The 57671-nt window shown below is 45.7% G+C and carries 51 protein-coding genes and 1 pseudogene (2 of these 52 running past the window's edge); 29 read left to right on the top strand and 23 right to left on the bottom strand.

Going from position 1 to position 57671, the window contains the following annotated elements:
* A protein-coding gene (locus tag KHN79_RS11180) for a transporter (protein WP_182008867.1) crosses the window boundary here: on the top strand, positions 1–266 show its 3' end. It extends 727 nt beyond the left edge of the window; the window shows 266 of its 993 coding nt (coding positions 728–993); its start codon lies off the left edge, out of view; it ends in the stop codon at positions 264–266.
* Here KHN79_RS11180 and KHN79_RS11175 read toward each other — a convergent pair.
* From KHN79_RS11175 to KHN79_RS11160, 4 genes are read right to left on the bottom strand one after another with little or no spacing between them, the layout of a single operon-like run.
* Positions 263–850, bottom strand: coding sequence for a hypothetical protein (locus KHN79_RS11175; protein WP_244812561.1), 588 nt, complete (start codon positions 848–850; stop codon positions 263–265). The genes KHN79_RS11180 and KHN79_RS11175 overlap by 4 nt on opposite strands.
* A gap of 21 nt (positions 851–871) precedes the next feature.
* Positions 872–1549, bottom strand: coding sequence for a C39 family peptidase (locus KHN79_RS11170; RefSeq protein ID WP_182008866.1), 678 nt, complete (start codon positions 1547–1549; stop codon positions 872–874).
* Positions 1550–1554: 5 nt separating this feature from the next.
* Positions 1555–1884, bottom strand: coding sequence for a carbon storage regulator (locus KHN79_RS11165; protein WP_182008865.1), 330 nt, complete (start codon positions 1882–1884; stop codon positions 1555–1557).
* 19 nt (positions 1885–1903) lie between these two features.
* The gene (locus tag KHN79_RS11160; protein ID WP_211907241.1) at positions 1904–3121 is read right to left on the bottom strand and encodes a dentin sialophosphoprotein; all 1218 of its coding nucleotides are present in this window, start codon (positions 3119–3121) and stop codon (positions 1904–1906) included.
* Between the two features lie 587 nt (positions 3122–3708).
* Between KHN79_RS11160 and KHN79_RS11155 the strand changes: the two genes are divergently transcribed.
* The 10 genes from KHN79_RS11155 (at position 3709) to luxS (ending at position 15334) form a co-directional block, all read left to right on the top strand.
* Positions 3709–4350 (top strand): response regulator transcription factor, encoded by a 642-nt coding sequence (locus KHN79_RS11155; RefSeq protein ID WP_182008863.1) that lies wholly within the window; start codon positions 3709–3711, stop codon positions 4348–4350.
* Between the two features lie 424 nt (positions 4351–4774).
* The gene (locus KHN79_RS11150) at positions 4775–5032 is read left to right on the top strand and encodes an oxaloacetate decarboxylase subunit gamma (RefSeq protein WP_182008862.1); all 258 of its coding nucleotides are present in this window, start codon (positions 4775–4777) and stop codon (positions 5030–5032) included.
* A gap of 31 nt (positions 5033–5063) precedes the next feature.
* Positions 5064–6851, top strand: coding sequence for a sodium-extruding oxaloacetate decarboxylase subunit alpha (gene oadA, locus KHN79_RS11145; RefSeq protein WP_182008861.1), 1788 nt, complete (start codon positions 5064–5066; stop codon positions 6849–6851).
* A 9-nt stretch (positions 6852–6860) separates the two neighbouring features.
* Positions 6861–7991: a sodium ion-translocating decarboxylase subunit beta gene (locus tag KHN79_RS11140; RefSeq protein WP_182008860.1), complete on the top strand. Its 1131-nt coding sequence runs from the start codon at positions 6861–6863 to the stop codon at positions 7989–7991.
* A 147-nt stretch (positions 7992–8138) separates the two neighbouring features.
* Positions 8139–9089 carry an NADP-dependent oxidoreductase gene (locus KHN79_RS11135; RefSeq protein ID WP_182008859.1) on the top strand — a complete coding sequence of 317 codons (951 nt, stop codon included), beginning with the start codon at positions 8139–8141 and terminating at the stop codon, positions 9087–9089.
* Complete coding sequence (locus tag KHN79_RS11130; RefSeq protein ID WP_182008858.1) at positions 9083–9544, top strand: YqaA family protein; 462 nt, start codon at positions 9083–9085, stop codon at positions 9542–9544. Before KHN79_RS11135 ends, KHN79_RS11130 begins: the two co-directional genes overlap by 7 nt.
* Before the next feature lie 10 nt (positions 9545–9554).
* Positions 9555–12398 carry a pitrilysin family protein gene (locus KHN79_RS11125; protein ID WP_182008857.1) on the top strand — a complete coding sequence of 948 codons (2844 nt, stop codon included), beginning with the start codon at positions 9555–9557 and terminating at the stop codon, positions 12396–12398.
* 156 nt (positions 12399–12554) lie between these two features.
* Positions 12555–14120, top strand: a complete 1566-nt coding sequence (gene gshA / locus KHN79_RS11120; protein ID WP_182008856.1) for a glutamate--cysteine ligase — start codon at positions 12555–12557, stop codon at positions 14118–14120.
* A gap of 13 nt (positions 14121–14133) precedes the next feature.
* A complete protein-coding gene (locus KHN79_RS11115) occupies positions 14134–14739 on the top strand; it encodes a hypothetical protein (protein ID WP_182008900.1) in 606 nt (201 codons plus the stop codon).
* A 76-nt stretch (positions 14740–14815) separates the two neighbouring features.
* Positions 14816–15334: an S-ribosylhomocysteine lyase gene (luxS, locus tag KHN79_RS11110; RefSeq protein ID WP_182008855.1), complete on the top strand. Its 519-nt coding sequence runs from the start codon at positions 14816–14818 to the stop codon at positions 15332–15334.
* A 72-nt stretch (positions 15335–15406) separates the two neighbouring features.
* On the opposite strand, the gene KHN79_RS11105 is transcribed toward luxS, so the two are convergent.
* Both KHN79_RS11105 and KHN79_RS11100 read right to left on the bottom strand, forming a co-directional pair.
* Entirely contained in the window at positions 15407–16684 is a 1278-nt protein-coding gene (locus KHN79_RS11105; protein WP_182008854.1) for a CNNM domain-containing protein, read from the bottom strand.
* A gap of 116 nt (positions 16685–16800) precedes the next feature.
* Entirely contained in the window at positions 16801–17595 is a 795-nt protein-coding gene (locus KHN79_RS11100; RefSeq protein WP_182008853.1) for an inner membrane protein YpjD, read from the bottom strand.
* Positions 17596–17807: 212 nt separating this feature from the next.
* Here KHN79_RS11100 and ffh point away from each other — a divergent pair, with 212 nt between their 5' ends.
* From ffh to rplS, 5 genes are all read left to right on the top strand, one after another.
* The gene (ffh, locus tag KHN79_RS11095; protein WP_182008852.1) at positions 17808–19190 is read left to right on the top strand and encodes a signal recognition particle protein; all 1383 of its coding nucleotides are present in this window, start codon (positions 17808–17810) and stop codon (positions 19188–19190) included.
* A 210-nt stretch (positions 19191–19400) separates the two neighbouring features.
* Positions 19401–19649 carry a 30S ribosomal protein S16 gene (rpsP, locus tag KHN79_RS11090; protein ID WP_004410028.1) on the top strand — a complete coding sequence of 83 codons (249 nt, stop codon included), beginning with the start codon at positions 19401–19403 and terminating at the stop codon, positions 19647–19649.
* A gap of 29 nt (positions 19650–19678) precedes the next feature.
* Positions 19679–20227, top strand: coding sequence for a ribosome maturation factor RimM (gene rimM, locus KHN79_RS11085; RefSeq protein WP_182008851.1), 549 nt, complete (start codon positions 19679–19681; stop codon positions 20225–20227).
* Between the two features lie 27 nt (positions 20228–20254).
* Complete coding sequence (trmD, locus tag KHN79_RS11080; RefSeq protein WP_182008850.1) at positions 20255–21016, top strand: tRNA (guanosine(37)-N1)-methyltransferase TrmD; 762 nt, start codon at positions 20255–20257, stop codon at positions 21014–21016.
* A 41-nt stretch (positions 21017–21057) separates the two neighbouring features.
* Positions 21058–21411: a 50S ribosomal protein L19 gene (gene rplS, locus KHN79_RS11075; protein ID WP_145532528.1), complete on the top strand. Its 354-nt coding sequence runs from the start codon at positions 21058–21060 to the stop codon at positions 21409–21411.
* Between the two features lie 370 nt (positions 21412–21781).
* On the opposite strand, the gene yacG is transcribed toward rplS, so the two are convergent.
* The 8 genes from yacG to nadC form a co-directional block, all read right to left on the bottom strand.
* Complete coding sequence (gene yacG / locus KHN79_RS11070) at positions 21782–21976, bottom strand: DNA gyrase inhibitor YacG (RefSeq protein ID WP_014232956.1); 195 nt, start codon at positions 21974–21976, stop codon at positions 21782–21784.
* A 104-nt stretch (positions 21977–22080) separates the two neighbouring features.
* Positions 22081–22821, bottom strand: coding sequence for a cell division protein ZapD (gene zapD, locus KHN79_RS11065; protein WP_182008849.1), 741 nt, complete (start codon positions 22819–22821; stop codon positions 22081–22083).
* A 27-nt stretch (positions 22822–22848) separates the two neighbouring features.
* A complete protein-coding gene (gene coaE / locus KHN79_RS11060; RefSeq protein WP_182008848.1) occupies positions 22849–23463 on the bottom strand; it encodes a dephospho-CoA kinase in 615 nt (204 codons plus the stop codon).
* Positions 23464–24333 carry an A24 family peptidase gene (locus KHN79_RS11055; RefSeq protein ID WP_182008847.1) on the bottom strand — a complete coding sequence of 290 codons (870 nt, stop codon included), beginning with the start codon at positions 24331–24333 and terminating at the stop codon, positions 23464–23466.
* A 70-nt stretch (positions 24334–24403) separates the two neighbouring features.
* Positions 24404–25627: a type II secretion system F family protein gene (locus KHN79_RS11050; protein WP_182008846.1), complete on the bottom strand. Its 1224-nt coding sequence runs from the start codon at positions 25625–25627 to the stop codon at positions 24404–24406.
* 30 nt (positions 25628–25657) lie between these two features.
* Positions 25658–27343 (bottom strand): type IV-A pilus assembly ATPase PilB, encoded by a 1686-nt coding sequence (gene pilB / locus KHN79_RS11045; RefSeq protein WP_182008845.1) that lies wholly within the window; start codon positions 27341–27343, stop codon positions 25658–25660.
* Positions 27343–27801, bottom strand: a complete 459-nt coding sequence (locus KHN79_RS11040) for a pilin (RefSeq protein ID WP_182008844.1) — start codon at positions 27799–27801, stop codon at positions 27343–27345. Before KHN79_RS11040 ends, pilB begins: the two co-directional genes overlap by 1 nt.
* A 271-nt stretch (positions 27802–28072) precedes the next feature.
* Positions 28073–28960, bottom strand: coding sequence for a carboxylating nicotinate-nucleotide diphosphorylase (nadC, locus tag KHN79_RS11035; RefSeq protein WP_182008843.1), 888 nt, complete (start codon positions 28958–28960; stop codon positions 28073–28075).
* A 385-nt stretch (positions 28961–29345) separates the two neighbouring features.
* On the opposite strand from nadC, the pseudogene ampD reads away from it, so the two are divergent.
* From ampD to lpdA, 5 genes and pseudogenes are all read left to right on the top strand, one after another.
* Positions 29346–29890: pseudogene (gene ampD / locus KHN79_RS11030) on the top strand (1,6-anhydro-N-acetylmuramyl-L-alanine amidase AmpD).
* A gap of 410 nt (positions 29891–30300) precedes the next feature.
* Positions 30301–31068, top strand: coding sequence for a pyruvate dehydrogenase complex transcriptional repressor PdhR (gene pdhR, locus KHN79_RS11025; protein ID WP_182008842.1), 768 nt, complete (start codon positions 30301–30303; stop codon positions 31066–31068).
* Positions 31069–31117: 49 nt separating this feature from the next.
* Entirely contained in the window at positions 31118–33781 is a 2664-nt protein-coding gene (gene aceE, locus KHN79_RS11020; RefSeq protein WP_182008841.1) for a pyruvate dehydrogenase (acetyl-transferring), homodimeric type, read from the top strand.
* 19 nt (positions 33782–33800) lie between these two features.
* On the top strand, positions 33801–35726 hold the full coding sequence (gene aceF, locus KHN79_RS11015; protein WP_182008840.1) for a pyruvate dehydrogenase complex dihydrolipoyllysine-residue acetyltransferase: 1926 nt from the start codon (positions 33801–33803) through the stop codon (positions 35724–35726).
* Positions 35727–35991: 265 nt separating this feature from the next.
* Entirely contained in the window at positions 35992–37419 is a 1428-nt protein-coding gene (gene lpdA, locus KHN79_RS11010) for a dihydrolipoyl dehydrogenase (RefSeq protein ID WP_025506972.1), read from the top strand.
* A 123-nt stretch (positions 37420–37542) separates the two neighbouring features.
* Here the strand turns inward: lpdA and KHN79_RS11005 are convergent, their stop codons facing one another.
* Complete coding sequence (locus KHN79_RS11005; RefSeq protein WP_182008839.1) at positions 37543–38157, bottom strand: LuxR/HapR/OpaR family quorum-sensing transcriptional regulator; 615 nt, start codon at positions 38155–38157, stop codon at positions 37543–37545.
* Positions 38158–38477: 320 nt separating this feature from the next.
* On the opposite strand from KHN79_RS11005, the gene hpt reads away from it, so the two are divergent.
* Positions 38478–39008, top strand: a complete 531-nt coding sequence (gene hpt / locus KHN79_RS11000) for a hypoxanthine phosphoribosyltransferase (RefSeq protein ID WP_182008838.1) — start codon at positions 38478–38480, stop codon at positions 39006–39008.
* Positions 39009–39081: 73 nt separating this feature from the next.
* Here the strand turns inward: hpt and can are convergent, their stop codons facing one another.
* Positions 39082–39750, bottom strand: coding sequence for a carbonate dehydratase (can, locus tag KHN79_RS10995; RefSeq protein WP_182008837.1), 669 nt, complete (start codon positions 39748–39750; stop codon positions 39082–39084).
* A gap of 281 nt (positions 39751–40031) precedes the next feature.
* On the opposite strand from can, the gene KHN79_RS10990 reads away from it, so the two are divergent.
* The 3 genes from KHN79_RS10990 to KHN79_RS10980 all read left to right on the top strand — a co-directional run bounded on the left by KHN79_RS10990 (position 40032) and on the right by KHN79_RS10980 (position 43678).
* Positions 40032–41702 carry a SulP family inorganic anion transporter gene (locus KHN79_RS10990; RefSeq protein WP_182008836.1) on the top strand — a complete coding sequence of 557 codons (1671 nt, stop codon included), beginning with the start codon at positions 40032–40034 and terminating at the stop codon, positions 41700–41702.
* Positions 41703–41989: 287 nt separating this feature from the next.
* Complete coding sequence (locus tag KHN79_RS10985; RefSeq protein ID WP_182008835.1) at positions 41990–42907, top strand: ABC transporter ATP-binding protein; 918 nt, start codon at positions 41990–41992, stop codon at positions 42905–42907.
* A complete protein-coding gene (locus KHN79_RS10980) occupies positions 42908–43678 on the top strand; it encodes an ABC transporter permease (RefSeq protein ID WP_182008834.1) in 771 nt (256 codons plus the stop codon).
* Between the two features lie 110 nt (positions 43679–43788).
* On the opposite strand, the gene panC is transcribed toward KHN79_RS10980, so the two are convergent.
* The 7 genes from panC to sfsA form a co-directional block, all read right to left on the bottom strand.
* Positions 43789–44694: a pantoate--beta-alanine ligase gene (gene panC / locus KHN79_RS10975; protein ID WP_182008833.1), complete on the bottom strand. Its 906-nt coding sequence runs from the start codon at positions 44692–44694 to the stop codon at positions 43789–43791.
* Between the two features lie 11 nt (positions 44695–44705).
* Complete coding sequence (gene panB / locus KHN79_RS10970; protein WP_182008832.1) at positions 44706–45500, bottom strand: 3-methyl-2-oxobutanoate hydroxymethyltransferase; 795 nt, start codon at positions 45498–45500, stop codon at positions 44706–44708.
* Positions 45501–45524: 24 nt separating this feature from the next.
* Complete coding sequence (folK, locus tag KHN79_RS10965; protein WP_182008831.1) at positions 45525–46010, bottom strand: 2-amino-4-hydroxy-6-hydroxymethyldihydropteridine diphosphokinase; 486 nt, start codon at positions 46008–46010, stop codon at positions 45525–45527.
* Complete coding sequence (gene pcnB, locus KHN79_RS10960) at positions 46007–47371, bottom strand: polynucleotide adenylyltransferase PcnB (protein ID WP_182008830.1); 1365 nt, start codon at positions 47369–47371, stop codon at positions 46007–46009. Before pcnB ends, folK begins: the two co-directional genes overlap by 4 nt.
* Before the next feature lie 100 nt (positions 47372–47471).
* Positions 47472–48335: a tRNA glutamyl-Q(34) synthetase GluQRS gene (gene gluQRS, locus KHN79_RS10955; protein WP_182008829.1), complete on the bottom strand. Its 864-nt coding sequence runs from the start codon at positions 48333–48335 to the stop codon at positions 47472–47474.
* Between the two features lie 70 nt (positions 48336–48405).
* Positions 48406–48852 (bottom strand): RNA polymerase-binding protein DksA, encoded by a 447-nt coding sequence (dksA, locus tag KHN79_RS10950; RefSeq protein WP_182008828.1) that lies wholly within the window; start codon positions 48850–48852, stop codon positions 48406–48408.
* A 136-nt stretch (positions 48853–48988) separates the two neighbouring features.
* Positions 48989–49705: a DNA/RNA nuclease SfsA gene (gene sfsA, locus KHN79_RS10945; protein WP_182008827.1), complete on the bottom strand. Its 717-nt coding sequence runs from the start codon at positions 49703–49705 to the stop codon at positions 48989–48991.
* A 66-nt stretch (positions 49706–49771) separates the two neighbouring features.
* Here sfsA and hrpB point away from each other — a divergent pair, with 66 nt between their 5' ends.
* The 4 genes from hrpB to acnB all read left to right on the top strand — a co-directional run.
* On the top strand, positions 49772–52255 hold the full coding sequence (gene hrpB / locus KHN79_RS10940) for an ATP-dependent helicase HrpB (protein WP_182008899.1): 2484 nt from the start codon (positions 49772–49774) through the stop codon (positions 52253–52255).
* Complete coding sequence (gene mrcB, locus KHN79_RS10935; RefSeq protein ID WP_182008826.1) at positions 52248–54623, top strand: penicillin-binding protein 1B; 2376 nt, start codon at positions 52248–52250, stop codon at positions 54621–54623. The genes hrpB and mrcB overlap by 8 nt, the downstream gene beginning before the upstream one ends.
* Positions 54624–54751: 128 nt before the next feature.
* Positions 54752–57070, top strand: a complete 2319-nt coding sequence (locus KHN79_RS10930) for a patatin-like phospholipase family protein (RefSeq protein WP_182008825.1) — start codon at positions 54752–54754, stop codon at positions 57068–57070.
* Between the two features lie 267 nt (positions 57071–57337).
* Positions 57338–57671, top strand: the 5' portion of a protein-coding gene (acnB, locus tag KHN79_RS10925; RefSeq protein WP_182008824.1) for a bifunctional aconitate hydratase 2/2-methylisocitrate dehydratase. 2264 nt of this gene lie beyond the right edge of the window; 334 of the gene's 2598 nt are visible here — the first part of the coding sequence; the start codon lies at positions 57338–57340; its stop codon lies beyond the right edge, outside the window.

Below are 57671 nucleotides of genomic sequence, written 5' to 3'. Positions count from 1 at the left end.
ACACCATCTCTTTATCGGGGGGGATGGGGTTTGCGGTTAACCCAGATTTATCTTTTTCACTCGGATTAAGCCACAAGACCATCCTCAAAAGCAAAGTGAATGGCAGCACTTCTGATGAAGCCAAGCTACTCCAGCTGGATACATTCAGTTTCGGTGTCAATTACGCTTACAGTAAACGCTCTTCGGTTAATGTCAGCGCCCAGGCGGGACTAACGGATGATTCACCTGATTTCCAGTTGACTGTCCGGGTTCCTTTTAACCTTTAGTTGAAGTGGTTTAACAGTGCGTCTTCCAGTTGTTGATTCGCACGAATTTGTTGAATGACGCCGTCGACCTGGGCATCGATATCGACAAGTGTATTCAGGCCAATATTGCTGTTATCTGTTGTATTCTGAATGATATTAATAATGCTTGAATTAAGTAGTTCTGAGCTGACGATTTCTGGTTGCTGAGAGCCAGAAGTTTGAGGTGAGTTCGTTATATTGTCTCCGATGATGTTACCTTCACCTATTTGAATAATGTTCACTAAACTCTGATTCAACTGAGGGGTACCTGAATCCGAGGAGTCATTACTGGCAAAAACATTGGTTAAGTTGCCATTTTCTATGACTAAGTTAGCGATATTGGTACGGAATATATTTTCTCCATTGAGAAGTGCAGTGATGCTCAGTCCGATATTGATAGTGTAATCGTCAGCCACCTTAAATCCACCCCTGTAGATAGCCAGTTCGTTATCAGGCATAGGTTCCAGTTCGTTTAAGTTGAGCTCATCAGCGTTTGCACTTAACACAGGCAGTATCAGCGCAGGAATTAGCAACGAAAGTATGAGTACTGGCTTTTTTAAAAACATGTTATCCGCCTTAATGCTAATCTAATTTTCGCCTGCAGCAGGTAAAGTAATACTGAACACACCTAGAGAGTCTCTTGATACTCCCGTTTCAACCGGTGATTTATTGTATAGCGCAAATTTGTTGTCGTTTATAAAGCTGGAACGCCCCTTTTTTGCCTCATTGCGAATCAGTAAGACAATTCCCTGATAATGCTTCTGGAACTCTTCATACTTCATGATCATCGTCCCTCTTGATGGATCACCAAGAATGACAGAGTGATCGTTCATGCCACGAATAACGACAAAGTGCATATATCCGTCAAAGTTAACCAGAGTAATGCCCGGAACACCAAATTTACGAATTTTTTGTAAATCGATTTGGAAACCATCAGAGTTAAGCCCGACACTAGCTAAGTGTTTTTTCATATCCAGGAGAGAGAAACCTTTTTCTTTGATTTTCTCTTGGTCACCTTTGTCGTACATACTTTTGAATATGTCTTGTTCAGTGGACGGGGTTTGATAGTGATACGTGAGCAATGATGCCAGAGCCGCAGAACCGCAGCTGAAATCATATTGTTGACGAAAAACATCCCCAAACACAATCTCCTTGTAGCTTTTAACTGGTACGGAGTAATGTGCCCGGTGAGGAAGCAGTTCTAAAGAATTGGCTGATGCAGACACTGCTAGCATCAGCCAAATAAGTTTATGATTAAACTTCATATTATCTACTTGAGTGTCAGGTTAACGACGGTAGAGCTCTGGATGAGAACGTTATTACCGGTGTTTTGGATAACATTCGATAGTCCGGAACTGTCTGCGAACGCACCTGGTGACAGTACATTGTTTCCGCTTACGGTGTTATTAGCAACGTTGCCTGACGAATAACCATGAATATCAGATTCCGCATAGATGACATCAAGATCAATGTGAACATTTTGCCTTCCCCTTGCTTCGTCCATTTCTTCAATGCTTACCGCTTCGTCAGGTAACGTTAGCTCTTCAGCGTTTGCGAAGACAGCAACTATGATACCCAAGGTACACAGAACTAAACGCATCGCTTTCTCCTAAGCTAATCTACTCGGTAAATAGATTGGCATTGGTAGAGACTGCTTGTTGAATCAATGCATTACTACCAGAGCTTTGTGCCACTGTTGTAATACCAGAAGCCCCTTCCATACCGGACAGTTCATTATAAGTGCTAACAGTAAGCTCAGCAGATTCAGTTGGAGCATAAGTCACTGTAGTTGAGCTGACCTCACCCATGAGTTCTGCACTGGCAATAACGGTATCATTATCGACTGAGATCGTATTGTAGCTATCTGCGGTATATGTGCTGTTATCCGAGTTATCAGAGTTGTCGGAGTTATCTGCGGTGTAAGTGCTGTTATCCGAGTTATCCGAGTTATCCGAATTGTCGGAGTTGTCAGAGTTATCAGCGGTGTAAGTGCTGTTATCTGAGTTATCCGAGTTATTAGAGTTGTCGGAGTTGTCAGAGTTGTCCGAATTATCCGAGTTATCTGCGGTATAAGTGCTGCTATCGGAATTATCACTGTTATCCGAGTTATCCGAGTTATCACTGTTATCAGAGTTGTCGGAGTTATCTGCGGTATAAGTACTGCTGTCCGAGTTGTCGCTATTATTACTGTTGTCAGTAGTAGTAGAGGCAGTGCTGTTGTCCGAGTTGTCGCTACTATTGCTGTTGTCGGTAGTAGTAGAGGCAGTGCTGTTGTCCGAATTGTCGCTACTATTGCTGTTGTCAGTAGTAGTAGAGGCAGTGCTGTTGTCCGAGTTGTCGCTGCTATTGCTGTTGTCAGTCGTAGCAGTGGCAGTGCTGTTGTCGGAGTTGTCGCTACTGTTGCTGTTGTCAGTAGTGGTAGTGGCAGTGCTGTTGTCCGAGTTGTCGCTACTGTTGCTGTTGTCAGTGGTGGTAGTGGCGGTACTGTTGTCGGAGTTGTCACTACTGTTGCTGTTGTCAGTGGTAGCAGTGGCAGTGCTGTTGTCGGAGTTGTCGCTGCTGTTGCTGTTGTCAGTAGTGGCAGTGGCAGTGCTGTTATCCGAGTTGTCGCTACTATTGCTGTTGTCAGTAGTGGCAGTGGTAGTGCTGTTGTCCGAGTTGTCGCTGCTATTGGTGTTATCAGTAGTGGTAGTGGTGGTACTGCTGTCAGAGCTGTTAGCGCTATCTTGCCATTGATTGTTGCCTTCGCCATCTCCAACATTGTTATCTGCAAATGCGTAGCCACTTAACAGAAGGGTGGTTACTGCAATTGCTAGCCCTGTTTTTCTGAAACTCATGGTTTGTACTCCGTTTCCGGTTAGTCCTTAAAAAGTGTACTGCTCTCATGTGTTACTTCTTGGCGTCTCCTTAATTGTTCGAAAGGAGTACGAGAAGCGCTGAAATTATAAGAAAGGATCACTGCTTGAAATTCTTACTAGTGAGAATATTGACGGTAGACAGAGGGGAGAATTTAAGACATTTCGGTAACATCTTAAAAAATAATTTGTAATCATTAAGTTAATCGGCTTGAGAGCAGAAGTACCCAACGAGTATGAAATAAAAGCTATCTAAAGGATTAATTAGTATGAAGCGAAAGTATAAATTAACTACTCGGAGTGAGGCTGACTGATATGAGTTTTAATTTGTTTTTACAAGGGTAGCTTTAAAAACAGCGTGTTAAAGGTTTGTTTATAGATTGTTTCTAGTTGGGTTGCTGAGTTTATTAGTACCTTGTAAGGTAAATTCTTTTCAATAAGAAACCTTGTTCTCATACTCAGCTGCTATATTTTTCCTATTACAAATACGCTCAAGTTTACAAATCACTCGAGGTACCGCCCTGATATGCAGTAATCAATAACTGGGGGCAGTAAAAATGGTGAAAAGAATGAGAACCAAGCACGTTATCTTGCTTGCGGAAAAAAGTCTCCAAAGCAGTTTGATCGAGAAGCAACTGTCGTCTATTCCAAATGTTAATGTACAAACCTTATTGCCAGAAGAGGTTGTATGCCGTAGTCACACTTTAACTGTTGACCTAGTTTTTGTTGAATATGATTTTATGCGTCAGCATGAGTCTCGAGGGACTTTACCCGCTTTTGATTTGTTCGATTGGCCTTTATTGATTCACAATGTACCAACGGGATCAATACAGACTGATCTTTTTAAATGGAAGCTCCTAAAAGGAGTTCTTCTGAAAAACGCATCAGTCGCTCATATAACTGAGGGGGTCGAGTACATATTAGACGGAGGTTTATGGTTACCAAGAGTTTATTTAGAAAGAATGGTCTGCCACTACCGACACTCAAGCATGGTACAAGATCGCGACTATGATGACCTTACCAGTCGTGAACGTCAGATATTAGAATTACTCGCTCATGGTATTTCAAATCAGCAGATAGCATCCCAGCTGTTTTTATCTGAGAGTACGGTAAAGAGCCATATCTACAAGCTTTACAAAAAGCTCGATGTTCATTCTCGGCATGATGCAATAAAAATGACGAAGGTGGATGGGAGGCTAACCGCTCAGTAGAGAATTAAGCTATTAATATAATTGGATTCTTTCTGCTACGCCGATCGGAGCCTGTCTCAAAAGAACGAACTGTCATTGAGGTGGGTTCTTATACTCCGTCTAACGATTTCGTATTCCATTCATTAGTTGATAACAGATTGTTTTTTTAATGTTATTTAATTGTTTTGTGTCTCTTTTTTAAACCTTAATCGCAATTTTCACACACTCTTTCTACTACCCTGACTACGGATTAATCAGTGACTTTTTCCTACAGCTTGCACGCGAAGTGTGACCTGGGTGGTGAATAAATGATCATTCGTAGGGGTTTATACCAACCTTCCTTAAACAAAATTGACAAAATTTAACCAATCGAGATAATCCATTGGTCGGGATTTATCACTAATAAAGTTCTGCATTTGTCAGGATGACAAAGAAAGGAAGCAACATGATTAATATAGGAAGCCTGCTAGTAGATGCGGCCACCCTCATGATTACGGGGATGGCGGTCGTATTTATTTTCCTCACAATTCTTGTATATCTCGTTCGGCTAATGTCGAAACTAGTGCCAGAAGAAGTACTAGAGCCGATCGCTGCACCTAAAACAAAAACAAATATTCAATCAACCTCTTCAGCTGTTAGTCCACAAGTCGTGGCGGCGATCTCAGCTGCGATTCATAAACATCGCGCCTCTGTCGTCAAGTAGCCGAAATAGGATTAAAAAGGAGTTTAATAGTATGTCTAAACCACTAGCTATTACTGATGTGGTTCTTCGAGATGCCCATCAATCATTGTTTGCTACGCGCATGCGTATTGAAGATATGCTGCCGATTGCAGCTGAACTGGATAAGATTGGATACTGGTCTTTAGAGACTTGGGGTGGAGCAACCTTTGACTCTTGTATTCGATTCCTAGGGGAAGATCCTTGGGAGCGCTTACGAGAGCTGAAGAAAGCGATGCCTAATACACCGATGCAAATGCTACTGCGTGGTCAAAACCTTTTAGGATACCGCCATTATGCCGACGATGTAGTAGAGAAGTTTGTTGAACGTGCCCATGCAAACGGTATGGATGTTTTCCGTATTTTTGATGCTATGAATGACGTGCGGAACTTCCAGAAGGCCGTGAAAGCAACAGTGGATGTTGGTGCTCACGCCCAGGGTACGCTGTCTTACACAACCAGCCCTGTACATAATGCTGATACCTGGGTTGACTTAGCGAAACGACTTGAAGATTTAGGTTGTCACTCTTTATGTATTAAAGATATGTCAGGTCTGTTGAAGCCGTACGAAGCGGAAGAGTTAATCACACGCATTAAAGCTTCTTGTGATGTTCCGCTGGCACTGCACTGTCATGCTACAACCGGTCTGTCCACGGCTACGGCTGTGAAAGCAGTTGAAGCGGGTATAGACATTCTTGATACTGCCATTTCATCCATGAGCAGCACTTACGGTCACACCCCAACAGAAACTGTGGTTGCAATGCTGCAAGGGACTGAGCGTGATACCAACTTGAAACTGGAAGAGATTGAGCCAATTGCCGCTTACTTCCGTGAGGTTCGTAAGAAATATGCCAAGTGGGAAGGGCAGTTGAAAGGTGTAGACTCACGTATTTTGATTGCTCAGGTTCCAGGTGGAATGTTAACTAACATGGAAGGTCAGCTTAAAGAGCAAGGTGCTGCTGATCGTATTGATGAAGTGTTAGAAGAGATCCCTCGCGTTCGTGAAGATCTTGGCTTTATTCCATTGGTGACTCCGACATCACAAATCGTTGGTACTCAGGCTGTGATCAATGTTCTTACCGGCGAGCGCTATAAGAGCATAACCAAAGAAACAGCAGGTCTGTTGAAAGGTGAATATGGTGAGGCCCCTGCTGCTGTCAATGCTGAGCTGCAAGCTAAAGTGCTTGAAGGTAAAGAGCCGATCACGTGTCGTCCGGCCGATCTGCTCGAAGCTGAAATGGAGACGCTGACGGTTGATTTGATGGACAAAGCACAGGCAGAAGGTATTAAGCTGGCAAGTGAGCGAGTTGATGATGTACTGACGTATGCACTGTTCCCTCAAGTTGGCCTGAAGTTCCTGAAAAACAGAGGCAATCCGGAAGCCTTTGAACCAGCTCCTACTATAGAAGCAGCGAAACCTGCGGCAACTGCGCCTGTAGCTCAGGCTGCTGGTGGTGTAGAAACTTACAGCGTTCGTGTTGATGGCCAGGTTTATGATGTGGAAGTTGGCCCGCAAGGTGAGCTGACATCTGTAACACCATCATCTGCACCAGCAAAACAGACAGCTCCTGCTGCGCCAGTGAGCGCTTCCGCTGAACTGGTACCAGCACCTCTTGCAGGCAACATCTTTAAAGTTAATGTTCAGCTGGGCGCTGAGGTTGCTGAGGGGGATGTCTTGCTGATCCTTGAAGCGATGAAGATGGAAACAGAAGTACGTGCTGCTCGTGGTGGTATCGTTCAGGAGTTGAACGTTAAAGAAGGTGATGCCGTGACCGTCGGTTCTCCTCTTCTTAGCCTGGCGTAAGGGAGTATCATGGACGGATTGATGACCCTGTGGTCAGAGACAGGGATCGCTAACTTTGAGTTTGGCCAAATTTGTATGATGCTGGTCGGTTGTACTCTGCTGTTCTTAGCGATCAGAAAGGGCTTTGAACCCTTGCTTCTACTTCCTATCGGGTTTGGCGCTATTTTGGCTAACATTCCCAACGCTGGCTTCACTGAGCCGGGTGGTTTGTTGTACTACGTGTATTACATCGGGATCGAGACGGGCGTTTTCCCGCTATTGATCTTTATGGGCGTTGGTGCGATGACGGACTTCGGAGCTCTGATTGCGAATCCAAAAACGCTTTGGTTAGGTGCCGCTGCGCAATTTGGTATTTTTGCAACGCTGTTTGGCGCGATTTTACTGAACTATGTACCGGGCATGGAATTTAGCATGGCCGATGCATCGTCAATCGCGATTATCGGTGGCGCTGATGGTCCGACAGCTATTTTCCTGGCAAGTAAACTGTCTCCGGATCTGCTTGGTGCTATTGCAGTAGCTGCGTACAGTTATATGGCGCTGGTACCGATTATCCAACCACCAATCATGAAGGCTTTGACGACGAAAGAAGAGCGTCAGGTAAAAATGGCTCAACTGCGCCATGTGGGTAAATGGGAAAAGGTTATTTTCCCGCTCGCTGTACTCCTGATGACCATTCTGTTCTTACCTTCAGCGACGCCATTAGTCGGGATGTTCTGTCTTGGTAACTTGATGCGTGAAGCGGGTGTTGTGGATCGTCTGTCGAAAACAGCACAGAACGAGCTTATCAATATGGTTACGATCTTCCTCGGTCTAGGTGTTGGTTCTAAGCTACAGGCTGATAAGTTCTTGAACTTAGAAACGCTGGGTATCTTAGCTCTGGGTGCGGTAGCATTTAGTATTGGTACCGCAGCGGGGGTTCTGATGGCGAAGTTGCTGAACAAGTTCTCGAAAGAAGACATCAACCCGCTGATTGGTGCTGCTGGTGTATCTGCAGTGCCGATGGCAGCACGGGTAGTAAATAAGGTTGGCTTGGATGCAAACCCGCAAAACTTCTTGTTGATGCATGCTATGGGGCCAAATGTGGCTGGTGTTCTTGGTTCGGCAGTTGCTGCTGGTATCCTCCTTGCCTTGGTAGGGTAGATCTTTGTAACACGTAAATCCTACGTTTGTGCTGGAGATAAAATTATCCACTAAAATACGTAGCAGCCATTAACTTCATCAAACAAAATGGTTTATAGTCAAAGGGATGCTTCGGCATCCCTTTTTTTATCTCTAAGGAAATGGGTTATGGATCATAAACAGATTGTCATCACTGAATTTGGCGACGTAAACGTACTTGCAGTTCAACATGCACCGACACCAACACCAAAAGTAGGAGAAGTCTTGGTTAAAGTCTTTTTCTCTGGTGTGAACCCTATCGATGTAAAGACGCGAGCCGGGCTTGGTTGGGCTGCTGCTCAGAATAAAGACAAGTTACCGTGGGTTCCGGGTTATGACATTTCCGGAGAGGTCGTCTCCTGTGGTGAGCAGACATCCCAATTTGCTGTCGGAGATAAAGTGGCTGGTTTTATTGGCTTCCCGGTAAAAGGTGGTGGTTACAGTCAGTATGTGTGCGTACCTGAATCAGAGCTAAGCCACGTTCCAAGTAATGTAACGTTAGATTCTGCAGCCGTACTTCCTCTCGCTGGCCAAACAGCAGTTCAGGCCTTGAGTAAAGCCAATGTCACCGAGAGTGATCGTGTGCTAATTCTTGCCGGGGCTGGTGGCGTAGGGCATATCGCAGTGCAACTGGCAGTAGCAAGCAAAGCGGAAGTCTTTACAACTTGCAGCGAACGAAATGTGGATTTTCTCTCGTCATTTGGCGTGCATGCAGTGAACTATCAGTTAGGGCCAGTGTCAGAACGTGTTGAAGATATAGATGTTTTGATTGATTTAGTAGGTGGCGATGCTGCGCTGGACGCTCTCAAATGTTTAAAACCTAGCGCACGAGTTATCACCGTGCCGACGATTACCGCCGAAATGATTTGTGATCAGGCGAAACAGTTAGGTATAGAAGCAAGTGGCATGTTAGTTGAGCCTGCACCGGAGCAGCTAGACTCTTTGATGTATATGGCTGATGTCGGATTACTAAAGCCAGAGGTGCAACACATCTACCCGATGAATGAAGTTATCGCAGCGCACGAACAAGTGGAATCTGGGCGAACCAGAGGCAAGGTATTGCTTGATATGACATGCTAGAAGCATTCAATGCCAGTTTTGAAAACTTAGCACACTGGTTTTCTGATTCCGCATTGTGGGTGCTTTTCATGACTGGCTTTCTCAGTGCCACCTTGTTACCGGGTGGCTCTGAGGCAGGCTTGATTGCCACACTCTCTTTAAATCAATATTCCATCTCTTCCGTAATTCTCGTCGCCACAATAGGCAATACTTTAGGTGGTTTAACTAACTACTGGCTTGGATTATGGATTCCAAATAAAACCCAGCAAGACAAACATGGCCACATGGCGTTAAATTGGCTATCTAAATATGGTTACTGGGCTTTATTTTTCAGCTGGTTACCTGTTGTGGGTGATCCGTTGTGTTTAGCGGCAGGATGGTTAAGGATGAAATTTCTGCCATGTCTAATACTCATATTTTTTGGAAAGGCCGCTAGATATAGCCTTCTGGCCGCCATCTATCTCGGATTATTTTAAGGAAAAGTACATGAGAATGTTTTGGGTTGGCGCGTGCTCACTTATTGTGATCACGGGCTGTGCATCACAAGCCCCGGTTTCATCGCTGCCTGACGGGGTCACTTTCGTTGAATCATCAAAAGCAGAAGAAGGCAAAGTTAAAATCCCATACCAGAAATATAAACTTGATAATGGGCTGACCGTCATTCTGGCGCCAGAAGACTCCGACCCGCTGGTTCATGTGGATGTGACTTACCATGTTGGCTCTGCTCGTGAAGAAATCGGTAAGTCTGGATTCGCGCACTTCTTTGAGCACATGATGTTCCAGGGCTCTGAGAACGTAGGTGATCAAGAGCATTTCAAAATCATTACTGAGGCTGGTGGTACGTTAAATGGCACGACCAACCGAGACCGTACGAATTACTTTGAAACCGTACCTGCTAATCAACTAGAAAAAATGCTCTGGCTGGAGTCCGATCGCATGGGATTCCTGCTTGATGCGGTGTCGCAGCATAAGTTTGAGATTCAGCGCTCAACGGTTAAAAACGAACGTGCCCAACGTTATGATAATCGCCCTTATGGGCTGGTCTGGGAGCGTATATCTGAAGCGCTATATCCAGAAGGTCACCCTTATTCATGGCAAACCATTGGGTATGTGGAAGACTTAGATCGCGTTGATGTGAACGATCTTAAAGCTTTCTTCCTACGCTGGTACGGACCGAATAACGCGACCCTGACTATAGGTGGTGATCTTGATGTTGAGCAGACTCTGAACTGGATCAATAAGTACTTCGGCTCAATCCCGCGTGGCCCCGAAGTAGAAAACGCACCAAAGCAGCCTGCTAAACTGAGCGAAAGTAAATTCATTACTTTAGAAGACCGAATTCAGCAGCCAATGGTGATGATCGCATGGCCAACCACTTACAGTGGCGAAGAGAGCCAGGCGTCACTTGATACCTTAGCTGAAGTTCTTGGTGGTGGCACTAATAGCATGTTGTACCAAGATCTTGTCAAAACCCAGAAGGCTGTGGATGCAGGCTCATTCCATAGTTGTTCTGAGCTGGCTTGTGCTTTCTATGTTTATGCGATGGGAGATTCTGGTAGTAAGGGTGACCTCTCTAAGCTTTATGATGAAGTCATGCAGTCTTTGACTCAGTTTTCCGAACAGGGTGTAACAAACGAGCGTCTTGAGCAGCTAACAGGTAAAGCTGAAGCAGATGCGATTTTTGCTCTGGAAAGTGTTCAGGGTAAAGTGACACAGCTAGCATCTAATGAGACCTTCTTTGGCCAGCCGGACTTGATTGAGAAACAGCTGGAGCAAATTCGTGCGGTAACGCCAGACTCAGTCGATAAAGTCTATCAAGACTTTATTCAGGGTAAATCTAAGGTAACCTTAAGCGTTGTACCAACCGGAAAAACAAATCTGGCGGTCAAGTCTGCGACGTTCGTGACACCAGAACGCACGTTGCCAGAATATAAAAAGATTACTGATGATCAACTTGCTTATCGTGTTGCCACTGACGACTTTGATCGTTCCGTACAGCCACCTGTTGGTGAGCCGGTAAAAGCAACGATGCCTGATTTGTATGAAGTTCAGTTTGACAATGGTTCTGAACTTTTAGGCACTGTGAGCAGTGAAACGCCAACCGTTATGATGCAATTCAGTCTGCCTGCTGGTACACGCTATGTTGAGAAAGGTAAAGAAGGATTGGCGCAATTAACTGCCTCAATGCTTCAGGAAGGCACAACCAAGCGCAGTATGGAAGAAATCCATGCTGAGCTGGATAAGCTAGGAAGCTCGATATCTGTCGGTGCGTCTGGTTACACGACAAACATCAGTGTTTCAGCCCTAGAGAAAAACTTAGAGCCAACCCTGAAGATCGTTGAAGAAATGTTGTTATCACCAGCGTTCAAGCAAGAAGATTTTGACCGCGTCAAAGAACAGGCTCTGGAAGGGTTGGTGTATGAGCATCAAAGCCCGAGCTGGATGGCTTCACAAGCTAGCCGCCAGGTACTTTACGGAGATTCGGCATTCGCTCGTCCTAAAGACGGTACTATGTCCGGAATGAAAGCACTTACCTTAAATGACGTTCGTGACTTCTACGCGTCACACTACACGCCGCATGGCGCTCAGATCGCGGTTGTAGGCGATGTTAGTAAGCAGGATATCGAGAATAAACTGGCATTCTGGGCGAACTGGCAGGATGAAGCGGCTCCGAAGTATGTACCGCAAACTATCCCCGAGTTAGGTAAACAAAAAATTCATCTTGTTGATAAGCCGGGTGCACCACAAAGTGTTGTTATGATGGTTCGTCAGGGGATACCATACGATGCGACTGGGGAGTTTTTCCTTGGCCAGCTGTCGAACTTTAACTTATCAGGTAACTTCAACAGCCGTATTAACCAAAACCTGCGTGAAGACAAAGGTTACACATATGGTGCCTATGGTTACTTTTCCGGTAGCCCTGAGACGGGCTCAGTGGTATTTACTGCCCAGGTACGTGCGGATTCAACGGTTGCTTCTATCATAGAGATAGAAAATGAACTGAATGAGTTCTCTCAATCTGGTATGACTGATGATGAACTGACTTTTATGCGTCAGGCTGTCGGACAAAAAGATGCACTGAAGTATGAGACTCCGACCCAAAAGGCGGCGCTCATCAGTAATATTTTTGAATACAACCTGGATAAAGACTATCTTCAACAGCGAAATGCTATTGTCGAAAAAGTGGATAAGCAAACACTAAACTCTCTGGCACAAAAATGGTTTGATCCAAGTGACTATCAAATCGTCGTTGTCGGGGATGCGAAATCACTTCGTCCTGAGCTAGAAAAGTTAGGGAAAGACGTAGAAGAGCTTGAAATCATTCGATAGAGTACATATCTAATAGCGGAGAGTTCTCTCTCCGCTATTCATCCAGATAAGTGACTTTTTAAGGGGCACTTATCTAGATGAATAAATAATCAATAACTTAGCTTTCACTTGTCTTAATGGATAAGTGTCCTGCTCCTAATATAAGCGAACCTCATTTTGACTGATTTTGCTGCGCGACTGGAAAAAGTTGCATCAAACCCCGAAGTATTCAAGCAGTTTGGACGTGGTGTTGAGCGAGAAACTTTGCGCTATTGTCAGGATGGACGTCTTGCAACCTCGTCTCATCCAGAGGGGCTGGGGTCAGCGTTCACGAACCAGTGGATCACCACTGATTTCTCTGAGTCATTATTAGAATTCATTACTCCGGTTTCTCATGATATTCCAGAGCTTATGGCGCAACTGAAAGACATACATCATTTTACTCAGACGAAAATGGGTGATGAGAAGATGTGGCCTCTTTCTATGCCTTGCTACGTTGGCAGTGAAGATGATATCAACCTTGCTCAGTACGGCAGTTCTAATTCTGCGCGCATGAAAACGTTATACCGAGAAGGGCTAAAGCGCCGTTACGGCAGTTTGATGCAAATCATCTCGGGCGTGCATTTCAACTTCTCATTTCCTGAGTCATTTTGGGATGCGCTGTATGGCGAGCAAGATGATAAAGCTCGTCAGGAAACAAAGTCTGACGCTTATTTCGCTCTTATCCGCAATTACTACCGCTTTGGCTGGATGATCCCGTACTTCTTTGGAGCGTCTCCGGCATTATGTGGTTCTTTTATTCAAGGTCGTAAAACGAATTTACCGTTTGAGAATATAGGTGGAACACTATACCTGCCAAAATCGACATCGCTGAGACTGAGTGATCTTGGCTACACCAATAGTGCGCAAAGTTCGTTAAAGATCGGTTTCAATAGTATTGACCAGTACCTGGAAGGCTTGAATGACGCTATTCATCGACCATCTGAAGAGTTCGCTAAAATCGGTGTGAAAGTAGATGGCGAACATCGCCAGCTTAACTCGAATATCCTTCAAATTGAAAATGAGCTGTATGCACCTATTCGTCCGAAACGTGTGGCGAAAAGTGGCGAGAAACCATCACAAGCTTTAAGCCGTGCCGGCGTTGAGTATATTGAAGTCCGCTCTCTGGACGTGAACCCGTTCAGTTCTGTAGGGATTACACAAGAGCAGGTTCGCTTCCTTGATCTGTTCCTGACTTGGGCAGCTTTATCTGATTCTGACCCGATGGATAATTGTGAATTAGAATGTTGGCGTGATAACTGGAATAAAGTCATTATATCAGGCCGAGAAAAAGGTCTGATGCTTCAGATAGGCTGTCAGGGTGAACGCCTGTCTCTGCAAGACTGGGCACACCGAGTATTTGCAGAGCTTCGTCAAATTGCTGAAGCGATGGATGCAGCTATTGGGGAGCGTGCTTATCAGGAGGTTTGCGATAAACTGGCAACTTGGATAGATAACCCTGAGTTGACTATTTCCGGGCAGTTGCTGGAGCTAACCAAAGAGTTAGGGGGCTTAGGCAAAGTAGGTTGTTCGCTGGGAATGAAGCATCGTGAAGACAACCTCAACCACAGTTACCAATACTACTCGCAAGAGGTAATGGAACAGGAAGTTGCAGATTCAGTCGAAAAGCAGAAGAAAGCAGAGCTAAGTGATACATTGGGTTTTGACGACTTCCTGAAAGACTATTTTGCTTACTTAAAGTAAGGACTGGGTGGAATTGAATACTAAGCCTGTAGTCGTTTCTCTGTTAGGCAGTGCGTTGCTCGCTGGGTGTGCAACAGCACCACCAAAGCAGCAAGAGAATCTCTGTGAGATATTCCGAGAAAAATCTGGCTGGTATGATGACGCTAAAGATATGGAAGAGGAGTGGGGCACTCCGATCCATGTCGCGATGGCCTTTATCAAGCAAGAGAGTAGCTACCGCCACGACGCGAAACCGCCCAAAGATTACGTGCTTGGTTTTATCCCCTGGGGACGAGTCAGCAGTGCGTATGGTTACGCTCAAGCGCAAGATCCCGCCTGGGATGATTTTCAGAATTCAACGGGGCACGGTGGATCACGTACTAACTTTGACGACTCTGTGATGTTTGTCGGTTGGTATACCCATGAGACCCGTCGCCAGCTTGGCATTTCTTTATGGGATCCCTATAACCAGTATCTCGCCTATCATGAAGGGAGAGGTGGTTATAAACGCGGTACTTATAAGAGAAAGCCAAGTTTAGTGAAAGTTGCAAGACGCGTAGAGCAAACCGCAAAGAATTATGGCTGGCAGCTAAAACAATGTCGTCAGGAATTAGAAGACAACAGCGGCTGGTTCTTTTAACCCTATTCGTTTAGTAGGGAAATGAACATAACAATCAATACCGACAGGTGTTGGAATTACAATCAGGAGAGATGTAATGCCTTTACTCGATAGTTTTACCGTGGACCACACACGTATGAGCGCACCAGCGGTGCGAGTTGCGAAAACCATGCAAACCCCAAAAGGGGACACGATTACAGTGTTTGATTTGCGCTTTACGGCACCAAATAAAGATATTCTGTCGGAGAAAGGTATTCATACATTAGAGCACCTGTATGCGGGCTTTATGCGTAATCACCTAAATGGCGATAGTGTAGAGATCATTGATATCTCTCCGATGGGATGTCGTACCGGTTTTTACATGAGTCTGATTGGTACGCCTTCAGAGCAGCAAGTCGCTGATGCCTGGATTGCTTCGATGGAAGATGTGCTGAAAGTAGAAAGCCAGAATAAAATTCCAGAGCTTAATGAATACCAGTGTGGTACGGCTGCGATGCACTCACTAGATGAAGCCAAGCAAATTGCGAAAAATATTCTTGATGCAGGTGTGTCAGTGAATAAAAACGATGAATTGGCTTTGCCAGAATCAATGCTGAAAGAGCTACGCATCGATTAAGTTTATTTTAGTTTTTCAAAGTTATTCAAAAAGAGCCTGACATTGTCAGGCTCTTTTTTGTTCATTGATGTGTTAGTTACTGCTCTTTTTCTTTTTTGGAAAAACACGAACTAATTTAATTCGGTTTTCCTCAATCTCGACGATCTCCATCGGGTGTCCGGATACGTGCACGCTAAGGTGACTCTCGGGAATATGTTCTAAATGTTCTAGGATTAACCCGTTAAGCGTTCTGGGGCCGTCAGTTGGCAGATGCCATTTTAGACCTTTGTTGATATCACGAATGTTTGTGCTGCCTTCAATCAAGAAGCTGCCATCGCCTTGCGGGCTGATTTCATCGGATAAGCTTGGCGAGATTGACGTCGTAAATTCACCGATGATCTCTTCCAGAATGTCTTCTAATGTTATTAAGCCAATAATATCGCCATATTCGTCAACAATAAGGCCAATACGCTGCTTGTTACGTTGGAATTTCAACATCTGTACGTTGAGCGGTGTGCCTTCCGGAATGTAATACACTTCATCGGCAGCACGTAGCAGCGTCTCTTTATTGAATTCATTCTTCTCGAGCATTAGGCGGTATGCCTCGCGCAAACGGAGCATGCCGACAACTTCATCGATCTGATCCCGGTAAAAGACGATGCGTCCGTGTGGAGAGTGCGTCAATTGGCGAACAATGGATTTCCAGTCGTCATTGATGTCGATACCGGTAATTTCGTTACGTGGCACCATAATGTCGTTTACGGTGACATGCTCCAGATCCAGAATGGAGACCAGCATATCCTGGTGACGGCGAGGGATAAGACCACCTGCTTCGTTAACTACTGTACGCAGTTCTTCTGAACTAAGGTGATCTTCTACAGTGTGATCCGCTTTAACGCCAAGCAAGCGAATAAAGCCATTGGTAATGAAGTTAACTAACAGTACCAGCGGAGAAAGCACCTTCATCAGAATAGATAACAAGATGCTGCTGGCATAAGATACGCGCTCTGGGTATAGAGCAGCGATAGTTTTTGGTGTGACCTCGGCAAATACCAGTACAACCATAGTCAGAGCACCGGTTGCAATCGCAACCCCCATATCCCCATACAAGCGCATACCGATAATGGTCGCGATCGCAGAAGCGAGAATATTCACGAGGTTGTTGCCGATAAGAATAAGACCAATCAGACGATCTGGACGATCCAATAGTTTTTCAACACGCTTGGCACCTTTGTGGCCATTTTTGGCTAAGTGCTTTAAGCGATAACGGTTCAGCGACATCATCCCTGTTTCTGAACCGGAAAAGTAACCTGATATGACGATAAGACACGCGAGTAGCGCAAATAAGATACCCGTAGATATGTCGTCCAAAACGTTGCTGTTCCTTGTAAGTTTTTGTCTTTTTAATAGCTTTATAAAGCTGCTAAATCATAGAATGTTGGTACTGTATTTGATTTCTCTTTGAATATAAAGGGATCTTATTGGCGTTAGCTTAAAATGATCTCTCTGACAAAGCGGCTACCAAAATACGCCAGTGTCAACAAAGTTGCCCCTGCAACTGCAAACCACGTTACTTTTCTTCCGCGCCAACCCTGTTTGTAATGTCCCCAGAGCAATATCGAATAAACTACCCAGGCGATAAAAGAAAGAATTGCCTTGTGTGCTTTTCCCTGTGCAAACATATCGTGAACAAATACATAGCCTGTAATTAGCGTAGCAGTTAGCAGTAAGTTACCAATTAAAATGATTTTAAATAATTGGCGCTCGACCATTAGCAAGGGGGGCAAATTAGGATTTATCGCTAACGCCTTTTTGGCTTTCAGTTTGCTATCGAGCCAGGCAAGCTGTAGTGCGTAAAGAGCCCCAATAGTTAATGTGGCGTAGGAAAACAGCGCTAAGGAAATATGAATAAGTAGCTTTGGATCGGTTTCCAGATGTTTGATGAATGTGCTTGGAAGAAATGTTGCAGCGGTCAAGTTTATGGTAGCAAAGCTGTAAACGACAGGCAGTAAGAACCATAGCCGGTTTTTTAACATTGCGACACTCATTACCAGAGAGATAATAAAGCTAATTAGAGAAGCAACGTTAAGAATACTGAGATTCTGACCAGAACCATCGAGAATCAAATCACTCAACAGCCAGGCGTGAAACACAAGCGCGCAGGCAGCGCTGGCAAATACAGTATTTGCCTTAATAACTGACTGGTGTGAAAGCCCAGGTATGATGGTCGCAATCGCCAGAACGTAAAGAATGGCGGCCGCGATGGCAATTACGCTATCCATGAATCCTAAATGTTGTTGTGCACAATAGCGAAATTATACCCTGCATTACTCTTTGGGGCTACGTTCTATGTAATAACAATCGTGATAGATGAGACATTGAAATTAATAAGTTAGCCCATCATATAGCAATAGAGCTGCGGTACGGGTATGACTGTGACCTTGGCTAAGGTATACTCACTCTAATTAATCGCCATTTTAGCGAAGAGACAAAAATGTTTGAGAATTTAACGGATCGATTATCCAAAACGCTGAAAAATATCAGCGGTAAAGGTCGTCTGACAGAAGACAACATTAAAGAAACCCTACGTGAAGTGCGCATGGCACTTTTGGAAGCAGATGTTGCGCTTCCTGTTGTTCGTGAGTTCGTGAACCGCGTTAAAGAAAAAGCGGTTGGTGTAGAAGTTTCTAAATCACTGACGCCGGGTCAAGAGTTCATCAAGATCGTTCAGACTGAGCTTGAAGCGGTAATGGGTGAGTCTAACGAAGCACTTAATCTAGCAGCACAGCCGCCAGCAGTGTTATTGATGGCCGGTCTGCAAGGTGCGGGTAAAACTACATCGGTAGGTAAACTTTCTAAGCTTTTAAAAGAGCGTGATAAAAAGAAAGTCTTGGTAGTGTCTGCCGACGTTTACCGTCCTGCGGCGATCAAACAGCTGGAAACGTTAGCATCAGACATCGGTGTCGATTTCTTCCCTTCGTCTCCAGATCAAAAGCCTATCGATATTGCGAACGCAGCAATCGACCATGCGAAGAAAAAATTCTATGACGTATTGATTGTCGATACCGCAGGTCGTTTAGCGATTGATGAAGAGATGATGGGTGAGATTAAAGATCTTCACTCAGCTATCAATCCGGTAGAGACACTGTTTGTTGTCGATGCAATGACCGGTCAGGATGCGGCGAACACTGCGAAAGCCTTTGGTGATGCACTGCCACTTACTGGTGTGATTCTTACCAAGGTTGATGGTGACGCGCGTGGTGGTGCGGCGCTGTCAGTTCGTCATATCACGGGCAAGCCAATTAAGTTCTTAGGTGTTGGTGAGAAAACTGACGCACTAGAACCATTCCACCCAGACCGTGTAGCATCACGTATTCTTGGCATGGGCGACGTTCTGTCTTTGATTGAAGACCTGCAACGTAACGTAGACCAGGAAAAAGCTGAGAAGCTTGCTAAGAAGTTCAAAGAGAAGAAAGGCTTCGATTTAGAAGACTTCCGTGAGCAACTAGGCCAGATGCAGAACATGGGCGGCATGATGGGCATGATGGATAAACTTCCAGGCATGTCTCAGCTACCTGACAATGTCAAAGATAAAGTTGATGACAAGATGTTCAAGCAGATGGAAGCGATCATCAGCTCGATGACAATGAAAGAGCGTCAGCGTCCGGAAATCATCAAAGGTTCGCGTAAGAAGCGTATCGCGGCTGGTTCGGGTGTACAGGTACAGGATGTTAACCGCCTTCTAAAACAATTCACCCAGATGCAGAAGATGATGAAGAAAATGCAGAAAGGCGGCATGAAAGGCATGATGCGTAATATGCAGGGCATGATGGGTGGTATGGGCGGAGGCGGTGGCTTCAACCCATTCGGTCGTTAATCGATTGCGCGTACTTTAGATTCAGGGTGTTAGCTACATCACAAACTTTAAATTCGATTTATGTTGGTGAAAAAGTAACTAAACCCCTTGCATTGCTCCGGTATAAGAGTAAAATTCCGGAGCTTTATTTTGGCACGAGACCCCAGATTGTTCAGATTACTGAATGGTTTTTGGGGTTAATTTTATTTTTGAGAAAGCAAAGAGGACGACATGGTAACCATTCGTTTGGCACGTCACGGCGCTAAGAAGCGTCCATTTTATCAAATCGTAGTAGCGGACAGCCGCAACGCTGCAACTGGCCGTTTCATCGAGAAAGTTGGTTTCTTTAACCCAACAGCTCAAGGTCAAGAAGAAGGTCTACGTCTAGACCTAGACCGCGTTAACCACTGGGTTGGTCAAGGCGCGTCTCTATCTGACCGCGTTGCTAAGCTAGTTAAAGACGCTCAAAAAGCGGCTTAATTTTTACTGTCAGAAGTAGAAACTAGTTTATGTCGATGAAAGGTAAAGAAACAATGAGCAACGAAAAGATTGTTGTAGGCAAGTTTGGTGCTACTTACGGCATTCGAGGTTGGCTTAAGGTTTTTTCCTACACAGACAATGCTGAAAGCATTTTCGATTACAGTCCTTGGTATATTAACCAAAAGGGCACATGGGTTGAGTACAAAGTAGAAAGCTGGAAGCGCCATAACAAAGGTATGGTGGCTAAGCTGGAAGGCATGGATGTTCGTGAAGACGCGCATTTAATGACTAACTTTGAAATTGCTATTGACCCTGCTGTGCTACCTGAATTGTCAGAAGATGAATTCTACTGGCGTGAATTGTTTGGGATGCAAGTAGTAACTACTAAAGGTTACGATCTGGGTGTCGTTACTGACATGCTGGAAACTGGCTCAAATGATGTTCTGGTGGTTAAAGCAAATCTTAAAGATGCTTTCGGGCAAAAGGAACGATTAATCCCGTTCCTTGAAGAGCAAGTGATCATTAATGTTGATCGCGAAGCTCAACGGATCGAAGTTGACTGGGATCCTGGATTCTAATCTCCAAAAATACAGAGCGAGATAAACATGTGGGTTGGCGTTATTAGCCTGTTTCCTGAAATGTTCCGTTCTGTTACTGATTTTGGAGTAACAGGTCAAGCGGTTAAAAAAGGTCTTTTGTCGATTGAGACTTGGAATCCTCGTGATTTCACTCACGACAAACATCGTACTGTCGATGACCGACCTTACGGTGGTGGTCCTGGTATGTTAATGATGGTTCAGCCTTTGCGCGACGCCATTCATGCTGCCAAGAAAGCCTCACCGGGTAAGACGAAAGTCATTTACCTCTCTCCTCAAGGTCGTAAGCTAGACCAGCACGGAGTTGAAGAGCTGGCAACAAACGAGAATTTACTTCTCATCTGTGGCCGCTACGAAGGGGTAGATGAGCGCATCATTCAATCTGAAGTCGACGAAGAATGGTCGATTGGGGATTTTGTGATGACGGGTGGTGAGATACCAGCCATGACGTTAATCGACTCAGTGTCCCGGTTTGTTCCGGGGGTACTAGGAGATTTCTCGTCAGCAGAAGAAGACTCTTTTGCCAATGGCTTGTTAGATTGCCCTCACTATACGCGTCCTGAAGTGTTGGATGGCAAAGAGGTACCAGCGGTACTGATGTCAGGCAATCACAAGGACATTCGTCAATGGCGACTCAAGCAGTCGCTAGGCCGAACTTGGCTAAGAAGACCAGAGCTCCTGGAAAACCTAGCTCTGACTGACGAACAGGAACAATTACTTGCCGAGTTCGTTAATGAGCATAAAGCCGTTAATGAGCATAAAGCAAAGTAACCTAATTTATTTAGTATCAGTTTATTCTAGGAATTTTAAAAATGAGTAACATCATCAAAGCTCTTGAAGAAGAGCAAATGAAACAAGACCTACCTAAATTTGCACCAGGTGACACTGTTGTTGTTCAAGTTAAGGTAAAAGAAGGTGACCGTGAGCGTCTACAGGCTTTCGAAGGCGTTGTAATCGCAATCCGTAACCGTGGTCTACACTCTGCTTTCACTGTACGTAAGATCTCTAACGGTGAAGGTGTTGAGCGTACGTTCCAAACACACTCTCCAATCGTTGATAGCATCGAAGTTAAACGCCGTGGTGCAGTACGTCGTGCCAAGTTGTACTACCTACGTGAGCGTTCTGGTAAGTCAGCTCGTATCAAAGAGAAACTTGCTAAGAAGTAATGCTATAACTAGCGTTCTCATTAAACGGAGTCCTTTGGGGCTCCGTTTTTTTATGTTTGCCTCATAACTGGCTATTTCCCTTTCTACCGTTGTCATCGGTGCTCATGTACTGGCGTACACTCCGCGCCTCTTCCTAGGTAGCAAGAAAAATATCTGCGTTCTGAGCTAAACAAATTGCTTGTGTTTAAATAACTTACTTAACCCGCTGAAATAGAGTGTGACTGTAAGTTGAAAGGCTGCAACCTCGATAGTAGTGAAGAAGCCTTCAGGGAAAGTTTTCCGGCAGGCAATAAAAAAGTTGACGCTCTCACGCCAACTTCCTCAATTTTTAGAACCTAGAACCTAGAACCTAGAACCTAGAACCTAGAACCTAATATTGATCTTCCGACCAGCCATCACTGTCTGACATATCAGGTGCGCCAGCAATGGCATTCTCTTCGTCTGCCCATTCACCAAAATCAATCATTTGACATTTTTTGCTGCAGAAAGGGCGATGAGGGCTCTGTTCACCCCATTCAACGTCGGCACCACACTGAGGGCATTGAACGATAGTAATTTTAGACATGGATTGCTCGTCGTTTGATAATTCTTGATTAACGAATTTTATCGAATTGAGAGGAATAATGAAATAGTAGCTAAGTGAACTTAATCTGGTGCAAAAAATCTGGCTTAGCTACAAACGGCTAGTTCGAACTCGACATCTTGTGTGCAAGCTTGTCCGCTTTCAAACGACATAAACTTAATGGCAAAGCGGTTTTTGTGGCCTGAGATCATCGGGTATACACCATGATTCATTGGGATGTGAAGTCGAAGAATGTTGGCCTCGTCTGCATCACTCTGGAAGAAACCAGCGCGCCCGATTTGAGCTTTAAACTGCCCGGTTTCACGGGTTAACTTGAGCCACAAGTTTAATGCATCAGACAGAGGTTTAAGACTGTCGAGCCATTTTTGTGCATCTTTCTTCTTACGTTCGATAGGTAAGTGTAACCAATAATGCAAGGCAGGTAAGTCGAAACAGCAAGATCCTCCAGGCAGGCTAAATCTCTGTCTGATTGAACTTAAAAAGCGATCTTCTTTTAGTGCCTGACCAAAACGCTCAGCCTTCATTAGCTGGCTATGGACAACGTCAATTTCGTTTAGCAGCGTAGTGAGTGCACTTTGATCAACACCTTCTACATTCAGCCAGTGACGATAAGATAAACGTTGTTTCTCGACATCTTTAGCCAGCTCGCTTTTGAGTTGAAGCTGTTCGAAGATCTCAACCATATCGAATAAGGCACGGAAGAATAGCTGATACTGATGGTTGTCAGTAAAACCAGAGGCTAAGTGAGCCTGACGCAGCAAAGACTCTACTCTTAGATAAATGCGAGTTTTCTCATTTAAAGGGTGTTCAAATTTGTGCGTTGTCATTGACATAAGCCTTGGTGAGTTTCGTTCTTATTTTCGCAGATTTTTCCTACACATGGCTAGGTACTTTTCATGCAAATCTGTGACTTGAAGCAAAAGTTCCTGGTCGTCTGGGTTATTTTTAACCACATCATCTGCAATATCGAGTCTTTGTTGTCTAGAAGCTTGCGATGCAAATATCGCTTGAGCCTGTTCCTCACTCACATTATCGCGTTTCATCGTGCGGGATATTTGCGTATTTGGATCGACATCAACAACAAGCACTCGGTCGCACAGGCTATCGAGTTTGTTCTCGATTAATAGCGGAACCACCAATAGCGCGTAATCAGACGTGACTTGCTGTAAATCCTCCAGCATTTTTTCGCGAATGATTGGATGCAGTAGGTTGTTTAGCCAGGCTTTTTCTTCCGGATTAGTGAAAATTCGCTCACGTAGCTTCGCTCGATCGAGCATTTGGTCTTCACGAACAATATCGCTGCCAAAGTGCTCAATAATTGCATTAAGCCCCGGAGTGCCGGGCTCGACTACTTCTCTTGCGACAATGTCTGCATCAACGATGTCGATTTTAAAATGCTGCTTGAACAGATTCGCCACGGTGGTCTTGCCGCTGGCGATACCGCCTGTTAAGCCAATAACTAAAGCCATTTATGCTCCCAGAATGGATGTGAAATACCAGCTTAGAATCTGATCACCCCAGAGCAAACTTACCCATCCGGCAATCGCTAAGTAAGGACCAAAAGGAAAGGCCTTCTCGATTCCTTTTTTCTGCAATCGTAGCTGAACTAATCCAAATATGACGCCTACAACAGAAGAAAGCAAAATGATCATAGGTAAAGATTGCCAGCCTAGCCAGGCCCCTAGCGCGGCTAACAGTTTAAAGTCGCCGTAACCCATGCCTTCTTTACCAGTAATCAGCTTGAAGCCCCAATATACCGACCAAAGGCATAAGTAGCCTGCGATAGCACCAATCACAGAGTCTTGCAGCGTAACAGGACTTATTCCCATCAATGCTAGGGCAATGCCAGCCCAAGTTAATGGCAATGTTAATTGATCGGGTAATAGCATCGTATCCAGATCGATAAAGGTTGCTGCTATCAGAACAAAGGTGAAAAAAATCAGTGCAATGGTGAAGTAGCTAAAGCCAAAATGAAATGCCACATAGCCGGAACAGGCAGCTGTCAGCAGTTCGATCAGCGGGTATCGTGAACTGATGGGGGCGCTGCAGTTATGGCATTTTCCTCTGAGGAACAGCCAGCTGAGTACCGGAATGTTATCGATAATACGAATAGGGATTCCGCATTTCTGGCAAGAAGAGCGGGGTACACTTAACGTAAGTACCTCTTTTGGCGGTTCTATGTTGTATTCTGGGAATGACTCCGCACATTCGCGTCGCCATTCCAGTTCCATCATTTTAGGCAGTCGGTAAATGACGACGTTGAGAAAGCTTCCCACAATCAAACCAAAAACCACGGCAAACACTACGAATAGCCACGGGTAATACTGGAATACTTCCATACATGTCTCTTGAGCGGTAAATCAAACGAGCAAGGTGCTGTTTTGATAAGATTAATTAACTTCCTCCATTCTAGCCTAATACGCTCATTAAGTTAAAGATTGGCAGGTACATAGCAGTGACGAGGCCACCAACGACGACCCCTAAAAAGACGATAATTAATGGTTCGAGAATTTTACTCAGGTTATCGACGGTATTATCGACTTCAAATTCGTAAATGGTCGCGACTTTATTTAGCATGTCATCTAGCCGCCCTGACTCTTCGCCGATCATCACCATTTGCAGTACCAGCTCGGGGAACACATCACAGTTGCGCATCGCCACATACATCGGCATACCTGCGGCAGTGTCACGGTAGACTTCTTCAACCGCCAGTTGGTAATGCATGTTGCCTGAGGTTTTCGATGTAGTTTTTAGACTGGTCAATATCGGAATACCGGCGCTAAAGCTGGTGGCAAGCGTGCGGCTGAATTTAGCAATGGCGGCTTTAGATAATACTGCGCCTAAAACGGGAATCTTCAATAACATTCTATCCATCATTAAACGGAAGGAATCTGAACGCTTGACCATGATGCGAGCTGAGATAATTAAGCTCAGTGCACCTAGTCCAATAAACGATCCCCAGTTTTGCATCCAGTCCGATAAGTCGAGCACTTGTCGGGTAAACCACGGTAAATCAGCACCAAAGCCGGAGAACATTTTTTCAAATTCAGGAATGACTTTGGTCAGCATCAGATACGACACTCCAAGCGCGACGAGGATAACCATCGCCGGGTAAATCAAGGCTTTGATCACTTTAGCGCGAAGTTCTTCGCTCTTTTCCCGGTAGGTGGCCAGTCGTTCAAATACTTCGGCAAGGTTCCCCGATTGTTCACCTGTCGCAATGAGATCCGTATAGAGAGCATCAAAGTGGTTACTGGCTGTGCGCATTGCCTTTGACATCGGCGTACCTGCTTCCACCGCGCGAGTAACGCTCATTAATGTCGATTTCATCTCGGCTTTTTTATGGTTGTTGGAAACCAGCTTCAAAGCCATAACTAATGGCACTCCAGTCACCAGCATGGTGGAGATCTGGCGGGTAAAAACGGTGATGTCTTTGCCTTTTACGCGGTGGCTTAGTTTGGTTAAGAAGGAAATGCTGCCCTTCTTGAGCTTTTTGATTTTTATATGCTGGGCATCTAAACGTTCACGAACTTCGATTTCACTCATGGCGAGAGTTTGACCGGAGGTTTTTTTACCTGAGCTGTTAATGCCTTTCCAACGGAAGTTTTTAAGTTGTGGGGTAGTGGTTTTCATAGGCTAGTAGACTGCTTCGTAAAGGATTAGTTAAAAATAGAGCACGCGTTGTAACTCACTAAAGCTGGTGATTCCTTGTTTGAGTTTCTCTAAACCGGACATTTGTAGGGTGCTCATGCCATTGCTGATGGCGAGCTTTTCCAGTTCGTGTACTGAAGCGCCTTTGATAAGTGCTTCTGATAAGGATTCATTAAAGTGCATCACTTCATAAATACCGGTACGGCCAGAGTAGCCGTGAGTGCATGCATTGCATCCGTGTGGGTTAGCTTGAAAAATGTTTTCGGTGGAGTGAATACCGACATGTTGTAAAGCAGCGGTAAGTTCTTGTGGCTGCTTGCAGTGAGAGCAAAGTTTTCGTGCCAAGCGTTGGGCAATGATAAGGCTTAGGGAAGAGGCGAGGTTAAAGCTTTCGACCCCCATGTTGGACAGACGAACCACGGTTTCGGCAGCAGAGTTGGTATGCAGGGTAGAAAGCACTAAGTGACCGGTTTGTGCGGCTTTAATTGCGATTTCTGCGGTATCGAGGTCACGGATTTCCCCGACCATCACCACATCCGGGTCTTGACGCAGGAAGGATCGCAACGCCTCAGCAAAACCAAAGCCAATTTTAGGCTGAACCTGAACCTGATTAATGCCGGATAAGTTGATTTCTACCGGATCTTCCGCAGTAGAGATATTGATTTCTGGTTTATTGAGAATATTTAACCCTGTGTATAGCGAGACGGTTTTACCACTCCCGGTCGGGCCAGTCATCAAAATCATTCCCTGAGGGCGACGCAGAGCATCTAAATACAGCTGTTTTTGTTGATCACTGTAACCGAGCTTATCGATATCCAGTGATGCAGCACTGCTGTCGAGCAGACGCAGTACAATCTTTTCACCAAACAGAGTAGGCAGGGTCGATACCCGCATATCAATCGCGGTGTCTTGATTGAGTTTTAACTTGATTCGTCCGTCTTGGGGCAAACGCCTTTCGGCAATATCGAGTTTAGACAGTATTTTGATCCGCGCTGATAAGCGGCGGCTTAAGTGACTGGGAGGTTGCTGGGTTTCAATCAAAATACCGTCACAACGCAGACGCACGCGGTACATTTTTTCATACGGTTCAAAGTGGATATCTGATGCGCCTTTACGCACCGCATCCAATAAAATCTGGTTGATATAGCGACTGACCGGAGATTCGTCCTGGCTTAAATCTTCGATGTTGTCGATTTCGTCGGCACCGATATCAACAAGGTTTGCCAGCTCGTCCTGGTTGATCTCTTTTAAGCCCGGTTTTTCCTGACCAATCGAGCGGCCATACAATCGCCGAATAGCGGCATCAATGTCGGCAAAGTCAGCAATAACCACATCGACCTGTAATCCGGAGGCAAAGCGAAAATCGTTTTCAGCTTGCTGATTGGTTGGGTCGGCAACTGCTAGGATTAACGTCGATGAAGTCTTCTGGACAGGAATGGCATGATGGCGAGTGATCAGTTCACGCAGGCCGAGCTGCTGACATAGGGCGGTAAAGTCGTAGTCAGACAGCTTGCACGAGGGCAGGCCAAAGGTTTCACTAAGCTGGGCGAGCAGTTCATCGGTTGTGAGATAGCCAGAACGAACTAACGCCTCCGGCATCGAAATGCCAGAAGCGTTGACTTGCTCTAGTAACGATTCTTCTTGGGCTAAGCTAAGTAACCCAGATTGGCGAAGAATCGTAGAGAGGTTGGTGAGCATTATTTACAAGTTTTAGGCAAAAGCTCTGCATCTAAATCTGCTGAAGAGCATGACCAGCCACCAGTTGAGGCTGCTCTAGTTAACGTAAGTTTTTTACCTGACACAAGCGAGCTTACACCTGCACTTGCTGTAGTTGAGAATGTAAAAGCTACATTTCCTCCATCTGTACTTTGGCCTGTAAATGAGACGCTTCCTAAGTGCATACTTGGAATCCCTAAAGCTGTAGGTGTTTGATCAGTTGTTGAACCATCAGGAAATAGTCCGTTTTCTACTGTAAATGCCTCTACATTAGTTTTAGCGCCAGTCAGGGTTGCTAATACTGATGCGACTTCGCTTTTAGCTACGTATTTCTGATACTGTGGCATAGCAATCGCTGCTAAAACACCAATCACTGCCACCACAATCATTAATTCAATCAGCGTAAAACCTTGCTGTTTTTTTTGTTTAACTGGTTTCATTTTTCTTTCCTTCTCAATGAAATAAATAATGCTGATGCATTGGCGCAAGAGTATGAAGAGAAGGGGCGGCTGAAAATGGGCTGATGGAAGGCTGTCGAGTGAGGTAAAACTCTTTGTATTTGAGTTGCATATTACCCGCAAATTTTTGCGAGTGATGTAATTGTTCGGGTAAATACAGTGTGTAAAAAGAGCCAAGTTGGCTCTTTTTACACACTGTATTTACTGCAACTAATTGAGTTTGAAGGAGTAAATTAGTTAATGTTTTGGTTGATTATTTGAAGCGCATCGAAAGATCCATCGCTTTAAGGTGCTTGGTTAGCGCACCGACTGAGATGTAATCCACGCCGGTTTCTGCGTATTCTACGATGGTGTCTAAGGTGATGTTGCCAGAGTTTTCCAGTGCCGCGCGACCTGCGTTGATGGCTACCGCTTCACGCATCATCTCTTTAGTAAAGTTGTCCAGCATGATGATATCCGCACCCGCTTCAATGGCTTGTTTCAGCTCGTCCAGGCTTTCTGTTTCGACTTCGACAGGTTTGCCCGGATTCAACTCTTTGGCGGTTGTGATCGCTTGAGTGATGCCACCACAGGCAATGATGTGATTTTCTTTGATCAGGTACGCATCAAATACGCCGATACGATGGTTAAAGCCGCCACCGCAAGCCACTGCGTATTTCAGTGCGCTGCGCAGGCCAGGGATGGTTTTGCGTGTGTCGAGTAAACGGCATTCTGTGTGCGCGATTTTCGCCGCGTACTCAGCGGTAATTGTTGCACAACCCGACAGCGTTTGAATAAAGTTCATCGCGTTGCGCTCACCAGTGAGCAAATCACGAGCAGGGCCAGTCAGCGTACACAGCGTTTGATTTGGTTCTACCTTATCGCCGTCTTGCACATGCCACTCGATAGTCACTTTACCGCCAAGCTGTTTAAAGACTTCATCCGCCCATGCCTGACCACAGAACACACCGTGTTCGCGAGTGATGATGGTTGCGGTGTTTACCGCATCAGCAGGGATAAGAGATGCGGTGATATCGTTATCGATATCCACGGTGCCACCTAAATCTTCTTTTAAGGTATCGGCAACGGAGCGAGAAATTTCTAAAGGCAGTTGCTGTTTCAGGTATTCTAGGCGTTCTTGGCTGTTGTGTGTGTTCTTCATCGCAAATCTAGTCTTGAAAGGGAGATGGCATCGAATGATACTCTCCGATGTCAATAATTTCAGCAGTTAATTTAGGGTCTGTTGACCTTTCAAGCTGATTTTTGCATCAGTTTGTGGGTTCTTTATACAAGGCCGAGGCTTTGAAATGTAGTTGTTCTACCTGATAAAGCCGATAACGCCGTAGAAAGGAGCCACAAACGCTGCCCGAAGGGTTCGAGCTGGGCGCCCCCGCTAAAAGCGTTTTGATCTTTGTTGAGAGGATTTTGCTTAGAATGACTAGGCTATAAATCTCTCGCCGCGATTAAAACGCTTTTGACTAGGCGTCCCCATCCGAACAAAATTTAACCGTGAAAGGTTAACAGACCCTACAAGTAGAGAGGTTGATATGTGCCTAAAAATCGAGAATGGCTGGTTGACGCAAGCTAAACACGTTCCATCACCATTTTTTGATGCTCGTTCAGACAAAGAAGACATCTCTCTGCTGGTGGTGCACAACATCAGTTTGCCTCCGGGTCAGTTTGGTGGCTCTTATATAGAAGACTTTTTTCAAGGCAAACTTGATTCGACTGCCCATCCATTTTTGAAGTTATTCACAAAATGGGAGTTTCGGCACACTGCCTGATCAAGCGAAATGGAGAGATTGTTCAGTTTGTCTCTTTTCTCGACAGAGCATGGCACGCAGGGCAGTCCAGCTTTGCAGGCAGAGCTAGTTGCAATGAATATTCGATAGGTATTGAGCTGGAAGGAACGGAGTTTGTTGCTTATACAGAAGAGCAATATCAATCACTTGCGTTGATGACACAAGCCATCATGCAGAGTTACCCTCACATCACACCGGAAAGAATTACCGGACATCAATATATAGCACCTCTGAGAAAAAGCGATCCTGGGCTGAGTTTTGACTGGGTAAAATATCGCCACTTAATTTGAAATTAAGTTGTGATAAAAATGTAAATAATAACGTCTACAATCAATAAGGCATGCGTTTTCGCATGCCTTTTTTCTTACATTAATTAGTTTCATTTGTTGAAAAGAAACTACATTTTTGGCTGCTCGAACACACTATTGGTTGAATTTCACACTGATTGTTTTGTCAATTCATGTTTTTACTTTTCAAATGGGCTAGCACGTCATTTGCCCAGTTGTTTTGTTTTTGTAATTGGTCAGACCAATGTTATTGCTGTTTTAACCGTCAATTGTTATCAGAGTGTTCTTGGTAGGCTCTTTCTATGATTTAGGTCAATTTTTGGCTGGACAGTGACGTTTTAATTATGTTAATTTCTGCCCCAACTTAAAATTGGTATTACCAATTACCTGCAAGAGTAAAAGAATAATAAATTATGGCTTATCAAAGGATTCGTCAGCCAAAGCTCTCTGATGTTATTGAACAAGAGTTAGAAAGGTTGATTGTGGAAGGAACATTGTCTCCGGGGCAACAATTGCCACCAGAGCGCGAGCTGGCAAAACAGTTTGACGTGTCTCGTCCATCGATCCGTGAGGCAATCCAACGCCTTGAAGCTAAGCGTCTTCTTACTCGTCGTCAGGGTGGTGGCACTTTTGTTAGCGAGAACATCTGGAAAAGTTTCTCAGATCCATTGTTAAATTTGTTGTCTAGTCACTCTGAAACTCAGCTGGATTTACTGGAAACGCGCCATGCGATGGAAGGTATTGCCGCTTATTTTGCAGCTGTTCGTGGTACCGAAGAAGATTTTGCGCGTATTCAAGCCTGCCTTGAACGAATCAGCAAAGAACAATCAAACAACGATGTCGAAGCTGAATCGGCTGAAGTGATGCAGTTCTTGATTGCTTTAACAGAAGCGGCGCACAACGTAGTGCTACTACACATTGTGCGCAGTCTGGCACCTTTGCTTGAACAAAATATTCTGCAGAATTTTAAATTATTACGTCGCCGCCCAGAAGCGGTCGAAAAAGTAAGTAAACACCGAGCTAATGTTGTGGATGCGATTGTATCTGGTCAGCCAGAGAAGGCGCGCGAGATGTCTCATTCACACCTAGCTTATATTGAAGAAACATTGTTGGATTTGACCAGAGAAGAGTCTCGTCGTGAACGCTCTTTACGTCGAATGCAGCAGGGCAATGACTCGTAAAGACGATTTGTTTGTTTTATAGATCCAACCAACAGAAGGATAGATCGCCATGTCTGATATGAAGCATGACGTAGATGCACTGGAAACTCAAGAATGGCTACAAGCACTTGAGTCAGTTGTACGTGAAGAAGGCGTAGAGCGTGCTCAGTTCCTACTTGAGCAAGTTCTGGACAAAGCACGTCTAGACGGTGTTGACATGCCAACTGGTATCACCACGAACTACATCAACACGATTCCAGCAGATCAAGAACCAGCATACCCAGGTGACACAACACTTGAGCGTCGTATTCGTTCCATCATCCGCTGGAACGCAATCATGATCGTTCTGCGTGCATCGAAGAAAGACCTAGAGCTAGGCGGCCACATGGCGTCTTTCCAGTCTTCTGCTGCATTCTACGAAGTATGTTTCAACCACTTCTTCCGCGCTCCAAACGAGACGGACGGTGGCGATCTAGTTTACTACCAAGGTCACATTTCACCTGGTATCTACTCTCGTGCATTCGTTGAAGGTCGTCTGACTGAAGAGCAGCTAGACAACTTCCGTCAAGAAGTAGACGGTAAAGGTATCCCGTCATACCCGCACCCTAAACTAATGCCTGAGTTCTGGCAGTTCCCTACAGTTTCTATGGGTCTAGGTCCAATTTCTGCGATCTACCAAGCGCGTTTCCTTAAGTACTTAGAAGGCCGTGGTCTGAAAGATACTTCAGCTCAACGTGTTTATGCCTTCCTAGGTGACGGTGAGATGGATGAGCCAGAATCACGTGGTTCACTTTCTTTCGCTGCGCGTGAGAAGCTAGACAACCTAACATTCCTAATCAACTGTAACCTACAGCGTCTAGACGGCCCTGTAATGGGTAACGGTAGCATCATCCAAGAGCTAGAAGGCCTATTCAAAGGTGCTGGCTGGAACGTTGTTAAAGTTATCTGGGGTAGCAACTGGGATGCACTACTTGCTAAAGACACAACTGGCAAGCTTCTACAGCTAATGAACGAAACTGTAGATGGTGATTACCAAACATTTAAATCTAAAGATGGTGCGTACGTACGTGAGCACTTCTTTGGTAAATACCCAGAGACAGCTGCACTAGTTGCAGACATGACTGATGACGAAATCTTCGCACTTAAGCGTGGTGGTCACGAGTCTTCTAAGCTGTACGCAGCTTACAAAAACGCAGCGGAAACTAAAGGTCGTCCAACTGTAATCCTAGCTAAGACTGTTAAAGGTTACGGCATGGGTGAAGCGGCTGAAGGTAAGAACATCGCGCACCAGGTTAAGAAGATGGATATGACTCACGTACTACACCTACGTGATCGTCTAGGTCTACAAGACATCCTAACTGACGAAGCAGTGAAAGAACTTCCGTACCTGAAACTTGAAGAAGGTTCAGCGGAATACGAATACCTACACGCTCGTCGTAAAGAACTAAAAGGTTACACGCCACAGCGTCTACCTAAGTTCACTCAAGAGTTTAAAGTACCTGAGCTAGAAGAGTTCGCACCGCTACTAAGCGAGCAGAAGCGTGATATCTCTACAACAATGGCTTACGTTCGTACTCTTAACATCCTGCTTAAAGACAAGAACATTGGTAAGAACATCGTTCCTATCATCTGTGATGAAGCACGTACGTTCGGTATGGAAGGTCTATTCCGTCAGATCGGTATTTACAACCCGCACGGTCAGAACTACACGCCACAGGATCGCGACATCGTTTCTTACTACAAAGAAGCGACATCTGGTCAGGTTCTACAGGAAGGTATCAACGAGCTAGGCTCAATGGCTTCTTGGGTAGCTGCTGCAACGTCTTACAGCACTAACGATCTACCAATGATCCCGTTCTACATCTACTACTCAATGTTTGGTTTCCAACGTGTAGGTGATATGGCATGGCTAGCTGGTGACCAACAAGCACGTGGTTTCCTACTAGGTGCAACTGCTGGTCGTACAACGCTAAACGGTGAAGGTCTACAGCACGAAGATGGTCACTCGCACATCATGGCGGGTACGGTTCCTAACTGTATTTCTTACGACCCAACGTTCGCATACGAAGTAGCAGTAATCATGCAAGACGGTATTCGTCGCATGTACGGTCCTGAGCAAGAGAACGTGTTCTACTACCTAACAGTAATGAACGAAAACTACGCAATGCCAGCAATGCCAGAAGGCGCTGAAGAAGGTATCCGTAAGGGTATCTATAAGCTTGAGTCTTACGCGGGTGACAAGTCTAAAGTTCAGCTAATGGGCTCTGGTACTATCATGAACGAAGTACGTAAAGCAGCGACTATCCTAAGCGAAGAGTACGGCATCGCGTCTGACGTGTTCTCTGTAACGTCATTCAACGAACTGACTCGCGACGGTCAAGCGGTAGAGCGTGACAACATGCTACACCCAGAAGCTGAAGCGAAAGTACCTTACATTGCACAAGTAATGGGTACTGAACCTGCAATCGCAGCGACTGATTACATGAAGAACTACGCAGAGCAAGTTCGTGCGTTTATGCCTTCTGAGTATTACAAAGTACTGGGTACTGATGGCTTCGGTCGTTCAGACAGCCGCGAAAACCTACGTCGTCACTTCGAAGTGAACGCAGGTTACGTAGTAGTAGCTGCACTATCTGAACTAGCTAAGCGTGGTGATGTTGAGAAATCAGTAGTAGTTGAGGCTATTGCTAAGTTCGACATCGACACTGAAAAAACTAACCCGCTATACGCTTAATTGAGAAGGTAAATAAGAAATGGCAATCGAAATTAATGTACCAGACATCGGTGCGGATGAGGTTGAAGTTACTGAGATTCTTGTAAGCGTAGGCGACAAGGTTGAAGAAGAGCAGTCTCTGATCACAGTTGAAGGCGATAAAGCTTCTATGGAAGTTCCAGCTTCTCAAGCAGGTATCGTTAAAGAAATCAAAATCGCAGAAGGCGACAAGGTTTCTACTGGTTCTCTAATCATGATTTTCGAAGCCGAGGGTGCAGCTGAAGCTGCACCTGCTCCTGCGGCAGAAGCAGCTCCAGCAGCGGCTCCAGCTCCAGCAGCAGCGGCAGAACTGAAAGAAGTTCACGTACCAGACATCGGTGGTGACGAAGTTGAAGTTACTGAAATCATGGTAGCAATCGGCGACAGCATCGAAGAAGAGCAATCTTTGATCACTGTAGAAGGCGACAAAGCTTCTATGGAAGTTCCTGCACCATTCGCGGGTACGCTTAAAGAGATCAAAGTAGCAGCAGGCGATAAAGTATCGACTGGCTCTCTAATCATGGTATTCGAAACAGCAGGTTCAGGCGCTCCAGCAGCTCCAGCAGCTCCTGCAGGAGTTGAAGCTCCAGCGGCAGCAGCTCCTGCAGCATCTGCGGCGAAAGAAGTTAACGTTCCAGATATCGGCGGCGACGAAGTTGAAGTAACTGAAATCATGGTTGCAGTTGGCGACACAGTGGAAGAAGAGCAATCTCTGATCACTGTTGAAGGCGACAAAGCTTCTATGGAAGTTCCTGCACCATTCGCTGGTACAGTTAAAGAAATCAAGATTGCAGCTGGCGACAAAGTGTCTACTGGCTCACTAATCATGGTATTTGAAGTGGCCGGCACTCCGGTAGCGGGCGCAGCACCTGCTGCAGCAGCTCCAGCTCAAGCGGCAGCTCCAGCTCAAGCGGCAGCACCTGCAGCGGCAGCTCCTAAAGCAGAAGCTCCAGCGGCAGCAGCTCCAGCAGCGACTGGCGATTTCAAAGAGAACGATGAGTACGCTCACGCGTCTCCAGTTGTTCGTCGTCTAGCTCGTGAGTTCGGCGTAAACCTTTCTAAGGTTAAAGGTTCTGGTCGTAAGAGCCGTATCCTGAAAGAAGACGTTCAGAACTACGTGAAAGAAGCGCTTAAGCGTCTTGAGTCTGGTGCAGCAGCATCTGGCAAAGGCGACGGTGCAGCTCTTGGTCTACTACCATGGCCAAAAGTGGACTTCAGCAAGTTCGGTGAGACAGAAGTTCAACCTCTATCTCGCATTAAGAAGATCTCTGGTGCTAACCTACACCGTAACTGGGTAATGATCCCGCACGTTACACAGTGGGATAACGCAGACATCACGGCTCTTGAAGCATTCCGTAAAGAGCAAAACGCGATTGAAGCGAAGAAAGACACTGGCATGAAGATCACTCCACTTGTGTTCATCATGAAAGCGGTAGCTAAAGCACTTGAAGCGTTCCCTGCGTTCAACTCTTCTCTATCAGAAGACGGTGAGAGCCTAATCCTGAAGAAATACGTGAACGTTGGTATCGCGGTAGATACGCCAAACGGTCTGGTTGTTCCTGTATTTAAAGACGTGAACAAGAAAGGCATCTACGAGCTATCTGAAGAGCTAATGGTTGTTTCTAAGAAAGCACGTGCTGGTAAGCTAACTGCAGCTGACATGCAAGGTGGCTGTTTCACTATCTCTAGCCTTGGTGGCATCGGCGGTACTGCGTTTACTCCAATCGTAAACGCACCAGAAGTTGGTATCCTGGGTGTGTCTAAGTCAGAGATGAAACCGGTATGGAACGGTAAAGAGTTCGAACCGCGTCTACAACTTCCACTGTCTCTATCATACGACCACCGTGTGATCGATGGTGCTGAAGGTGCGCGCTTCATTACTTACCTGAATTCATGTCTATCTGACATTCGTCGTCTGGTTCTTTAATAGAAGTTAGATGAATGAGAGGCGGCCAATTAGCCGCCTCTATTACTAATCGTTATCGACAATTTCTTCATCTCTCTTACTCTCGTAAGGGATTTTACAAGCGAATTGTTGTCTAGCTCACAGGCTAAATTGATTTACTTTTCACACCATTAACATCTCTGTAAACTGTTAGCGGTCTGAAATCACTGTTTAAAACCTTACTTAAACAAAAAAAGAATCAAAAAATCACTCAGCCTGTTAGGGATAATGACTACAAGAGGTCAAAATGAGCAAAGAAATTAAAGCCCAAGTTGTTGTACTTGGTTCTGGTCCTGCTGGTTACTCCGCGGCATTCCGTTGTGCGGATCTAGGTCTTGAAACTGTACTAGTTGAACGTTACAGCACTCTAGGCGGTGTGTGTCTGAACGTGGGTTGTATCCCATCTAAAGCACTTCTTCACGTTTCTAAAGTTATTGAAGAAGCGAAAGCAATGGCTGACCACGGCGTTGTTTTTGGTGAACCGCAAACTGATATCAACAAGATCCGTATCTGGAAAGAGAAAGTTGTTAACCAACTGACTGGCGGTCTTGGCGGTATGGCTAAGATGCGTAACGTAACAGTTGTTAACGGTTACGGTAAGTTCACAGGCCCTAACTCTATCCTTGTAGAAGGTGAAGGCGAGTCGACAGTTGTTAACTTTGACAACGCAATCGTAGCTGCTGGCTCTCGTCCAATCAAACTGCCATTTATCCCGCATGAAGACCCACGTATTTGGGACTCTACTGATGCTCTTGAACTGAAAGAAGTGCCAGAAAAACTACTTATCATGGGTGGTGGTATCATCGGTCTGGAAATGGGTACGGTTTACCACTCTCTGGGTTCTAAAGTTGAAGTTGTTGAGATGTTTGACCAGGTAATCCCTGCTGCAGACAAAGATATCGTCAAGGTTTACACCAAGCGTATCAAAGACAAGTTCAAGCTAATGCTGGAAACGAAAGTAACGGCAGTTGAAGCGAAAGAAGACGGTATTTACGTTTCAATGGAAGGCAAGAAAGCACCTGCAGAAGCAGAGCGCTACGATGCAGTTCTTGTTGCTATCGGTCGTGTACCAAACGGTAAACTAATCGACGGTGAAAAAGCGGGTCTGGAAATTGACGAGCGCGGCTTCATCAACGTTGATAAGCAAATGCGTACTAACGTTCCTCATATCTTCGCAATCGGTGACATCGTTGGCCAACCAATGCTTGCTCACAAAGGTGTGCACGAAGGTCACGTAGCGGCTGAAGTTATCTCTGGTAAGAAGCACTACTTTGACCCTAAAGTTATCCCTTCAATCGCATACACTGAGCCAGAAGTGGCTTGGGTTGGTAAGACTGAGAAAGAAGCGAAAGAAGAAGGCATCAAGTACGAAGTGGCAACATTCCCATGGGCAGCATCAGGTCGTGCAATCGCATCTGACTGTTCAGACGGTATGACTAAGCTAATCTTCGACAAAGAAACTCATCGCGTAATTGGTGGTGCTATCGTTGGTACTAACGGTGGTGAACTGCTAGGCGAAATCGGTCTTGCAATCGAGATGGGTTGTGATGCTGAAGATATCGCTCTGACTATCCACGCTCACCCGACTCTACATGAATCTGTAGGTCTGGCTGCTGAAGTCTTCGAAGGTTCTATCACTGACCTTCCAAACAAAAAAGCAGTTAAGAAGAAGTAAGTTTCTCTGCTGAGTAACAAAAGCCGCTGACATTCAGCGGCTTTTTTGTGTGCGAGAGCATATGTTCTTTTAAGTATAAAAAAGCCCAGCATCAGCTGGGCTTTGTGATTTCGGATTTAAATTTTACTTAACTCGATCGTAAATACAGAGCATATCTAGGTAAGAATTGACGAGGTGTTTCAGTTCATCTTCACCTTTAAATCGATTTGCCTGAACAAACAGTGAGTAGCAAATACCGTGGAATAGGTTGGTCAAATGTTCTGGTTGATGCTTGTTACAGATTTCACCACGCTCAATTGCTTTGATGAACATGTTCTGTACAAGTAGCTGATTAGTGCGGTTAGTTGAAACGAATAGCGGCCACACTTCATCACGTGTAGATGCACTCCATTCAAACCAAACTTTCAGCCAGTGACAATCCTGATTTACCAGCTCGATCATTGCGTTAGTGATATTAGCAATATTATCGCGAGCGTGAAGATCGAGATCTATATTGTCTGATAAAAAGTTCGAGAACTGACGTACTACATGGTTCAGCACTTCATCAACAAGATCTTCCCGGGTTGGGAAATAGTTAAAAACAGTAGCAACAGATACTTGAGCGATTTCTGCAATGTCAGCATGACCACCTCGACCAATGCCACGACGAGCAAACACTTCGATCGCGATTTCCATGAGTTGTTGCTTACGTTTGATAGGGGAAAGCCTAGTACGGGCTCTCTTTGCAATTGAGTCCATTATATTTACCTTGCCATTTGAGTTGTATATATGGGGTATATACCCCTAATTAATTATTTTAATAATTACATAAAGCAGACATGAGTGTAATGGTGCATATGTTCTGGGTCAACAGTTGCTGTGTAATTTGTAGACAGCAATTCCAGAAATGTTGACACTTTCCGGACAATTTTTTTAGAAATATCGGTCGTGCTTCCAATAAATTTTGCAATCGCTTGTGGCTTTCAACCTACATAGCGTGGTGATACACTACACGCCGTAAAATTAGGTGATCGTTTGCGTGCGACTTGCCTCAACCCAACAAATAAATTGAGCACAGTATGAAACACACAATAGAAGTCATGATCTCTGAGCAAGAAGTACAGGATCGAATTCGTGAGTTAGGCAAACAAATTACAGAGCGCTACCAAGGCAGCGAAGACCTTGTTTTGGTTGGCTTATTACGTGGTTCATTTGTATTTATGGCTGATTTGGCTCGCGCTATTGACCTGACTCACCAAGTTGATTTCATGACCGCATCAAGCTATGGCAACACAATGGAAAGCTCTCGTGATGTACGTATCCTGAAAGACCTAGACGACGACATTAAAGGTAAAGATGTCCTGCTTGTTGAAGATATTATTGATACAGGTAACACGCTGAACAAGATTCGCGAAATTTTGTCTCTTCGTGAGCCAAAGTCTATCGCAATTTGTACTCTACTGGATAAGCCATCACGACGTGAAGTTAACGTACCGGTTGATTGGATCGGTTTTGAAATTCCAGATGAGTTTGTCGTTGGCGTAGGTATTGATTACGCTCAGAAATACCGTCACCTACCATATATCGGTAAAGTTGTTCCTCAAGAATAATTGAGTTCAGAATTTAAATACAAAAAACGCCCGACAGGGCGTTTTTTATTTAATCTATATACTGCTGCGCTGATTAGCGACACAACAGCTTGTTATCGGTGTTTAAAATCGTCGCCATCGCTTTCTGGTACGACTCTTCAACGGTTTCTTTAGAGTTAGAACGGATACCCAGATACTCTAAACGGCCATCTTCAATACCGTAAACGACGCCATGAATTTCAACATCCTGTCCTCGTTCCCATGCATTTTGCATAATGGTTGAGTTACCTAGGTTATACACTTGCTCCGCAACGTTTATCTCACCAAGTTTATCGCTGCGATCTTCAAGCGGCATTTGGTCAAGGTACGTACGATGCTTGAAGTAAAGATCACGAATGTGCAGCAACCAGTTGTTGATAAGACCGAGTTGCGGGTTATCAATAGCAGCGTTAACACCACCACAGCCGTAGTGACCACATACTATGATGTGTTTTACTTTAAGTACGTCTACAGCATATTGAACAACTGAAAGGCAGTTGAGGTCTGTGTGGATGACTTGGTTTGCAACATTACGGTGAACAAATAATTCACCAGAGAACAGACCGGTTAAACGCTCTGCTGGTACGCGGCTATCGGAACAACCAATCCAAAGAAAGTCGGGCTTTTGACCCTCTGCTAACTTAGTAAAATATTCTGGTCGTTCAGATTTGATTTCGTCTGACCATTTTGAATTATTCTCGAATAGTTTTTTAATTTCCGGCATCTTGCAAATTACTTCCCTAAAAAGACCAAAACACTGAAAGCTGAGCTGTTTCAATATAGCAAGCGATCACGATTTCAACTATACACAATGTTACAATTTCGATCCCGTTAAATATTCATCCGGCAGGACTCATCTGACGTCTTCTTGCCAATAAACTCGTACAATTGACCTCGTTTATTCAAATCTCGCCTTAGACCATGAATTATTTATGGTTTTAGGCTTAGTGTCACTGATGAAGTGATGAGGTTTTACTTTTTGATATTCATACAGGGAACTTAGTTGTGTTCGGTAGTCGTTTCGAAAATATCAATTTAAAAGGGGATATATTTGGCGGGGTAACCACGGCAATTATCTCTCTCCCTTTGGCTTTAGCTTTCGGTGTCGCTTCTGGAGCGGGTGCTGAGGCTGGTCTCTGGGGGGCAATCATGGTCGGTTTGTTTGCTGCTCTCTTTGGTGGTTCAAATACCTTAATCTCCGAGCCGACCGGACCAATGACCGTTATCATGACGGCGGTACTGACCAGTATGATGGTCAAATACCCTGAAACGGGCATGGCCATGACGTTTACGGTTGTGATGATGGCGGGGGCATTTCAGATTTTACTTGGCACTCTGAAGCTAGGTAAATATGTTACTTTGATGCCTTACAGCGTTATCTCCGGATTTATGTCAGGTATCGGCGTTATCCTGATTATACTTCAGCTGTCACCATTGCTGGGGCATGCCGCACCCGCAGGCGGAGTTCTAGGGACGTTATCAGCACTACCGGAAACCATTTCTAATCTCAAATTCAGTGAGTTGTTTTTGGGCTTGCTGACGTTAGCCATTTTATTCTTATTCCCTAAACAATATAGAAAGTACGTGCCAGCTCAGTTGGTTGCATTGGTTGCCGTCACTTTGCTCTCAGTGATTCTGTTTGATACCGATGATATCCGCCGTATTGGCGAAATCCCTGCTGGTTTACCTTCGTTAGTCGCACCACATATCAATCCGGATATGTTTGTTGAAATGGTCATTGATGCATTGGTTTTGGGTACGCTTGGCTGTATTGATACCTTGCTGACCGCGGTTATCGGTGACTCACTAACGCGTAAAGAACACGACTCTGATAAGGAGCTTCGCGGTCAGGGTATAGCAAATATGATTGCTGGTCTGTTTGGTGCCCTTCCAGGCGCGGGTGCAACCATGGGAACAGTAACCAACATTCAGGTTGGTGCTCGTTCGCCATTATCGGGTGTAGTTCGTGCGCTTATGCTTGCGTTAGTTGTGCTTGTAGCTGGTGGTTTGACGGAGCCGATTCCAATGGCGGTACTGGCCGGTATTGCTGTCTATGTCGGTTTTAACATTCTCGACTGGAGTTTTATTCAGCGTGCTCATAAGGTCAGTTTTTCGGGAATGGCCGTGATGTATGGTGTGATGTTATTGACGGTATTTGTTGATCTGATTGTCGCCGTCGGTCTTGGCGTATTCATTTCCAATATCATTATTATCGAGCGCTTGAGCCGGGAGCAGGCGCGTCAGGTAAAAGCCATCAGTGATGCGGATGAGGATGACGTACCTTTAACGGACAGTGAGAGGGGATTACTGGATCGTGCCAATGGTACAGTATTGTTCTTTTATCTCTCTGGACCGATGATCTTCAGCGTGTCAAAGGCGATTTCGCGCCAGCATTCTAGTATTGCAGATTACGAAGCGATGATTTTGGATCTTACGGATGTTCCAATGATCGATGTGACGGTAGGTCTTGCCCTGGAAAACGCGATTAAAGACGCGCTAGACGCTAATTGTGAAGTGTATCTGCTGTGTCCGAATCAGCGTACTCGAGAACAGTTGGAAAAATTCCATGTGATCGATCTGGTGCCTGACGACAATATTTACGGGTTCCGCTACGAAGCTTTAAATGCGGCGGTGTCTCATGTAGAAAAGGCACAGTACCAACGAATTACAGCGTAATACGAAAACAGCACTGTTTGCTGCTGCTGGCAGTGCTGCTCTTTTCATTTCTTGCTTATCTGTACAAATCGATCTTTTCGTCAGCTCTGATAACCCCAGAATCAGGGGCGAGTAATGCTTCTAAGTTTATGGAAAGGTTTAATTGTAAACATCGTTATTCAACGATAAACTAATCGCCCTTCAGTGCAATACCGAAAGATAGTTCAGAGTTATAGGCTCTGAATTGCTCAAAGATTCCAATTGGTATCCGCAATCACGAATTACAAACAGATGGCAACCACTACGCTATGTACGCATTAGAAATCGAACAGCTTCGCAAGACGTATGCAGGCGGATTTGAGGCGTTAAAAGGCATCAGTCTACAAGTTCAAAAAGGTGACTTTTACGCGCTTCTTGGCCCAAACGGGGCAGGGAAATCCACCACAATCGGCATTATCGCTTCTCTCGTTAATAAGACTTCAGGAACCACTAAAGTTTTTGGTTACGACATTGATACCGATCTTGAATTAGCCAAACAGAACTTAGGTCTTGTACCTCAGGAATTTAACTTCAACCAGTTTGAAACCGTTGAGCAGATCGTTATCCAGCAAGCCGGTTATTACGGCGTACCAAAAGGGCTAGCGAAAGAGCGCGCAGAAAAGTACCTCAAGAAGCTTGATCTGTGGGAAAAGCGCGCAGAGCGTGCCCGAAATCTGTCTGGTGGTATGAAGCGTCGTTTGATGATTGCCCGTGCTCTTATGCATGAACCGAAACTGTTGATCCTTGATGAGCCTACTGCCGGTGTTGACATCGAATTACGCCGCTCGATGTGGGATTTTCTTAAAGAGATCAATAAGGAGCAGGGGATCACTATTATCCTGACCACCCACTATTTAGAAGAAGCCGAAATGCTGTGTCGCAATATCGGCATCATTAATCGTGGTGAGCTGATTGAAAACACGACAATGAAATCACTTCTTGGAAAGTTGAGCGTTGAAACTTTCATTCTTGATATTGAATGCGATGGTGAAGTACCAGAACTGACTGGGGTAAATCGCCAGAGCCTGGTGGAAGGTTCACTTGAGATTGAGCTGGATAAGAGCCAAGGCTTGAACTCAGTATTTAGTCAGCTTACTGAACATGGTATCAAAGTATTGTCGATGCGAAACAAAGCTAACCGACTGGAAGAGCTGTTCGTAAGTATTGTCAGAGAAGGGAGCAAGTAAATGTACGGATTATATTGGACCGCATTTCGCAGTTTGCTGGGCAAAGAAGTCACCCGTTTCTCGCGTATCTGGGTACAGACACTGGTTCCGCCGGCGATTACCATGACACTTTATTTCATCATTTTCGGTAACTTAATTGGTTCCCGAATTGGTGAAATGAGCGGTTTTACCTATATGGAATACATCGTTCCCGGCCTGATTATGATGTCAGTGATCACTAACTCTTATTCCAACGTTGCCTCATCTTTCTTCAGCGCTAAGCTACAGAAAAACATTGAAGAGTTGCTGGTTGCCCCTGTACCTAACTATGTGATCATCATGGGTTATGTAATGGGTGGTGTTACCCGTGGTTTGTTGGTCGGTGCGATCGTCACCTGTGTTTCTCTGTTGTTTGTGGATCTGCAGGTGGAGCATTGGGGGATCATTGTTGCGACGGTATTTATGACCTCAGTTGTGTTTGCACTTGGCGGTTTAATTAACGCGGTATACGCAAAAACGTTTGATGATATTTCCATCATCCCAACCTTTGTTTTAACTCCTCTGACTTACCTCGGCGGGGTGTTTTATTCGATCAGCTTACTGCCTGAGTTCTGGCAGGGTGTGTCTAAAATCAATCCGATCGTCTATATGGTTAATGCGTTCCGTTACGGCTTCTTAGGTGTATCAGATGTGGGTATTGTGACTTCATTCAGCGTACTCACTGTATTTGTCGTTGTGCTGTATGCGATCGCACACTATCTGGTGACGAAAGGCATTGGTCTGCGTTCATAACATATGGGTTGTCGATATATCCCGACAATGCATTAAGTACAAAAAAGGTCGACATTAAGTCGACCTTTTTATTTAACCTGAGCTCAGGTTATTCGGCATTCGCTGTGTTATTACTCTGCGCTTGCTGAAGGAGCTGCACCAGATTCTGAGTCTTCTTTGGTCTCTAATGCTATATCAACAGTTTGATTGTCGATTAGGCGAACGCTACCTAAGAATGCGGACATCAGAATTACCGCCTGAGTGGTTCCAGTCGTGATATCTTGCAGAGTGCGTGAGTCACGGATGAAGATTTCATCTGGGTGCAATCCAGCAGCACGAAGCTGATCATTTGCATCTTCAATAATTGACGCGTAATCATCGCGGCCGCCACGCATTGCGCTGCTAATCCATCGCATTGTGCGGGCAAGAACCGGAGCACGCTGGCGTTGATCAAGAGTAAGCAGTCCGTTTCGGGAGCTCATCGCGAGTCCGTCCATTTCACGCACGGTAGGGACACCGACTATTTTAATGTCCATTGCCAGATCGGTGACCATCTTACGAATGACAGCTAGCTGCTGAAAATCTTTTTCTCCGAAGCAAGCGACATCCGGCTGAACGATGTTAAACAGCTTATTGACAATAGTGGTGACACCACGGAAGTGACCCGGACGTGAAGCACCCTCAAGAATAGTTGAAAGACCAGGTACATCCACAAAAGTCTGCTTGTCTAAACCTTCCGGGTACATAATCTCGGGTGTCGGTGTGAACACTAAATCCACCCCTTCAGCGCTAAGCTTGCTCAGGTCGTCATCAAGCGTACGAGGGTAGTTTGCCAAATCGTCGGCACGCTCAAACTGCATCGGGTTAACAAAGATGCTTACAACAACGATATCAGCGTATTCGCGCGCTTTACGAACGAGCGTCAGGTGACCTTCGTGAAGATTGCCCATTGTCGGGACAAAGGCAATTTTACGGCCTTCACGCTTGAAGGCTTTTATCTGTTCACGAGTTGCTGAAATTTCCGCAAAAGTTTGCATGCACTTATCCTCTAAGCAATGGTATGAGCTTCGTCTGGGAACACACCGTTTGCAACATCTTCCATGTATTTTGCTACGGCTTTACGCATATCACCGGTTTCAGCAAGAAAGTTTTTCGAGAATTTAGGCATGTAGTTAGCAGAGATGCCGAACATATCATGCATTACAAGAATTTGACCGTCCGTCACGTTACCTGCGCCAATACCGATGACAGGCACGTCGAGTAATTTCGTAATACGTTCTGCCAGTTCCGCAGGAACACACTCAAGTAGTACGATCTGAGCGCCGGCTTCTTGCAGTGCGAGTGCATCTTTGACCATACGATCCGCTTTTTCCTGATCGCGGCCTTGTATTTTATAGCCACCGAAGATGTTCACCGACTGAGGAGTCAGACCTAAGTGCGCACACACAGGCACGGCACGTTCAGTTAGCATCTTGACGGTATCAACTAACCATTCGCCACCTTCAATCTTCACCATGTTTGCACCTGCACGCATGATTTTTGCTGCGCTTTCACAGGCTTGTTCTGGCGTTGCGTAGCTCATGAACGGCATATCAGCCATCAGAAGACAGTTCGGGCTTCCTGTACGTACACAGCGCGTGTGGTAAACAATGTCATCTACGGTTACCGGCAGCGTATCGTTTTCACCTTGAAGAACCATTCCCAGTGAGTCACCCACTAGCAGAACAGGCATTTCCTGGCTTTCAAATAGCTGAGCAAAGCTCGCATCGTAAGCCGTTGAAGTGGCAAATTTACGACCTTCTTGTTTCCACTTGATAAGGTCGTTTATGGTCATTTTTTTCATTATTTTATCCTTCCTAGGAGTTGGCTATGACTGCCAAATACTGAGGCCGTTTCTGTCTACTTGTTTGAGCAGAGCAGAGACCTCGGTCCCGTCAGGGAGTTGTAAACTTGGTGCAATTTCCGCAAGAGGATAGAGCACGAACTCGCGCTCCTTCATTCCGTAGTGAGGAATGGTCAGTCTTTCGGAGTTAATCACCTCATTGCCATAAAGAATAATGTCGAGATCAAGAGTTCTTGGTCCCCAGCGTTCATCTTTACGGACACGCCCTTGTTCCTGCTCAATGGCTTGTGTGCAATCAAGCAGTTGCAGAGGCGTCAAATTAGTTTTTATTGCCACGACCGCATTGATGTAATCCGGTTGGTTTTGTGGCCCCATAGGCGTGCTGCTGTATAGTTCAGAGGCTTTTACAAACTCTGATTCAGGCAGCGTTTTTAGTGCTTCGATCGCTAGTTTCGCCTGGCTGACAGGATCAGCCAGGTTACTGCCTACCGCAATGTATGCTGTGATCATGATTTAGGCTTACTTTTTTTCTTACGGTAGGTTTTACGGCGACGCTGACCTTTTGGTGCTTGGTCGTCGAGGTCGGCAGCCATTGCCTGACGCATTTCTCGGCCGGCATTCTGGAAAGTTTCCCACCATTTGGCTAGTTTCTCTGTCTCGCCGCCTTCCACTTCACCCCGCATTTCAAGGAAATCGAAGCCCGCACGGAACTTGTTCAGCTCCATAAGACGGAATGCGCGCTTACCATTGCGTCGCGGCAGGCGCAGTTGCAGCTGCCAAATCTCACGAATAGTCGCGGTGTGACGTCGTGGTATAGCTATAGTGCGAACCTGATCATCAAGGATGATATTACTCGCTTCCATAATGGCATCGTAATAAGCAAGATGACGTTGTTCCATCAGTCTTTCTGCTACAGCACAAAGCGGGTACCACAGCATAGCCGCAAACATAAATGCCGGATTGATACGCTTACCTTCTTCGATTCGCATATCAGTGGAGTCGAGAACCAGATCCAGCATCTGTTCAGTCGGAGATGAGTAATCTTCAGTGAAATGCTCTGCAATCGTTGGGAAAAGCTGCTGGAACAGGTTGTACTCACGCAGCAGATGGTAGGTTTCCAGCCCCTGACCTGATTGCAGTAGCTTGAGTGACTCTTCGAACAGACGAGCAGATGGTATATCACGCAGCAGTGTTGACATCTCTTCGATAGGTGCTGCGGTGTCTTCTTCGATATCAAAATCAAGTTTGACCGCGAAACGGATAGCGCGCAGCATGCGCACCGGATCTTCACGGTAACGGGTTTCAGGGTCACCAATCAGGCGAATCAGGCGATCTTCCAGGTCTTCAATACCACGGGCATAGTCGTGTATTGAGTAGTCTGCGATGTTGTAATACATCGAGTTGATAGTGAAATCGCGGCGCTCTGCATCTTCATCAACCGTACCGTATACGTTGTCGCGCAGTAACATACCTTCTTTAGACTGCTGAGAGACGTTCTTATTTTTCTGCTCTTGATGGTGGCCACGGAAAGTCGCGACTTCAATAATGTCCCGGCCAAACATAATGTGAGCCAGACGGAAGCGGCGGCCAATCAGGCGGCAGTTTCTGAACAGCTGCTTGATTTGTTCCGGTGTTGCGTTAGTCGCAATATCAAAGTCTTTTGGTTTCTGTCCAAGCAGTAAGTCTCGAACCCCGCCACCGACAAGAAATGCATCGAAACCAGCATTATTTAGGCGGTACAGTACCTTCAGCGCATTGTCACTGATCTGCTTACGCGAAATGTTGTGCTCTTCACGAGTTATTACATTGAGAGCGAGCTCTGGAATTGTCGCAGCTTCGCTTGGTGTATAGTCGTTTGTATTCATGTGCATCTGGCAATAAATGGGTTTAGTCCAATTTTGCTTTGGTTAGTTTTTAAGCCCTAGGGCTGATTTGCGGCTAATGATAGCACTACACGGTGCCATTTGAGAATCATGCAGTGATCTCGATCTCTGCGGGAAGCTGTTCTAAACGCCAGTTTTCGCAGCCCCAGCGAAGAATTTCTGCAATTTCACTCGCTTTAATGTCTTCGGGAATATCAAAGCCCAAAAATGTCATGGCTTTGAGCAGAGCAGGATTCGGGTTATTAATATCAATAGCCGTCGCGTGATTTTGTTTCGACAGTTTATTGCCGTTATCGTCCATCGCCAGAGGTAAGTGCAAGTAACTCACCTCGGGTTGGCCAAGGGTTTGGTATAAGCTTATTTGTCTTCCTGTTGGCTCGATTAAATCCGCTCCGCGAACAACTTCAGTCACACCTTGGTCGATGTCATCCAATACTACCGCAAGATTATAGGCAAATAATCCATCTCGACGTTTAATAATGAAATCTTCATTAACCAACTGTTCGGGAATATGGATTGTGCCATGTTTTTGGTCGAAGAAGCTGGCGACAGGCCTGGTCATTTTTAGGCGTATAGCGCCTTCTTTCAAGTGTTTATCTCGGCATGTTCCCGGATAAAAGCCGCCGTGCTCTTTAATTTGCTTACGGGTACAGTGACAGTAGTAGGCGTCGCCGTTTTCTAACCAGACATCAATCTGAGCCTGATAGAGATGATGACGCTGGCTCTGGTATACCACTTCACCATCCCAGAGTAATTGGTATGCTTGTAGCGCTTCTAAAATGGCTTCAGAAGCTCCGGGCATTTCTCTGGGAGGGTCGAGGTCTTCTATTCGAACCAGCCACTTGCCATGGTTTGCTTTTGCTTGGAAGTAGCTGCCCAGAGCGGCAACCAAAGAGCCAAAATGCAGCGGACCAGAAGGAGATGGGGCAAAGCGGCCAACATAGCTTGTCATGCGTGTATCTCAGATAAGCCAAAACAAAAAGGGAGCCAGAGCTCCCTTCAATAATCAGATTGCGTGGTGATTAACCTTGCATCTGCTTCTCTTTGATTTCTGCAAGCGTTTTGCAGTCAATACAAAGGTCTGCAGTTGGGCGTGCTTCAAGACGACGTACGCCAATCTCTACGCCACAAGACTCACAGAAGCCAAAATCGTCATCTTTGATTTTGTCTAAAGTCTTTTCAATTTTCTTGATCAAACGGCGTTCACGGTCACGGTTACGCAGTTCTAGGCTGAACTCTTCTTCCTGAGAAGCGCGGTCAACTGGATCTGGGAAGTTTGCTGCTTCGTCCTGCATATGGTGAACAGTACGGTCTACTTCAACTCTTAGCTGATCGCGCCAAGCTGTCAGTATTTTCGTAAAATGTTCAATCTGCGCTGGTGACATGTATTCTTCACCAGGCTTTTCCTGATACGGCTCCACGCCTGCAATGGCTAGGATGCCGATTGATTTTTTCTTTGTTTCTGGCATACAGCATCTCCTACTTACACCTAGTCAACTGCTTCGCAGTCTATTTAAGGCGGGTATCTATAGCAAAAAGAGGCGGTGCAAGCAAATACTGATTTGCAAACTTATCGTCAATGTGAAGACAGCATCATTTTTCGTCTTAACTGATGAAATCAACAGCAGAAAATAGCTTTACGTCAGTACTGCTCAGTTCAGCTTTGTAGCAGAGAACCTCTACTCCTGCGTCTAGTGCTTGTTTGAGTAATAGTGAATATTTCGCGTCTATATGGTGTGCTACAGATACTTTTTCAATACCTGAATGTAAAACAGTAAATAAAAGTATGGCTCTACTTCCATTTTGTGCCATTTCTGTGAGCTCTCTCAAATGCTTCTGCCCCCGGGTAGTGACGGCATCGGGAAAGTATCCTTGCCCCTCAGAGTTAGTTTCATCAAGAAGAGTGACGCTTTTAACTTCTATATAACACTTTGGCTTGTCACTTGCGTGGAGCAAGATATCAATTCGGCTATTTTCATTGCCATATTTCACTTCAGTTTGAAGTGTGTCATAACCGCAAAGCTCTGAAATGACGTCATTTTCAATAGCCTCAACCGCTAACTGGTTTGCGCGTGCGGTATTGACACAAATTCGGTGGCCGAGTTCGGTTTCACTCAGCTCCCAGCTATTGGGATACTTTCGCTTAGGATTGTCAGAGGTTGAGTACCAGACCCTGTTTCCGGGTGTGGCACAACCTGTCATCGCTCCGGTATTTGCACAGTGAATGGTGCGAACTTCGCCGTTATCAAGTTCAATGTCGGCAAGGAAGCGTTTATAGCGTTTGAGCAGAGTCGCTGACTCTAAAGCGGGTTCGAAATGCATTTTGCTTATTTAGAAGGGAAACTTTTAGGTACAATGTTGCCATCATTACACCATAAGGTATTTCTTTTGTCACAATTGCCGATTGAAGCCGTGATGCCTCAGTTACTTACGGCGGTCAAAAACCAACATCAGGTGATCTTAAAAGCCGCGCCGGGTGCGGGTAAGTCGACGTATTTTCCTCTCCAACTTCTCCAGCATCAACTGGTGACTGGAAAAATCATTATGCTTGAGCCAAGGCGGTTAGCTGCGCGTAATATCGCGCGCTATCTGGCGGAGCAACTCGGTGAGCAAGTCGGTCAGAGAGTTGGTTACCGCGTTCGCGGCGAAAGTAAGGTAAGCTCAGCAACGCAGCTAGAGATTGTGACGGAAGGGATCATGACACGCATGATCCAAAATGCCCCTGAGCTGGATGGTGTCGATCTGCTGATTTTTGATGAGTTTCATGAGCGTAGTATTCATGCCGACACAGCGTTAGCGTTCAGCCTGGAAGTTCAGGAGGCACTGCGTGATGATCTCAAGCTGGTGGTCATGTCGGCAACGCTCGATCAGGAAGCGCTGCAATCACTGCTGCCGGATGCCAGTTTTATCGAATCTCATGGGCGAAGTTTTGAGGTTGAAACGCGCTACGCCCCTTTAGCCGTTAATGATCACCTGCCAAATGTGATGGCTAAGACGATAGAGGGTCTGCTCAGTAAAGAGTCAGGCTCACTATTGGCGTTTCTTCCGGGCGTTGCTGCGATTAGGCAGGTTGAAGAGCGATTAGCACATTTGCCTGATGAGGTTGAAGTTTGTCCTCTCTACGGCCAACTCAGTTTTGACGAGCAACAGAAGGCGATTTCTCCTGTGATACAGGGCAAACGTAAAGTCGTATTGGCAACCAACATTGCGGAAACCTCACTGACCATTGAAGGGATCCGTCTTGTGGTTGACTCTGGCTTAGAGCGTATTGCCCGGTTTGATTTGAAAAATGGCCTTACCCGTCTCGAGCAAGTGCGTATTGCTCAGTCTTCTGCTATTCAGCGAATGGGGCGAGCAGGCCGTGTTGAAGAGGGGATATGCGTTCGTCTCTATTCTGAAAGTCAGTTCAGACAGCAACCTGCGGTACCACAGCCTGAAATTTTGTATTCCGATCTTGCCAGTTTGGTCATGGAGTTAGCGTTCTGGGGAGCGAGTGATGTTCAGGAACTGAAATGGCTTGACGTTCCTTCTCATGCGGCACTGAATCAGGCCAGGCAACTGCTGGTTTCTCTGGGGCTGCTCAGCGAGCAAGGCCAACTGACTGCTGACGGTAAACAAGCACACGAGCTCGGTGTTGAACCTCGAGCTGCCGCAATGTTGATTCAGTCTGCGCATCACAGTGAGAAAATGTTAAATACCGCATTGGCGGCGGTCGCCCTTATTGAAGAGCCAGAAAGAAACGTCACGAATATCGGACACAGTTTGCACCGCTGGATCACGAGCTCTCATCCTAAAAAATCATTGCTAATTAAGCGAGCCCAGTCCCTTGCGCATAAAATGGATACGGTTTTTTCTCTGTCAGATGTTGATGAAAGTTCACTACCACTGGTGTTGAGCCTAGCATTTCCGGACAGGATTGCACAGCAGCGCATCTCTCACCAACGAAATAAGCAATATGGTCGGTTTACTCTGGCGAATGGTCACGGAGCTGAATGCCGGCCAGACGATGCTCTGGGCGCATGTGAGTATTTAGTTACGGTTGATCTGATGCGTTCGCATTCCAACTCAAGCCAGGTTCATTTGGCTTGTGAACTGGACATCAATATATTGCATGCGACGTTTGAATTACTATTTTCATCTGAAGAAATGGTCGACTGGGATGAAAAAAGAGGGCGTTTAGTAGCAGAGAAACAACTAAAAATCGGCCAGATAGTGATTGAGCGTGAATCTTTGCCGAGTCCCGGAAAAGAAAAAATGACACAAGCTTTACTCACTTATGTCCGCCGTCAGGGCTTGAGCAGTCTAAACTGGACGCCAGCTGCGGAAAACTTGCTCGAACGAATCCGTTGCGCCGTCGACTGGCTGCCTGAACAGCCGTGGCCAGACTTTGAAGAAGCAGATTTGCTTGAATCATTAGATGAGTGGTTAGCACCTTATATGGTTTCTGTAACGTCGGTGAAAGAGCTGAGTAAAGTGAACCTGACTGAAGCACTGAATGGGCGTTTGGGCTGGCCGTTAAATAAGAGCATTGATGAGTGGCTGCCAGAGCGTTATCAGCTACCAACGGGAACTTCAAAACGCATCCGTTATCAGTATGGTCATGAACCCGTATTGTCGGTAAGGATGCAGGAAGTGTTTGGAGAAAGTAGCTCGCCTGCTGTCGCTCTCGGGCGTAAACCTCTGGTGCTGGAATTACTTTCTCCGGCGCAGCGTCCACTGCAAGTGACGACTGATCTCGCTGCCTTCTGGAAAGGCAGCTACAAAGACGTGCAAAAAGAGATGAAAGGGCGTTATCCAAAGCATGTTTGGCCTGATGATCCTGCGAACCATGTCGCGACAACGAAAACGAAAAGACAATTAAATAATGACTGACACAAAAAAGCCGCGCGCCAGTAAGACGCCAGCGAAGAAAAAAACTGCCACAAAAGCCCCCGCTAAGCGTAGCAAGCGAACTCCGGGTAAAAAGCCGAGTAATAATGGTAAGCGATCATGGCTAAAAGTTTTGTGGTCGATTACATGGAAAGCGGGCATTGCGCTGGCGGCAGTCCTTTTATTTGTTGGTATTTATTTAGATAGTGTGGTGAAAGAGCGCTTTGAAGGCCAGTTATTTGAACTGCCGACGGTCGTTTACGCGCGCATTTTAAATCTTAGTCCCGGTGAGAACATCTCTATTCAGGAGCTTCGCAATGAACTGGACGTGCTTAACTACCGAAAGGTAAGTAATCCACGTTATCCGGGCGAATACTCGTCGTCTTCAACTCGTATTGAGCTGATTCGTCGTCCGTTTGAATTTTCTGACGGCCCGGAGCCCGATCGCCATGTCATGCTGCATTTTTCTGACAGCGGCTTACAACGTATTCAGTCTCTGGAATCCAGAGGCGACCTGGGGTATCTGCGTCTTGAGCCTAAGATGTTGGGAATGCTGGAAAAAGACAGCAACGAGCAGCGCCTGTTCTTACGCCGGGATCAGTACCCTGAAATTCTGGTGGATGCATTACTCGCAACTGAAGACCGCGACTTTTACCAGCATGATGGTGTTTCTCCTCTGGCGATTGCCCGTGCGTTGGTGGCGAATATCAGAGCTGGCCGCACCGTTCAGGGGGGCAGTACGCTTACGCAACAGCTGGCAAAAAACCTGTTTCTAACCAAGGATAAAACTTTATGGCGCAAGATCCGTGAAGCGTATATCGCGTTGATTCTGGACTACCGCTACAGCAAAGATCGCATTCTGGAAGCGTATCTGAACGAAGTGTATCTGGGACAGAGTGGTGGTGAAGCTATTCACGGATTTGGCTTAGCATCCCGCTATTACTTCGGCCAGCCGATTCAGGAGCTTCGTATAGATCAACTTGCGATGCTGGTGGGGATGGTAAAAGGTCCGTCTTACTACAATCCAATTCGCTACCCAGAAAGAACTCAGGATCGCCGTGATCTTGTGCTTCGTCTGCTGATGCACCAAGACATGTTGACATCGAAAGAATATGAGCAGGCAGCAAGTCGTCCACTGGATACGCAGGAAAACCCGCGTATTGCCAGCCGTCAGCCAGCTTACTTCCAACAGTTGAGTATCGAACTGAAAGAAAAAGTCGGTGATAAGTTTAAATCTGAAACGGGCTTACGTGTCTTTACGTCACTGGATCCGGTATCGCAAAGCAAAATGGAGCAAGCCATTGCCAGTAAGATACCCGAGTTAGCCAAGCTTGGTGGAAAGGAGTTGGAAGCGGCGGCGGTGGCCGTTGATCGTCATAGCGGTGAGATCCGTGCCATGGTTGGTGGTAAGCGAGTCGGTTATGAAGGCTTCAACCGTGCATTAAACGCCAGCCGACCAATCGGCTCGTTAGTAAAACCAGCCATTTACCTTACGGCGTTGGAGCAGCCTGACAAATACAACCTAGGTACGACTTTGCATGATACGCCTTTAAGTCTGAAAGGCAGTGAAGGTACGGTCTGGACTCCGCGTAATTATGACCGCAAGTACCGTGGTGACGTTCCACTATTCGAGGCTCTGGCCAAGTCGCTCAACGTACCCACCGTGCGCCTGGGTATGGAGCTTGGCATTCCTAGAGTAACCAGTACGCTAGAGCGCTTGGGTGTGAACAAAAATGAGATTCGACCGGTGCCTTCGATGTTCCTGGGATCGTTCTCGTTAACTCCGCTTGAAGTCGCTCAGATGTATCAGACTCTGACAAACTCAGGTAAGCGCGCGAAGCTGACGGCGCTTCGTTCGGTGAAAGACCTGGAGGGCAATGTGCTCTATCAGTCACTGCCTCGCTCGTCACGTGAAGTCGATGAACAAGCTGCTTGGCTTACCACGTATGCGATGAAGCAAGGTGTTGCTCAGGGTACTGGTCGCTTCTTACAAAACCAGTTTGCCTGGGCTGCATTAGCAGGGAAAACCGGCACCAGTAATGATACAAGAGACAGCTGGTTTGTTGGCGTCGACGGCCGGGAAGTGACCACTATCTGGCTGGGCCGTGACGATAACAAACCGACAAATCTGACCGGATCGAGCGGTGCTTTGCGTGTGTATGCGGAATATCTGACCCAGCGCATTCCTGAGCGTTTAGAGCTTCCGTGGCCAAGAGAGGTGACGACTCTGGGCTTTAAACAAAGCGCCGATGGCGGTTTAGAGATGAACTGTCGCAGTGAATATAAATTACCAATTTGGGACAAAACCGGTCAAATGAAACAGCAGTGCGAGAAAAAATCTAACTGGATTAGTAATTTATTTGATTGGTAATCTTGTTAAATATTCATCGTAAGCTTGTTCAACGGAGTATTTCTTAGTAAATATAGAGGCATATTAAAGTGAGTAGTGCTCGGCGATGGGCATTGCTCAGCCCCAATATTTAATAAAGGAAGAAGTTAATGTTCAAAAAGGCGCCATTTAGCCCGTTCTTTCGTTGTGTCGCGCTTTGGGTAAGTTTCTTTTTGACTATTTCTCCTTCGTTGGCAAAAACTCAAGGGGATATGCCAGCACCGCGTCCTAAAGTGGCAGTGGTTCTTGCTGGCGGTGGTGCAAAAGGTGCGGCTCACATAGGTGTACTGAAAGCACTGGAAGAGATGAAGATTCCCGTTGATATCATTACGGGTACCAGCATGGGTGCTTATGTTGGTGGTTTATATGCCATTGGTATGAGTGCAGGTGAAATTGAAAGCTTCATCTACAGTGTGGACTGGAATAACGGTTACCGGGATCGTGTCGACCGGAGTCAGCGCCGTGTTCGTGACAAAGAGTATGAAGACCGCTATCAAATAAATACGGATCTCGGGCTGAGGTTTGGCGAAATACGCGTGCCAACCGGAGTGGTGCAAGGGCAGAATATGTTACGTATTCTGCGTGAAACCACGGGTAACCTTGGGCGCTTTGAATCGTTTGATCAACTTGCTATTCCTTATCGCTCGGTTGCAACTGATATTCTGGAACTCGAAGAGGTGGTCATTGATAACGGCTATTTAGTCGATGCGATGATGGCCAGCATGTCAGTGCCAGGCGCGCTTCCTCCCTATGAGCTAAATGGACATCTGTTAGTTGATGGTGGGGTCGTGAACAATATGCCCGTTGATGTGGCTCGCGCGATGGGAGCTGATGTTGTCATTGCTGTAGACATCAGCACAGACTACAAAACGGCGGAAGATTTTACCGGGCTGTTTATTGTTGCTGACCAACTTTCCAACTATCTTGTCCGCCGCAGTACTCAGCAGCAAGTGGAAGATCTCCAGGAGCAAGATATCTATATTCGTCCTAACGTAGGGCTAATGGAAACGGTTGAGTTCGATAAAATGCCACTGGCATTTGACTCAGGGTATGAGATCACCAAGGAGCTGAAGGCAAAGTTAGAAGGGCTGAGTTTATCGAGTGCAGATTACCAGCGATACATCGACCATAAAGAAGAAGTCCGCAAAACCTTAGTTCATGGTGATGAGCGTGTTGTCGATGAGGTGGTGATTGTCAATAACACGCACTACAGCGATGTGCTGCTGACAAACCGTATGCATTTAGAGACCGGGCGTCGGATCTCAACGAGTGAAATAGAAAATGCTGTTGAGAATTTATATGCACTTGATCGATTTGAACTGATTACTTATCAGTATGAGGAAGTGCAAGGTGCCACGAGGCTGGTTTTTACCGTTAATGAGAAGTCCTGGGGTCCCAATTACCTTAATTTCCGCTTTTTCCTTGAAGATGACTTTGATACCGATAGTCAGTACGGGATTGGTATATCGACCAATTTCACCAAATTAAACTCCCACGGCGCAGAGCTGGCATTTAACTTAGAAATGGGTACAGATAAGCTGATTGAAGCTGAACTGTATTCTCCAGTGTTGTCTAGCCAGCAGCTGTTTGTTTCCGGGCGATTAGCATACAGCAATGAAGGACGTAATCTGCCACTGAACGATTTCCAAAATCCTGATATTGGTGCCGTGAACGACTTTTTCCCCGTCTCTTACAGCGATTTTTCTTCGGAGATTTCGCTTGGTATTCAGCCCACTCTATGGCAAGAGCTGCGTTTTGGCGGCCGGTACTCAACGGGGAGTATTGAGCTATCCACTCTGGCATCGGCGGGAAATCTGGATTTTGACAGGCTTGGAGTATTTGCCCAGTACCGCTTAGATACGCTCGATGACTTTGCTTTTCCTACTCGCGGCATGCTGGTCGATCTGGAGTATTTAGTCTCTCATGACCAAAGCCCTGAGGGAGATAATCTTTTAGGTTCCGATACTATGGTTGAAGACACCGTGTATGAAATTTCAGCTCGGGTTAAAGGCGCAGTGAGTCATCAGCGTCATACTTTAGTCGGGCATGCTGAATATAGTGTCGTTGAGAGTAAGAACTCTACTATCCCACTTGATCCACGAGAACTGGGGGGCTTTTTGAACTTGTCCGGCATACCGAGAAACAGCCTGATTGGACAGGATTTATTTTTCAGCAGCCTAGTCTACCGATACAAATGGTTCGAGAATGATTTCGGGCTGTTTGAGGCACCGGTGTATATAGGTGCATCAGTAGAATACGGTGGCGTATGGTCGGACAATGATTTAGGTTTGGGTAACGCGCCGCTGTATAACGCTGGCTCGGTATTCTTTGGTGTCGATTCCCCAATCGGGCCTATAATGTTGGCTTATGGTCGTACAGAGCAAAACCTGGAAGCTGTGTATCTGATCGTCGGAACTTCATTTAATTAACCAGTAAAAGAGAGCAATACCTCACTAAATTTGAACAAAATTAGCAGGACTTTAGTCGTAAGTTGCTATGTTGGTCAAAATGATGAGATTTTAATTGAAGGTTAAATTTGCTATTCTTTTGCCCACAGTTTGGCCTCTGCGGCGCTGTTTCTCAATCATAATTGAATGAAAACAAGGGCACTGGAGAGCCAAGTTTCCAAGGATGTTCACTCCTTTACTTTAACAATAGTAATAATAAAGGAGGAACCGCAATGAGAGGAAAAAGTCGTGCTTGAAGCCTACCGTAAACACGTCGAAGAGCGTGCTGCCGAAGGAGTTGTACCTAAACCACTAGACGCTGAGCAAGTTGCTGGTCTTGTGGAACTTCTTAAAAATCCCCCTCAAGGTGAAGAAGAGGTTCTTCTTGACCTACTAGAGAATCGTATTCCACCTGGCGTTGATGAAGCGGCATATGTGAAAGCTGGCTTCCTGACAGCGGTTGCAAAAGGTGAAGTATCTTCCCCGCTAGTAAGTCGTGAAAAAGCAGCACAATTGCTAGGCACTATGCAAGGCGGTTACAATATCGCGCCACTAGTTGATCTATTGGACGACGATGCTCTAG

Origin of the sequence: Vibrio sp. B1FLJ16 (assembly GCF_905175385.1) — a bacterium.
In the GTDB taxonomy this organism is placed as follows: Bacteria; Pseudomonadota; Gammaproteobacteria; order Enterobacterales; family Vibrionaceae; genus Vibrio.
Note: the sequence above shows the minus strand (reverse complement) of the source record. Positions and strands in the feature narration are given on the sequence as shown.

What these genes read in the sequence shown, in the direction of transcription:
- KHN79_RS11175 (WP_244812561.1), bottom strand. Translation starts at nt 850, where the DNA reads ATGTTTTTAAAAAAGCCAGTACTCATACTTTCGTTGCTAATTCCTGCG.
- KHN79_RS11170 (WP_182008866.1), bottom strand. Translation starts at nt 1,549, where the DNA reads ATGAAGTTTAATCATAAACTTATTTGGCTGATGCTAGCAGTGTCTGCA.
- KHN79_RS11165 (WP_182008865.1), bottom strand. Translation starts at nt 1,884, where the DNA reads ATGCGTTTAGTTCTGTGTACCTTGGGTATCATAGTTGCTGTCTTCGCA.
- KHN79_RS11160 (WP_211907241.1), bottom strand. Translation starts at nt 3,121, where the DNA reads ATGAGTTTCAGAAAAACAGGGCTAGCAATTGCAGTAACCACCCTTCTG.
- KHN79_RS11155 (WP_182008863.1), top strand. Translation starts at nt 3,709, where the DNA reads ATGAGAACCAAGCACGTTATCTTGCTTGCGGAAAAAAGTCTCCAAAGC.
- KHN79_RS11150 (WP_182008862.1), top strand. Translation starts at nt 4,775, where the DNA reads ATGATTAATATAGGAAGCCTGCTAGTAGATGCGGCCACCCTCATGATT.
- oadA (WP_182008861.1), top strand. Translation starts at nt 5,064, where the DNA reads ATGTCTAAACCACTAGCTATTACTGATGTGGTTCTTCGAGATGCCCAT.
- KHN79_RS11140 (WP_182008860.1), top strand. Translation starts at nt 6,861, where the DNA reads ATGGACGGATTGATGACCCTGTGGTCAGAGACAGGGATCGCTAACTTT.
- KHN79_RS11135 (WP_182008859.1), top strand. Translation starts at nt 8,139, where the DNA reads ATGGATCATAAACAGATTGTCATCACTGAATTTGGCGACGTAAACGTA.
- KHN79_RS11130 (WP_182008858.1), top strand. Translation starts at nt 9,083, where the DNA reads ATGCTAGAAGCATTCAATGCCAGTTTTGAAAACTTAGCACACTGGTTT.
- KHN79_RS11125 (WP_182008857.1), top strand. Translation starts at nt 9,555, where the DNA reads ATGAGAATGTTTTGGGTTGGCGCGTGCTCACTTATTGTGATCACGGGC.
- luxS (WP_182008855.1), top strand. Translation starts at nt 14,816, where the DNA reads ATGCCTTTACTCGATAGTTTTACCGTGGACCACACACGTATGAGCGCA.
- KHN79_RS11100 (WP_182008853.1), bottom strand. Translation starts at nt 17,595, where the DNA reads ATGGATAGCGTAATTGCCATCGCGGCCGCCATTCTTTACGTTCTGGCG.
- ffh (WP_182008852.1), top strand. Translation starts at nt 17,808, where the DNA reads ATGTTTGAGAATTTAACGGATCGATTATCCAAAACGCTGAAAAATATC.
- rpsP (WP_004410028.1), top strand. Translation starts at nt 19,401, where the DNA reads ATGGTAACCATTCGTTTGGCACGTCACGGCGCTAAGAAGCGTCCATTT.
- rimM (WP_182008851.1), top strand. Translation starts at nt 19,679, where the DNA reads ATGTCGATGAAAGGTAAAGAAACAATGAGCAACGAAAAGATTGTTGTA.
- trmD (WP_182008850.1), top strand. Translation starts at nt 20,255, where the DNA reads ATGTGGGTTGGCGTTATTAGCCTGTTTCCTGAAATGTTCCGTTCTGTT.
- rplS (WP_145532528.1), top strand. Translation starts at nt 21,058, where the DNA reads ATGAGTAACATCATCAAAGCTCTTGAAGAAGAGCAAATGAAACAAGAC.
- yacG (WP_014232956.1), bottom strand. Translation starts at nt 21,976, where the DNA reads ATGTCTAAAATTACTATCGTTCAATGCCCTCAGTGTGGTGCCGACGTT.
- zapD (WP_182008849.1), bottom strand. Translation starts at nt 22,821, where the DNA reads ATGACAACGCACAAATTTGAACACCCTTTAAATGAGAAAACTCGCATT.
- coaE (WP_182008848.1), bottom strand. Translation starts at nt 23,463, where the DNA reads ATGGCTTTAGTTATTGGCTTAACAGGCGGTATCGCCAGCGGCAAGACC.
- KHN79_RS11055 (WP_182008847.1), bottom strand. Translation starts at nt 24,333, where the DNA reads ATGGAAGTATTCCAGTATTACCCGTGGCTATTCGTAGTGTTTGCCGTG.
- KHN79_RS11050 (WP_182008846.1), bottom strand. Translation starts at nt 25,627, where the DNA reads ATGAAAACCACTACCCCACAACTTAAAAACTTCCGTTGGAAAGGCATT.
- pilB (WP_182008845.1), bottom strand. Translation starts at nt 27,343, where the DNA reads ATGCTCACCAACCTCTCTACGATTCTTCGCCAATCTGGGTTACTTAGC.
- KHN79_RS11040 (WP_182008844.1), bottom strand. Translation starts at nt 27,801, where the DNA reads ATGAAACCAGTTAAACAAAAAAAACAGCAAGGTTTTACGCTGATTGAA.
- nadC (WP_182008843.1), bottom strand. Translation starts at nt 28,960, where the DNA reads ATGAAGAACACACACAACAGCCAAGAACGCCTAGAATACCTGAAACAG.
- pdhR (WP_182008842.1), top strand. Translation starts at nt 30,301, where the DNA reads ATGGCTTATCAAAGGATTCGTCAGCCAAAGCTCTCTGATGTTATTGAA.
- aceE (WP_182008841.1), top strand. Translation starts at nt 31,118, where the DNA reads ATGTCTGATATGAAGCATGACGTAGATGCACTGGAAACTCAAGAATGG.
- aceF (WP_182008840.1), top strand. Translation starts at nt 33,801, where the DNA reads ATGGCAATCGAAATTAATGTACCAGACATCGGTGCGGATGAGGTTGAA.
- lpdA (WP_025506972.1), top strand. Translation starts at nt 35,992, where the DNA reads ATGAGCAAAGAAATTAAAGCCCAAGTTGTTGTACTTGGTTCTGGTCCT.
- KHN79_RS11005 (WP_182008839.1), bottom strand. Translation starts at nt 38,157, where the DNA reads ATGGACTCAATTGCAAAGAGAGCCCGTACTAGGCTTTCCCCTATCAAA.
- hpt (WP_182008838.1), top strand. Translation starts at nt 38,478, where the DNA reads ATGAAACACACAATAGAAGTCATGATCTCTGAGCAAGAAGTACAGGAT.
- can (WP_182008837.1), bottom strand. Translation starts at nt 39,750, where the DNA reads ATGCCGGAAATTAAAAAACTATTCGAGAATAATTCAAAATGGTCAGAC.
- KHN79_RS10985 (WP_182008835.1), top strand. Translation starts at nt 41,990, where the DNA reads ATGTACGCATTAGAAATCGAACAGCTTCGCAAGACGTATGCAGGCGGA.
- KHN79_RS10980 (WP_182008834.1), top strand. Translation starts at nt 42,908, where the DNA reads ATGTACGGATTATATTGGACCGCATTTCGCAGTTTGCTGGGCAAAGAA.
- panC (WP_182008833.1), bottom strand. Translation starts at nt 44,694, where the DNA reads ATGCAAACTTTTGCGGAAATTTCAGCAACTCGTGAACAGATAAAAGCC.
- panB (WP_182008832.1), bottom strand. Translation starts at nt 45,500, where the DNA reads ATGAAAAAAATGACCATAAACGACCTTATCAAGTGGAAACAAGAAGGT.
- folK (WP_182008831.1), bottom strand. Translation starts at nt 46,010, where the DNA reads ATGATCACAGCATACATTGCGGTAGGCAGTAACCTGGCTGATCCTGTC.
- pcnB (WP_182008830.1), bottom strand. Translation starts at nt 47,371, where the DNA reads ATGCACATGAATACAAACGACTATACACCAAGCGAAGCTGCGACAATT.
- gluQRS (WP_182008829.1), bottom strand. Translation starts at nt 48,335, where the DNA reads ATGACAAGCTATGTTGGCCGCTTTGCCCCATCTCCTTCTGGTCCGCTG.
- dksA (WP_182008828.1), bottom strand. Translation starts at nt 48,852, where the DNA reads ATGCCAGAAACAAAGAAAAAATCAATCGGCATCCTAGCCATTGCAGGC.
- sfsA (WP_182008827.1), bottom strand. Translation starts at nt 49,705, where the DNA reads ATGCATTTCGAACCCGCTTTAGAGTCAGCGACTCTGCTCAAACGCTAT.
- mrcB (WP_182008826.1), top strand. Translation starts at nt 52,248, where the DNA reads ATGACTGACACAAAAAAGCCGCGCGCCAGTAAGACGCCAGCGAAGAAA.
- KHN79_RS10930 (WP_182008825.1), top strand. Translation starts at nt 54,752, where the DNA reads ATGTTCAAAAAGGCGCCATTTAGCCCGTTCTTTCGTTGTGTCGCGCTT.